Annotated in this window: 52 protein-coding genes and 1 pseudogene (1 of these 53 cut by a window edge); 21 read left to right on the forward strand and 32 right to left on the reverse strand. The window is 72.6% G+C overall.

From position 1 onward, the window contains the following. From RM572_RS16995 to RM572_RS17010, 4 genes are all read right to left on the reverse strand, one after another. The coding region (locus RM572_RS16995) for a hypothetical protein (protein WP_311674212.1) at positions 1-817 on the reverse strand (817 nt) is incomplete at its 3' end. Between the two features lie 118 nt (positions 818-935). Continuing rightward, positions 936-1,130, reverse strand: a complete 195-nt coding sequence (locus tag RM572_RS17000) for a DUF397 domain-containing protein (RefSeq protein ID WP_311674213.1) — start codon at positions 1,128-1,130, stop codon at positions 936-938. Further along, positions 1,127-1,324, reverse strand: coding sequence for a DUF397 domain-containing protein (locus tag RM572_RS17005; RefSeq protein ID WP_311674214.1), 198 nt, complete (start codon positions 1,322-1,324; stop codon positions 1,127-1,129). Before RM572_RS17005 ends, RM572_RS17000 begins: the two co-directional genes overlap by 4 nt. Beyond that, entirely contained in the window at positions 1,321-2,178 is an 858-nt protein-coding gene (locus RM572_RS17010; protein WP_311674215.1) for a helix-turn-helix domain-containing protein, read from the reverse strand. The genes RM572_RS17005 and RM572_RS17010 overlap by 4 nt, the downstream gene beginning before the upstream one ends. Positions 2,179-2,425: 247 nt before the next feature. On the opposite strand from RM572_RS17010, the gene RM572_RS17015 reads away from it, so the two are divergent. Next, a complete protein-coding gene (locus RM572_RS17015; RefSeq protein WP_136182720.1) occupies positions 2,426-2,608 on the forward strand; it encodes a hypothetical protein in 183 nt (60 codons plus the stop codon). Positions 2,609-2,647: 39 nt separating this feature from the next. Here RM572_RS17015 and RM572_RS17020 read toward each other — a convergent pair whose 3' ends face one another. Further along, entirely contained in the window at positions 2,648-3,064 is a 417-nt protein-coding gene (locus RM572_RS17020; RefSeq protein ID WP_311674216.1) for a VOC family protein, read from the reverse strand. A 10-nt stretch (positions 3,065-3,074) separates the two neighbouring features. Continuing rightward, positions 3,075-3,494 carry a helix-turn-helix transcriptional regulator gene (locus RM572_RS17025; RefSeq protein ID WP_027763269.1) on the reverse strand — a complete coding sequence of 140 codons (420 nt, stop codon included), beginning with the start codon at positions 3,492-3,494 and terminating at the stop codon, positions 3,075-3,077. Between the two features lie 241 nt (positions 3,495-3,735). Here RM572_RS17025 and RM572_RS17030 point away from each other — a divergent pair, with 241 nt between their 5' ends. Beyond that, positions 3,736-6,129 carry an excinuclease ABC subunit UvrA gene (locus RM572_RS17030; protein ID WP_311674218.1) on the forward strand — a complete coding sequence of 798 codons (2,394 nt, stop codon included), beginning with the start codon at positions 3,736-3,738 and terminating at the stop codon, positions 6,127-6,129. 19 nt (positions 6,130-6,148) lie between these two features. Here RM572_RS17030 and RM572_RS17035 read toward each other — a convergent pair whose 3' ends face one another. The 3 genes from RM572_RS17035 to RM572_RS17045 form a co-directional block, all read right to left on the reverse strand. Beyond that, positions 6,149-6,901 carry a DUF4328 domain-containing protein gene (locus RM572_RS17035; protein ID WP_311674219.1) on the reverse strand — a complete coding sequence of 251 codons (753 nt, stop codon included), beginning with the start codon at positions 6,899-6,901 and terminating at the stop codon, positions 6,149-6,151. A 213-nt stretch (positions 6,902-7,114) separates the two neighbouring features. Then, the gene (locus tag RM572_RS17040; RefSeq protein ID WP_311674220.1) at positions 7,115-7,684 is read right to left on the reverse strand and encodes a hypothetical protein; all 570 of its coding nucleotides are present in this window, start codon (positions 7,682-7,684) and stop codon (positions 7,115-7,117) included. 178 nt (positions 7,685-7,862) lie between these two features. Then, positions 7,863-9,470, reverse strand: a complete 1,608-nt coding sequence (locus RM572_RS17045) for a beta-N-acetylhexosaminidase (RefSeq protein WP_311674221.1) — start codon at positions 9,468-9,470, stop codon at positions 7,863-7,865. A gap of 241 nt (positions 9,471-9,711) precedes the next feature. Between RM572_RS17045 and RM572_RS17050 the strand changes: the two genes are divergently transcribed. The 7 genes from RM572_RS17050 to RM572_RS17080 all read left to right on the forward strand — a co-directional run bounded on the left by RM572_RS17050 (position 9,712) and on the right by RM572_RS17080 (position 16,143). After that, the gene (locus RM572_RS17050) at positions 9,712-10,278 is read left to right on the forward strand and encodes a 2-oxo-4-hydroxy-4-carboxy-5-ureidoimidazoline decarboxylase (protein WP_311674223.1); all 567 of its coding nucleotides are present in this window, start codon (positions 9,712-9,714) and stop codon (positions 10,276-10,278) included. A gap of 198 nt (positions 10,279-10,476) precedes the next feature. Beyond that, on the forward strand, positions 10,477-10,857 hold the full coding sequence (gene sdhC, locus RM572_RS17055; protein WP_078528775.1) for a succinate dehydrogenase, cytochrome b556 subunit: 381 nt from the start codon (positions 10,477-10,479) through the stop codon (positions 10,855-10,857). Between the two features lie 6 nt (positions 10,858-10,863). Beyond that, entirely contained in the window at positions 10,864-11,343 is a 480-nt protein-coding gene (locus RM572_RS17060; RefSeq protein WP_027763274.1) for a succinate dehydrogenase hydrophobic membrane anchor subunit, read from the forward strand. A 34-nt stretch (positions 11,344-11,377) separates the two neighbouring features. Next, complete coding sequence (gene sdhA / locus RM572_RS17065) at positions 11,378-13,132, forward strand: succinate dehydrogenase flavoprotein subunit (RefSeq protein ID WP_311674224.1); 1,755 nt, start codon at positions 11,378-11,380, stop codon at positions 13,130-13,132. After that, positions 13,132-13,893 carry a succinate dehydrogenase iron-sulfur subunit gene (locus RM572_RS17070; protein ID WP_027763276.1) on the forward strand — a complete coding sequence of 254 codons (762 nt, stop codon included), beginning with the start codon at positions 13,132-13,134 and terminating at the stop codon, positions 13,891-13,893. Before sdhA ends, RM572_RS17070 begins: the two co-directional genes overlap by 1 nt. A 231-nt stretch (positions 13,894-14,124) precedes the next feature. Continuing rightward, a complete protein-coding gene (locus RM572_RS17075) occupies positions 14,125-15,105 on the forward strand; it encodes a trypsin-like serine peptidase (protein WP_311674225.1) in 981 nt (326 codons plus the stop codon). Between the two features lie 189 nt (positions 15,106-15,294). Continuing rightward, a complete protein-coding gene (locus RM572_RS17080; RefSeq protein ID WP_311674226.1) occupies positions 15,295-16,143 on the forward strand; it encodes a GNAT family N-acetyltransferase in 849 nt (282 codons plus the stop codon). A gap of 18 nt (positions 16,144-16,161) precedes the next feature. On the opposite strand, the gene RM572_RS17085 is transcribed toward RM572_RS17080, so the two are convergent. Continuing rightward, positions 16,162-16,689: a MarR family winged helix-turn-helix transcriptional regulator gene (locus RM572_RS17085; protein WP_311674227.1), complete on the reverse strand. Its 528-nt coding sequence runs from the start codon at positions 16,687-16,689 to the stop codon at positions 16,162-16,164. A gap of 68 nt (positions 16,690-16,757) precedes the next feature. Here RM572_RS17085 and RM572_RS17090 point away from each other — a divergent pair, with 68 nt between their 5' ends. Genes RM572_RS17090 through RM572_RS17100 form a run of 3 tightly spaced genes read left to right on the forward strand, consistent with a single transcriptional unit; the run spans position 16,758 to position 19,259 of the window. Beyond that, entirely contained in the window at positions 16,758-18,023 is a 1,266-nt protein-coding gene (locus tag RM572_RS17090; protein WP_311674228.1) for an MFS transporter, read from the forward strand. A 31-nt stretch (positions 18,024-18,054) separates the two neighbouring features. Continuing rightward, the gene (locus RM572_RS17095; protein WP_311674229.1) at positions 18,055-18,330 is read left to right on the forward strand and encodes a hypothetical protein; all 276 of its coding nucleotides are present in this window, start codon (positions 18,055-18,057) and stop codon (positions 18,328-18,330) included. Beyond that, positions 18,279-19,259 (forward strand): acyl-CoA thioesterase/bile acid-CoA:amino acid N-acyltransferase family protein, encoded by a 981-nt coding sequence (locus RM572_RS17100; protein ID WP_311674230.1) that lies wholly within the window; start codon positions 18,279-18,281, stop codon positions 19,257-19,259. Before RM572_RS17095 ends, RM572_RS17100 begins: the two co-directional genes overlap by 52 nt. A gap of 28 nt (positions 19,260-19,287) precedes the next feature. Here RM572_RS17100 and RM572_RS17105 read toward each other — a convergent pair whose 3' ends face one another. Continuing rightward, positions 19,288-20,571: a metallophosphoesterase gene (locus RM572_RS17105; RefSeq protein WP_311674231.1), complete on the reverse strand. Its 1,284-nt coding sequence runs from the start codon at positions 20,569-20,571 to the stop codon at positions 19,288-19,290. Between the two features lies 1 nt (position 20,572). Beyond that, a complete protein-coding gene (locus tag RM572_RS17110) occupies positions 20,573-20,851 on the reverse strand; it encodes an SCO4848 family membrane protein (RefSeq protein ID WP_311674336.1) in 279 nt (92 codons plus the stop codon). Positions 20,852-20,972: 121 nt separating this feature from the next. On the opposite strand from RM572_RS17110, the gene RM572_RS17115 reads away from it, so the two are divergent. Beyond that, positions 20,973-22,322 carry a D-alanyl-D-alanine carboxypeptidase family protein gene (locus RM572_RS17115; protein WP_311674232.1) on the forward strand — a complete coding sequence of 450 codons (1,350 nt, stop codon included), beginning with the start codon at positions 20,973-20,975 and terminating at the stop codon, positions 22,320-22,322. Positions 22,323-22,503: 181 nt separating this feature from the next. On the opposite strand, the pseudogene RM572_RS17120 reads toward RM572_RS17115, so the two are convergent. The 3 genes and pseudogenes from RM572_RS17120 to trpS all read right to left on the reverse strand — a co-directional run. Next, positions 22,504-23,334 (reverse strand): annotated as a pseudogene (locus RM572_RS17120) (YihY/virulence factor BrkB family protein); the annotation flags it as partial. A 109-nt stretch (positions 23,335-23,443) separates the two neighbouring features. Then, positions 23,444-24,178: a 2'-5' RNA ligase family protein gene (locus tag RM572_RS17125; protein ID WP_394813627.1), complete on the reverse strand. Its 735-nt coding sequence runs from the start codon at positions 24,176-24,178 to the stop codon at positions 23,444-23,446. Between the two features lie 62 nt (positions 24,179-24,240). Beyond that, the gene (gene trpS, locus RM572_RS17130; protein ID WP_027763284.1) at positions 24,241-25,257 is read right to left on the reverse strand and encodes a tryptophan--tRNA ligase; all 1,017 of its coding nucleotides are present in this window, start codon (positions 25,255-25,257) and stop codon (positions 24,241-24,243) included. A 271-nt stretch (positions 25,258-25,528) separates the two neighbouring features. On the opposite strand from trpS, the gene rocD reads away from it, so the two are divergent. Next, entirely contained in the window at positions 25,529-26,734 is a 1,206-nt protein-coding gene (rocD, locus tag RM572_RS17135; protein ID WP_136182734.1) for an ornithine--oxo-acid transaminase, read from the forward strand. An 86-nt stretch (positions 26,735-26,820) separates the two neighbouring features. Here the strand turns inward: rocD and RM572_RS17140 are convergent, their stop codons facing one another. The 9 genes from RM572_RS17140 to RM572_RS17180 all read right to left on the reverse strand — a co-directional run bounded on the left by RM572_RS17140 (position 26,821) and on the right by RM572_RS17180 (position 38,098). Next, entirely contained in the window at positions 26,821-27,561 is a 741-nt protein-coding gene (locus RM572_RS17140) for an FkbM family methyltransferase (protein WP_311674233.1), read from the reverse strand. Between the two features lie 277 nt (positions 27,562-27,838). Then, positions 27,839-28,795 (reverse strand): ABC transporter substrate-binding protein, encoded by a 957-nt coding sequence (locus RM572_RS17145; RefSeq protein WP_311674234.1) that lies wholly within the window; start codon positions 28,793-28,795, stop codon positions 27,839-27,841. Positions 28,796-28,846: 51 nt separating this feature from the next. After that, complete coding sequence (locus RM572_RS17150) at positions 28,847-30,889, reverse strand: ABC transporter permease (protein WP_311674235.1); 2,043 nt, start codon at positions 30,887-30,889, stop codon at positions 28,847-28,849. Next, on the reverse strand, positions 30,886-31,986 hold the full coding sequence (locus RM572_RS17155; RefSeq protein WP_311674236.1) for a quaternary amine ABC transporter ATP-binding protein: 1,101 nt from the start codon (positions 31,984-31,986) through the stop codon (positions 30,886-30,888). The genes RM572_RS17150 and RM572_RS17155 overlap by 4 nt, the downstream gene beginning before the upstream one ends. Then, positions 31,986-33,590 carry a GMC family oxidoreductase gene (locus RM572_RS17160; protein WP_311674237.1) on the reverse strand — a complete coding sequence of 535 codons (1,605 nt, stop codon included), beginning with the start codon at positions 33,588-33,590 and terminating at the stop codon, positions 31,986-31,988. The genes RM572_RS17155 and RM572_RS17160 overlap by 1 nt, the downstream gene beginning before the upstream one ends. Positions 33,591-33,652: 62 nt before the next feature. Beyond that, a complete protein-coding gene (locus RM572_RS17165; RefSeq protein WP_311674238.1) occupies positions 33,653-35,152 on the reverse strand; it encodes an aldehyde dehydrogenase family protein in 1,500 nt (499 codons plus the stop codon). Between the two features lie 265 nt (positions 35,153-35,417). After that, positions 35,418-36,407, reverse strand: coding sequence for a malate dehydrogenase (locus tag RM572_RS17170; RefSeq protein WP_311674239.1), 990 nt, complete (start codon positions 36,405-36,407; stop codon positions 35,418-35,420). Positions 36,408-36,730: 323 nt separating this feature from the next. Continuing rightward, positions 36,731-37,186, reverse strand: coding sequence for a DUF3017 domain-containing protein (locus RM572_RS17175; RefSeq protein WP_311674240.1), 456 nt, complete (start codon positions 37,184-37,186; stop codon positions 36,731-36,733). 48 nt (positions 37,187-37,234) lie between these two features. Then, positions 37,235-38,098, reverse strand: a complete 864-nt coding sequence (locus RM572_RS17180; RefSeq protein WP_311674241.1) for a bifunctional methylenetetrahydrofolate dehydrogenase/methenyltetrahydrofolate cyclohydrolase — start codon at positions 38,096-38,098, stop codon at positions 37,235-37,237. 353 nt (positions 38,099-38,451) lie between these two features. Between RM572_RS17180 and RM572_RS17185 the strand changes: the two genes are divergently transcribed. Genes RM572_RS17185 through RM572_RS17195 form a run of 3 tightly spaced genes read left to right on the forward strand, consistent with a single transcriptional unit; the run spans position 38,452 to position 40,383 of the window. After that, positions 38,452-39,093, forward strand: coding sequence for a hypothetical protein (locus RM572_RS17185; protein ID WP_311674242.1), 642 nt, complete (start codon positions 38,452-38,454; stop codon positions 39,091-39,093). 44 nt (positions 39,094-39,137) lie between these two features. Continuing rightward, positions 39,138-39,716, forward strand: coding sequence for a hypothetical protein (locus RM572_RS17190; RefSeq protein ID WP_311674243.1), 579 nt, complete (start codon positions 39,138-39,140; stop codon positions 39,714-39,716). 49 nt (positions 39,717-39,765) lie between these two features. Then, on the forward strand, positions 39,766-40,383 hold the full coding sequence (locus RM572_RS17195) for a hypothetical protein (protein ID WP_311674244.1): 618 nt from the start codon (positions 39,766-39,768) through the stop codon (positions 40,381-40,383). A gap of 106 nt (positions 40,384-40,489) precedes the next feature. Here the strand turns inward: RM572_RS17195 and purH are convergent, their stop codons facing one another. Then, positions 40,490-42,109 carry a bifunctional phosphoribosylaminoimidazolecarboxamide formyltransferase/IMP cyclohydrolase gene (purH, locus tag RM572_RS17200; RefSeq protein WP_311674245.1) on the reverse strand — a complete coding sequence of 540 codons (1,620 nt, stop codon included), beginning with the start codon at positions 42,107-42,109 and terminating at the stop codon, positions 40,490-40,492. Next, positions 42,106-42,747 carry a phosphoribosylglycinamide formyltransferase gene (purN, locus tag RM572_RS17205; RefSeq protein ID WP_311674246.1) on the reverse strand — a complete coding sequence of 214 codons (642 nt, stop codon included), beginning with the start codon at positions 42,745-42,747 and terminating at the stop codon, positions 42,106-42,108. The genes purH and purN overlap by 4 nt, the downstream gene beginning before the upstream one ends. Before the next feature lie 234 nt (positions 42,748-42,981). Here purN and RM572_RS17210 point away from each other — a divergent pair, with 234 nt between their 5' ends. Next, complete coding sequence (locus RM572_RS17210) at positions 42,982-43,845, forward strand: hypothetical protein (protein ID WP_311674247.1); 864 nt, start codon at positions 42,982-42,984, stop codon at positions 43,843-43,845. A 14-nt stretch (positions 43,846-43,859) separates the two neighbouring features. Here RM572_RS17210 and RM572_RS17215 read toward each other — a convergent pair whose 3' ends face one another. Further along, entirely contained in the window at positions 43,860-45,440 is a 1,581-nt protein-coding gene (locus tag RM572_RS17215) for a cell division protein PerM (RefSeq protein WP_311674248.1), read from the reverse strand. A gap of 155 nt (positions 45,441-45,595) precedes the next feature. Here RM572_RS17215 and RM572_RS17220 point away from each other — a divergent pair, with 155 nt between their 5' ends. Beyond that, positions 45,596-46,597: a sigma factor-like helix-turn-helix DNA-binding protein gene (locus RM572_RS17220; protein ID WP_311674249.1), complete on the forward strand. Its 1,002-nt coding sequence runs from the start codon at positions 45,596-45,598 to the stop codon at positions 46,595-46,597. A gap of 52 nt (positions 46,598-46,649) precedes the next feature. Here RM572_RS17220 and sucD read toward each other — a convergent pair whose 3' ends face one another. The 5 genes from sucD to RM572_RS17245 form a co-directional block, all read right to left on the reverse strand. Next, the gene (sucD, locus tag RM572_RS17225; protein WP_311674250.1) at positions 46,650-47,534 is read right to left on the reverse strand and encodes a succinate--CoA ligase subunit alpha; all 885 of its coding nucleotides are present in this window, start codon (positions 47,532-47,534) and stop codon (positions 46,650-46,652) included. Positions 47,535-47,555: 21 nt separating this feature from the next. Then, positions 47,556-48,728: an ADP-forming succinate--CoA ligase subunit beta gene (sucC, locus tag RM572_RS17230; RefSeq protein ID WP_027763299.1), complete on the reverse strand. Its 1,173-nt coding sequence runs from the start codon at positions 48,726-48,728 to the stop codon at positions 47,556-47,558. A 218-nt stretch (positions 48,729-48,946) separates the two neighbouring features. Beyond that, on the reverse strand, positions 48,947-50,170 hold the full coding sequence (locus RM572_RS17235; RefSeq protein WP_311674252.1) for a VWA domain-containing protein: 1,224 nt from the start codon (positions 50,168-50,170) through the stop codon (positions 48,947-48,949). Between the two features lie 115 nt (positions 50,171-50,285). After that, positions 50,286-52,694 carry a DUF5682 family protein gene (locus RM572_RS17240; protein ID WP_394813628.1) on the reverse strand — a complete coding sequence of 803 codons (2,409 nt, stop codon included), beginning with the start codon at positions 52,692-52,694 and terminating at the stop codon, positions 50,286-50,288. Then, positions 52,652-53,779: an ATP-binding protein gene (locus tag RM572_RS17245; RefSeq protein WP_394813629.1), complete on the reverse strand. Its 1,128-nt coding sequence runs from the start codon at positions 53,777-53,779 to the stop codon at positions 52,652-52,654. The genes RM572_RS17240 and RM572_RS17245 overlap by 43 nt, the downstream gene beginning before the upstream one ends. A 100-nt stretch (positions 53,780-53,879) precedes the next feature. Between RM572_RS17245 and RM572_RS17250 the strand changes: the two genes are divergently transcribed. Further along, complete coding sequence (locus RM572_RS17250) at positions 53,880-55,310, forward strand: SWIM zinc finger family protein (RefSeq protein WP_311674255.1); 1,431 nt, start codon at positions 53,880-53,882, stop codon at positions 55,308-55,310. Continuing rightward, positions 55,268-56,137, forward strand: the 5' portion of a protein-coding gene (locus RM572_RS17255; RefSeq protein WP_394813630.1) for a DUF5691 domain-containing protein. Its footprint extends 834 nt past the window's final position; only the first 870 of its 1,704 coding nucleotides appear in the window; the start codon lies at positions 55,268-55,270; the stop codon falls past the right edge of the window. Before RM572_RS17250 ends, RM572_RS17255 begins: the two co-directional genes overlap by 43 nt.

Genomic DNA, 56,137 nt, shown 5'->3' on the forward strand with positions numbered 1-56,137 from the left:
TGGGCCAGTGGGGGAGGGGTGGGAGGTAGCGCAGGAGGCGGTGGCGGAGGAAGGCGGCGGGGGCGTGGATGTCGCCGGGTGGGAGTCCTTGGAGGGCCACGGCGCGGATCGTCTCGGCGCCTTCGCCACGGAGGAGGTAGTGGCCGGCGAGGTGGGCGAGTTCGCGGGCGTCCGTGGTGGGGAGGGCGAGGCGGGGTTCGGTGCGGCGGAGGGTGTGGAGGAGGTGCTCGGCGCGTTCGGCGTAGGAGGCGAGGGGTCCGTCGAGGCGTCCGGGGCCTTCGTCGGGCTGCGGGGTGCTGCACGCGGGGAGGGGGTGGGGGGTCTGGTTGTTCTGTGTCTTGTCCCCTACGGGGGGTCGTCGCCGGGTGGGCCGTGCGGCGGGTTTCCCGGTCACCGGTTGCGGGATCCAGGCGAGGGCGTTGACCAGGCGTACTCCCAGGCGGCGCGAGGTGGTGGTGTCCTTGCCGAGGTGGGCGGCCTCTTCGGCGGCGGCCCAGCCTTCGGCGATCTGGTCGGGGGTGTGGAGGGGGGTGAGGGAGGCGAGGCGCTGGTCGCGGATCTCGCCGCGGAGGTTCTGGCGTTTGCGGGCGTGCCAGTGGCCGTGTGTGCGCAGGCATTTGCGGGCGGCGTTGAGTTTGTCCTTGCCCATGCGCAGGGAGGTGGCGACGGCGTCGCTGTTGCGCCGGTTGCGGGGCGGGAGTTTGACCAGGGCCTGCAGGAGCCGGAGGGCGGCGTCGCTGAGCGCGGGGTCGTCGATGAGGTCTTCGGGGGTCTGGAGGAACGGGGCGCGTGCGGGCGCGCTAACCTGGCTGGGCATCGTCAGTGGCTGCTTCCACTTGTCGGTGTAGGCCCTTAGCTGGTGTTGTGAGCACCGTGCTAGGGGCCGCTTTCGTCGCTACGGAGACGAAAAGTGACGTGACCCACGGTACACCCGATTAGCCCTGCTTCGCGGCGAACTCCACGAAAGAAGCCCAGGCCAGAGCTTTGACCGCCACCTGCGGCCCCCGCACGCCCACCTTCGAGTCCCGCACCCGGACACCGCCGGCGTCGGCCGAAACCTCGACGCAGTCGTCACCCGAGCCGCTGCTGTAACTGCTCTTCCGCCAGGCCGGTTCGCGACCGTGACTCACGCGGTCTCGCCGCTCGCCACGGCGAAGTTCACGAACGCAGCCCACGATCCCGGGTCGAAGCCGAGCTCCGGCCCACCTGCGCTCTTCGAGTCCCGCACGTGGACAGCGCCTGGTGCACCGGCAACCTCCACGCAGCTGTCACCCGAGCCGCCGCTGTAACTGCTCTTGAACCAGTGCAGTTCGTCGCTGGTCATGCTGTAGCTCCTCGCATCTGCCGCAACAGACTCACCGAGTCGTCCATCGTCAGAGCCTGTGACCGCATCCTCGCATAGCGCATCTGGAGCGTGCTGACCACTTTTCGGTCGGTGACGAACTGGCCGCTCTCCTGCCCCTCGCAGTAGGCGAGCCAACGGTGGTCCTGCGTTTCCAGCGCCTGAATCGGCCCGTCCAGCCCGGCATGTGCCTCCCGCACCAGGGGCATGATCTGGAGCTCGACGTTCCGTCGGTCGGCCACCTCCAGGACGTGGTCGATGAGGGCGCGCGTGATCTCCACTCCCCCGGTCCGCCGCAGGAACAGATGCTCCTCCAGGATGAAGCTGTACGCCGTGTTGGGCCGTTCGTACAGCAGCCGTTGCCGGTCCAGGCGGGCGGCGAGCTGGGCCTCGATCTGCTCGTCGCCGAGCGGCGGAAGCTGGTTGGTGAACAGTGTCCGCGCATAGGCCTCGGTCTGGAGCAGCCCGGGAATCAAGCGGCACTCGTACGTGTAGAGCGTCACGGCCTCCGCCTCCAGGCGGGCCCACTGCCGGAACCAACTCGCCAGCCCCGGCTGCCGCGACAGGTGCCGTGCCGCGCCCCGCAGTGCGCCGAAGGCGTCCAGCGTCTCCTCAGCCCGGTCGACGAGGTCGGCGGGCGGGAAGCGGCGCCCCTGTTCGACGGAGGCGACCGTCGGCACCGAGTAGTGCACGTGCGGGGCGAACTCCTCCCGGCTCAGCCCCGCCCGCTTGCGGAACGCCTTCAGCACCTCGCCGAACGCCCGCATGCTGTCCGACCCCGCGGGCTCGCCGTTTCCCACGGGCTCAGCGGCGCCGCCTCCCGTCCCACCCGTCATCCCCGGTCACCTTTCGCAGGTCCACGCACGCTTTCTCCGCGTATCGTCCCGTCTGCCCACCCGGATGCGCCACCGACAGCACGCGTACGCTGACGGTGCGTACGCGTTCCGCCGCACCCCAAGACATCGCCGCCTCTTCCGTGTTCGGATGGGGCGGGCCGGGCTGAAAACAACGGGTTTACGTCCGGCGAGGCTGGGCAGAAGCGTCCTTCTGACCCCCCGGGACCCCCACACGGCAGGAGAGGCCATGACGCGCAGCAGAGTGCTCTGGTTCTTGCTTGTCCTCCCCCTCGTCACCCCGCTGCTCCTCGCCGCGTTCGCCGAGGGCGACGGTCTCACCCGTCAGGTCTGGGCCGACAGCATCACCGTCGCCGTCGCGATCGCCGTCGGCAACGCACTCATCTGGGGCAAGCGCGAGTCCGAGCAGTGACCGTGCCGCGCCCCGGCCGTCCGGAGCGCGGCCCCGGAGTCACCGCTTCAACGGCTGGCTGAAGCGCAGCAGGTTGCCGGCCGGGTCCCGGAACCCGCAGTCGCGGACGCCGTACGGCTGGTCCATCGGCTCCTGGAGTACGTCCGCGCCCGCGGCGCTGACGCGCTCGAAGGTGGCGTCCACGTCGTCCGTCGAGAAGATGACGCCGTGCAGCAGACCCTTGGCCATCAGCTCCGCCATGGCCAGCTTGTCGGTCTCGGACGCGTTCGGGTGGGCGACGGGCGGCTCCAGGACGATGTTCACGTCCGGCTGCGAGGGCGACCCGACGGTCACCCAGCGCATCCCCTCGAAGCCCACGTCGTTGCGCACTTCGAGTCCCAGCACGTCGCGGTAGAAGGCGATCGCCGCGTCGTGGTCGTCGACGGCGATGAAGCACTGCGAAAGCTTGATGTCCATGCCGTTCACGCTACGGCTGGGCGGGGCGGCGCGCTTCTCCGTTCCTGACCGGTCGCGTGTGGATCTTCGCCATGCACGCCGGGATCACGGAGCCGTCGTCGTGGCTCCGGGCCCGGTAGGCGCTCGGGCTCTCCCCCACCAGCTCGGTGAAGCGCGTGCTGAACGATCCCAGCGACGTACAGCCGACCTCGAAGCAGACCTCCGTCACCGAGAGGTCGCCGCGCCGCAGCAGCGCCTTGGCCCGCTCGATGCGGCGGGTCATCAGGTAGCTGTACGGCGTCTCGCCGAAGGCCGCGCGGAAGCAGCGCGAGAAGTGGCCGGGAGACATCAGGGCGTCCCGCGCCAGCGACGGGACGTCGAGCGGCTCCGCGTAGTCGCGGTCCATCCGGTCGCGGACCCGGCGCAACCGGACGAGGTCGTCGAGGCCCAGCCGTTTCACCTGCTCAGTGTCCCACAGCGCCCGTGTCCGCGCCGGGGCCGCGGGAGCCGCCCCGAGGCGGCCGGCGGAACCGCTTGCGGCCCGGCGGAGACCGGTCAGGAATCGAGAAGCGGCGGCGGAACGGCCGCCCCTAGCCTGACCGGGCACGGCGAAAGCCCTCTGCACGCCGGGCTGCCGCAGGCGGCTCGACCCGGACATACTGCTCGAAGCAGGCTGGATCGAGGGAGACACGATGAGCAAGGCCACCACGCAGCGGTCGCAGTCGTCCGAGCCGCACGTCGCCGACAGCCACGGCATGATCCGCGTGCACGGAGCGCGCGGGAACAACCTCAAGGACGTCAGCATCGAGATCCCGAAGCGCCGCCTCACGGTGTTCACCGGCGTCTCCGGCTCGGGCAAGAGCTCCCTGGTCTTCGACACCATCGCCGCCGAGTCGCAGCGGCTGATCAACGAGACCTACAGCGCGTTCGTGCAGGGCTTCATGCCGACGCTGGCGCGGCCCGAGGTCGACGTGCTCGACGGGCTGACGACCGCGATCACCGTCGACCAGCAGCGGATGGGCTCCGACCCCCGCTCCACGGTCGGCACCGCCACCGACGCGAACGCCATGCTGCGCATCCTCTTCAGCCGGCTCGGCACGCCCCACATCGGCTCGCCGCAGGCGTTCTCCTTCAACGTCGCCTCGATCAGCGGCGCGGGCGCCGTCACCTTCGAGCGCGGTGGGAAGAAGGTCAAGGAGCGGCGCGACTTCAGCATCACCGGCGGCATGTGCCCGCGCTGCGAGGGCCGGGGCGCGGTCTCCGACATCGACCTCGGCCAGCTCTACGACGACTCCAAGTCGATCGCGGAGGGCGCGTTCACCATCCCCGGCTGGAAGTCGGACAGCTGGTGGACGGTGCGGATCTACGCCGAGTCCGGCTTCCTCGACCCGAACAAGCCCATCCGCCGCTTCACCAAGAAGGAGATGCAGGACTTCCTCTACCACGAGCCGACCAAGGTCAAGGTCGAGGGCGTCAACCTCACCTACGAGGGCCTGATCCCCAAGATCCAGAAGTCGTTCCTGTCCAAGGACCGCGAGTCGATGCAGCCGCACATCCGGGCGTTCGTCGACCGGGCGGTGACCTTCACCGACTGTCCCGAGTGCGGCGGCACCCGGCTGAGCGAGGCGGCCCGGTCGTCGAAGATCGGCAAGGTGAGCATCGCCGACGCCTGCGCGATGCAGATCAACGACCTCGCCGCATGGGTGCGGGGGCTGAAGGAGCCCTCCGTGGCGCCGCTGCTGACCGCGCTGCAGCACACCCTCGACTCGTTCGTGGAGATCGGGCTGGGTTACCTCTCGCTGGAACGCCCCTCCGGGACGCTCTCCGGCGGCGAGGCGCAGCGCGTCAAGATGATCCGGCACCTCGGTTCCTCGCTCACCGACGTCACGTACGTCTTCGACGAACCCACCATCGGCCTGCACCCGCACGACATCCAGCGGATGAACGACCTGCTGCTGCGGCTGCGGGACAAGGGCAACACCGTCCTCGTCGTCGAGCACAAGCCCAGCACCATCGCGATCGCCGACCACGTCGTCGACCTCGGCCCGGGCGCCGGTACGGCCGGCGGCACGGTCTGCTTCGAGGGCACGGTCGACGGGCTGCGCGCCGGCGACACCGTCACCGGCCGCCACCTCGCGGACCGCACCTCGCTCAAGGAGACGGTGCGCGAGCCCTCCGGCGCGCTGGAGATCCGCGGCGCCGATGCACACAACCTGCGCAAGGTCGACGTGGACATCCCGCTCGGCGTGCTCACCGTCGTCACCGGCGTCGCCGGCTCCGGCAAGAGCTCCCTCGTCCACGGCTCGATCCCCGCGGGCGAAGGCGTCGTCTCCGTCGACCAGAGCCCCATCAAGGGCTCCCGCCGCAGCAACCCGGCGACGTACACCGGGCTCCTCGAGCCGATCCGCAAGGCGTTCGCCAAGGCCAACGGGGTCAAGCCGGGCCTGTTCAGCGCCAACTCCGAAGGCGCCTGCCCGAACTGCAACGGCGCGGGCGTCATCTTCACCGACCTGGCGATGATGGCCGGCGTGGCCACCACCTGCGAGGAGTGCGACGGCCGGCGGTTCGCCTCGTCCGTGCTGGACCACCATCTGGGCGGCCGCGACATCAGCGAGGTGCTGGAGATGTCGGTGGCCCGGGCCGAGGAGTTCTTCGGCGACGGCGAGGCCCGCACCCCGGCCGCGCACCGCGTCCTGACGCGGCTCTCCGACGTCGGACTCGGCTACCTGACGCTCGGCCAGCCGCTCACCACCCTCTCCGGCGGCGAACGGCAGCGCCTGAAGCTGGCGACCCACATGGGCGACAAGGGCGGCGTGTACGTCCTCGACGAGCCGACTGCCGGCCTGCACCTCGCGGACGTCGAACAGCTCCTCGGGCTCCTGGACCGGCTGGTCGACTCCGGCAAGTCGGTGATCGTGGTCGAGCACCACCAGGCGGTCATGGCGCACGCCGACTGGATCATCGATCTCGGCCCCGGCGCCGGCCACGACGGCGGCCGGGTCGTCTTCGAGGGCACCCCCGCCGACCTGGTCGCCGCCCGCTCCACCCTCACCGGCGAACACCTCGCCGACTACGTCGGCGCCTGAGGTCGCGGGCCCTGCGGGGTCAGCCCACCAGGCGGCTGGCCTGACGGGTGGTCACCCGCCGGACGAGGAGCAGGAGGAGGACGGCGGCGGCCGCCGCGAAGGGGGCGCTGAGCGGGGAGTTGCCGGGGAACACGTTCACCGAGTGCGACGCGAACGTGCTGCCGCCAATCTCCTTGACCGTGTGGGTGAGACGGAAGCCGGTGAACCAGGAGAGCAGCCAGCAGACCCACCAGGCGACGATCAGCAGCGGCGTACGCCCGCGCCGCTCACGGCGCGGCTCGGCCGTGCCCCACCACACGTCCAGGACGACCTGGAGCGGCAGCCACAGGAAGCCGACGGGAACGAACCACGACCCGATCGCCCACCCCTTCGCCAGCCGCCGGGGACCGGCCCACCGGTACGGGTCCAGGTGCTCGACGTTGACGCGTACCCGGTGCAGCCACACGATGACCAGCACGGCGCAGGGCACCAGCCACAGCGACGTCAGACCGAGCACGACGGCCGCGGCCGGTCCGGCGTCCAGCAGCATCAGCAGGCCGCCGACCACGTGCAGGCCGGCGGCTCCGGCCAGGAGCCCGGCGGTCCAGTTGCCCAGCCCCGTGACCGGCTGGGGCGGCGCCGGCGGAGCGGCGGGCGGAACCGTCCACGGCCCGTGCTGTGCCGTCGGCCCGTGCGGTGCAGTCGGCCCGCCCGGATACCCGGGGAGCCGCTGCGCGGGATACGGCTGCGACTGCCCCGGCTGCACCTTCCCGCCGTCCCCCTGTACCGCCATCGCCCGCTCCTCCCGCGCCCGGCCCCACGCGACCACCTGGGCGCTTCACGTTTTCTTCACGTCGGCGCCGCATGATGATCACTACTCACCCCGCGAAGTCAAGCGACCCGACCCCGCCCCCGCCCGCCGTTGCGGGATCGCAACCCGGCGACTCCCCATCAGAAGCGACCCCGGATACGGGTGGACCTGCGGCGAGCGTGACATGACGCCGCGTCACGATTCTGTGTAGAGCCGTTCCAGGTCGACGAGAACGACCTCCCCGCGGGCCTCGGCGGCGTGAAGGTCGGAGGTGAACCCGGCGCCGCTGTAGCAGGCGGGACGCGCCCGGGCGGTGTCGATTCCTCTGGCTTCGAGCAGCCGGAGCACGCGCCGCAGGCGTGCGAGGTGTTCCACACCCATCCGTTTGTGCCACTTGGCCTCGCCTACGGACAGCAGGATTCCCTGGTCCTGGCCGACGGCACCGTGCACGACGACGTCCAGTTCGTGACGCGTACGCGCCTCCGGGTCCGCGACGGTACCGGCCGCGACCTGGATCGGCATGCCACCGAATGTCGCAGGCTCGGCGTGCCACTCGACCCACTCGCGGCACAAGCGCTCGAAGTGCGGGCCGACGACCTTGCTCAGAAAGGTGGCGCGGCTCCTCTCCCAGACCTGCGCGGCACCCCGCCGTCGGCTGAGCTGCGCCGACTCCGGGCGGACGACGGCGTGGTGAAAGGTGATCAGCGGTTCGGCGATCCGGTAGGCGGTGCGGTTTCGGCGGAACGCGTCCGGTTCGGCGGTCAACAGACCGCAGTTCCGCAGCACCGTCAGCGACTGCGAGAGGTCGGTTCCGTCCTCTTAGGTGCGTACTTCTTAGAACTACACCTCTAAGAACGCGCGGCGCAGAGGGGAGGACACGGGTGCGACGCAGGAGCGGGCACGTCGAGCCCAGCCAAGGGCCGGGAGGTCGGGGGGGCCAGGGTCAGGGGCGGGTGGCGACGCGGTCGACGAGAGAGGTGAACTGCTGCCAGGTGAGGTCGGGGCGGGTGGGGTTCCAGAGCTTCTGGGCGGTGGCGGCGAGGGGGAGGCGGATGCCGTCCGCGACCTGGGCGGTGGTCTGGGCGTCGGCGATGTCGCCCCAGACCGCGAAGCGGCCGCCGAGGATGCGGTCCGGCCCGGAGAGGGCGTCCGGCAGCGGCTCCGTGCCGCGCACCACGGCCGGCGTCCACTCCTCGTAGATGCGCTCGCCGGTCGGGTAGGTGAACTCGTTGGGCTCGCCGAGCACGTAGTAGAGGTACTCGTCGTTCATGTTGACGACCTCCCAGTCCTCGCGGAGGTAGTCCGCCGGCGGACGGGCGCCGATCTCCTTGCCCGTCCAGTACGTGACCTCGCGCGGGCGGGACGGCTGGACGGCGCCGCCCTCGTGCATGCCGTCGTTCCACACCTGCGGCGTCTTGTCGTGGGCGCGGACGGTCTTGGCGCGCGCGTTGAGCCAGGCGGTGGCCAGGTCCTCCACGTCGGCGCCGGAGCCGAAGCGGGAGCGGGCGGCGGCGGCGAGCCCGGGGAAGGCGGCTTCCGGGTCCGCCTCGAAGAGGGCCGAGTACTCGTCGCCGCCCAGGTGGAACCAGGGCCCGGGGAAGAGGTCGGCGTACTCGTCGAGGAGGTCGTCGACGTACCGGCCGGCGGCACGGTCGGAGATGTCGATCGCGCCCGGGACGGGCTCACCGGCGGCGTCACGGAGCTGGAACCCCGGCTCCGCCTCCAGCACCGCGCCCAGGTGGCCGGGCGAGTCGATCTCCGGGATGACGGTGATGTGGCGGGACGCGGCCAGGTCGATGATCTCGCGCACCTGGGCCTTGGTCAGATGCGGGTCGGAGACGATCTCCGGGTGCCGGTCGGACTCGATGCGGAACGCCTGGTCGTCGGAGAGGTGCAACTGGAGCTGGTTGAGCTTGAGATCGCCCATCTCCCGGACGCGGTCCTTGATCCACTCGGCGCTGTAGTGCTTGCGGGCGATGTCGAGCATGAAGCCCCGCTGGGCGCGGGCGGGCTCGTCGCGGATGGTGCCGTCGGCCATGCGGCCCTCGCCGCGGACCGCCTGGAGCAGGGTGCGGGTGCCGTAGAAGACACCGGCGTCCGTGGAGCCCGTGATGCGCACGAGGCCGTCGCGGCTGCGCAGCTCGTAGCCCTCGCGGGGGATGCCGCCGTCCGGGTCGAGGGCGAGGAGGACGTCGGAGGGGCCGGCCGTGCCGGAGGCGTAGCCGAGGTCGAGTTCGCGGGCGAGCAGCCGGGCCTCGTCGGCCAGCGGGGAGCCCTCGGGGGCGACCACGCGGCTGTCGTCGGTCGGCTGCCATCCGGGGCCGCGCACGGGGTCCCACTCCCGCACGGAGGGGACGGACGCGGGCGCGGGCCCCAGCCGGTCCGGCGGCGCGGTGGTCGGCTGCCGCGTGGCGGGGCGGGTCTCCTCGGAGCCCTCACCCCCGTCACCCCCGTCGTCGCCGGTCACGGCCAGGATGATGAGGGCTGCGACGGCGCACGCGCCGAGCGCCACGGCGCAGATCAGCAGGATTTTCGGCCACGTACGTCCCATACGCCTACGGTATTGACCCTTTCCCATCGAATCGCGTCAGCTGTAGGAACGCGACCTCTCCCGTACGGGTGAAATTCGCGCACGCGTCGGAGGACAGCGCTCACCCACCGTTACGGTGAGGACGTCCCCCACCGGGCTGCACCCGGTGCCCGGTCTGCACCGCACGACTGCGCGCCACCGCTCCGTCCCCGCTGTCGCACGCCTGCCGTCCCTGCCCCTGTCCCCCGTCCACCGAGGAGTCATGCGCCTCCCCTTCCCCCGCAGCGGCGCCGACCACGGCCGCCCCGCCACGCCGCACACCGGCCCGGCGCGCGGCGCCTCGTCGCCGCTGCACCGCTTCAACGCGGCCGCCCCGGCGGCCGCGCGAAACATGCTGCTCGCCTGCTGCGGCAGCCGCCGGTGGGCGCACCGGCTGGCCGTCCACCGTCCGTACCCGGACACCGACGCGCTGCTGGCCGCCGCGGACGAGGCGGGCTATGACATGACTCACGCCGACCTGACCGAAGCGCTGACGGCCGAGTCCGCCTACCACCCGCCGACCGACGGCCCCGGCGCGCTGGCGGCGACCACCGCGCTGCGCGCCGGGCACGCCGCGTACGCGGACCGTTTCGGCCACGCGTTCATCGTCCACCTCGACGACTTCCGGCCGGAAGAGCGTCTTGACCAGGCACTCGCCGGCATCCGGGCGCGTCTGACGAACGACGCCGACGAGGAGCGGGCGGTCGCCGCGGAGGAGTTGCGGCAGCTCGCGCGGGCCCGGCTGGCCCGCCTCCTGACCGCCCCACGGGCCGGCGCCACCCGCCCCTGACCGGCCCACCCGGGTGCGTTGCGGCAGGTGAGCCACGTCTCACCGGGGTGTCGGATACCGCACACCCGGCAGCCCCCGTACCGGTGTAGAAACCAACCGTCGCTACGATGGCCGATGGCCGGTGGACCGTATCCGGCCGGGCCCGACCGACACACAAGGCCGGCAGGCCCCGATCCCGCTCCCGGAGGGTAATTTTCCGTGCCGGCTGGAACGCTGTACCGCGGCCGGGAAGGAATGTGGTCGTGGGTGGCTCACCGAGTCACCGGTGTCCTCATCTTCTTCTTCCTGTTCGTGCACGTCCTGGACACCGCGCTCGTGCGCGTCTCCCCCGAGGCGTACGACTCGACGATCGAGCTGTACAAGAACCCGATCGTCAACGTGATGGAGTACGGCCTCGTCGCCGCCGTCCTCTTCCACGCGCTGAACGGCCTGCGGGTCATCGCCGTGGACTTCTGGTCCAAGGGCGCGAAGTACCAGAAGCAGATGCTGTGGACCGTGATGGTGGTCTGGGCCGTGGTGATGGCCGGGGCCTTCTACCCGGTACTGGAGCACACGCTGCGCGAGCTGTTCGGGAGCTGATCGTCCATGGCCACTGACATCGAGATGACCGGCAGCAGCGCCGCCGGCTCCGGCGAGCCCTACGGCCCGGACAACCCCGCGCCCGTGATCGAGGCGCCGCGCGCCCGCACGGCGCGCACCCCGAAGTCGACCCGCACGAACTTCGAGCTGTACGGCTGGATCTTCATGCGGCTGTCCGGCATCCTCCTCACCGTCCTGGTACTCGGCCACCTGGTCATCCAGCTGGTGGTGGACGGCGGCGTGTCGCGCATCAGCTTCGCCTTCGTCGCCGGCCGCTGGGCCTCCCCGTTCTGGCAGGCGTGGGACCTGATCATGCTGTGGCTGGCGATGCTGCACGGCGGCAACGGCCTGCGCACGGTGATCAACGACTACGCCGAGCGGGAGAACACCCGGTTCTGGCTGAAGATGCTGCTGTACACCGCGACGGTGTTCACCGTCCTGCTGGGCACGCTGGTGATCTTCACCTTCGACCCGAACATCCGCTGAAGACCGGGCTGAGGCTGAGGTAACAGGTATCGCCATGAAGATCCACAAGTACGACACCGTCATCGTCGGCGCCGGCGGCGCGGGCATGCGCGCCGCCATCGAGTCGACGAAGCGCAGCCGCACCGCGGTGCTCACCAAGCTGTACCCGACCCGCTCCCACACCGGCGCCGCCCAGGGCGGCATGGCCGCCGCCCTCGCGAACGTCGAGGAGGACAACTGGGAGTGGCACACCTTCGACACGATCAAGGGCGGCGACTACCTGGTCGACCAGGACGCCGCCGAGATCCTGGCGAAGGAGGCCATCGACTCCGTCCTCGACCTGGAGAAGATGGGCCTGCCGTTCAACCGCACCCCGAACGGCACCATCGACCAGCGCCGCTTCGGCGGCCACAGCCGCAACCACGGCGAGGCGCCGGTCCGCCGGTCCTGCTACGCCGCGGACCGCACCGGTCACATGATCCTCCAGACGCTGTACCAGAACTGCGTCAAGGAGGGTGTGGAGTTCTTCAACGAGTTCTACGTCCTGGACCTGCTGCTGCGCGAGACCGACGGCGTGCAGCGGACCGCCGGCGTCGTGGCGTACGAGCTGGCCACCGGCGAGATCCACGTCTTCCAGGCGAAGGCCGTGGTCTTCGCCTCCGGCGGCAACGGCAAGTTCTTCAAGGTCTCCTCCAACGCCCACACCCTCACCGGCGACGGCCAGGCGGCCGCATACCGGCGCGGGCTGCCGCTGGAGGACATGGAGTTCTTCCAGTTCCACCCGACCGGCATCTGGAAGATGGGCATCCTGCTGACGGAGGGCGCCCGCGGTGAGGGCGGCATCCTCCGCAACTCCGGCGGCGAGCGCTTCATGGAGAAGTACGCGCCCGTCATGAAGGACCTGGCCTCCCGCGACGTCGTCTCCCGCGCGATCTACACCGAGATCCGCGAGGGCCGCGGCTGCGGCGCCGACAAGGACCACGTCTTCCTGGACCTCACCCACCTGCCGCCGGAGCAGCTGGACGCCAAGCTGCCGGACATCACCGAGTTCGCGCGGACCTACCTGGGCATCGAGCCGTACACCGACCCGATCCCGATCCAGCCGACCGCGCACTACGCGATGGGCGGCATCCCGACGAACGTCCGCGGCCAGGTGCTCGCCGACAACGACACCCCGGTCCCGGGCCTGTACGCGGCCGGCGAGGTCGCCTGCGTGTCCGTGCACGGTGCGAACCGGCTGGGCACCAACTCGCTGCTGGACATCAACGTGTTCGGCCGCCGGGCCGGCATCGCCGCGGCCGAGTACGCGTCCACCGCCGACTTCGTCGAGCTGCCGGAGGCGCCGGAGGCCAAGGTCGTCGGCATGGTCGAGGAGCTGCGGGACTCGACCGGCACCGAGCGGGTCACCGAGATCCGCAAGGCGCTCCAGGACACCATGGACCGCAACGTCATGGTGTTCCGCACCGAGCAGACGCTCAAGGAGGCCGTCGAGACCATCGGCGCGCTGCGCGAGCGCTACCGGCACGTCAGCGTCCAGGACAAGGGCAAGCGGTTCAACACCGACCTGCTGGAGGCCATCGAGCTGGGCAACCTGCTCGACCTGGCCGAGGTCATGGCGGTCTCCGCGCTGGCCCGCAAGGAGTCCCGCGGCGGCCACTACCGCGAGGACTACCCGAACCGCGACGACGTCAACTTCATGCGCCACACGATGGCGTACCGCGAGGTGGGCGACGACGGCACCGAGTCGATCCGGCTGGACTACAAGCCGGTCGTCCAGACCCGCTACCAGCCGATGGAGCGTAAGTACTGATGAGCACTCCCGTGATGGAGAAGACGGAGGGCGAGGAGGCGACCGCCTCACACCTGATCACGGCGACCTTCCGCATCCGACGGTTCAACCCCGAGGTGTCGGCCGAGGCGGTGTGGGAGGACTTCACCGTCGAGATCGACCCCAAGGAGCGCGTCCTGGACGCCCTCCACAAGATCAAGTGGGAGATGGACGGGACCCTGACGTTCCGCCGTTCCTGCGCGCACGGCATCTGCGGCTCCGACGCGATGCGGATCAACGGCCGCAACCGGCTGGCGTGCAAGACCCTGATCAAGGACCTCAACCCGGCCAAGCCGATCACCGTCGAGGCGATAAAGGGCCTCACCGTCCTCAAGGACCTGGTGGTCGACATGGAGCCGTTCTTCCAGGCCTACCGCGACGTCATGCCGTTCCTGGTGACCGAGGGGAACGAGCCGACCCGCGAGCGTCTGCAGACGGCGGAGGACCGCGAGCGGTTCGACGACACCACCAAGTGCATCCTGTGCGCCGCCTGCACGTCCTCGTGCCCGGTGTTCTGGAACGACGGCCAGTACTTCGGCCCGGCGGCGATCGTCAACGCGCACCGGTTCATCTTCGACAGCCGTGACGACGCGGGCGAGCAGCGCCTGGAGATTCTCAACGACAAGGACGGCGTGTGGCGTTGCCGCACCACGTTCAACTGCACGGACGCCTGCCCGCGTGGCATCCAGGTCACCAAGGCGATCCAGGAGGTGAAGCGGGCGCTCATCACGCGCCGCTTCTGAGCCTCGAGCCGGCTCCACCGAGCCGACCTTGCTGCGTCCGCTGCCCGCCCCTCGCGAGGGGCGGGCAGCGGACGTTTTCCGGCCAACTTCGACCCAGGCCATTGTCGCGCTCATGACGTTTGTCATGATCAGTGGCACGCTACTTCTCAGTACGTGGACGTCCAGCCGCACCACTCGTCTGCCCGGAGGCCCGACCGCCTCCGAAGTCCCCCCATCGCAGAAGGAGTACGCGTGAGACGCACCCGAACCAGCCTGCGCGGCACGGCCGGAGCCCTGCTCGCCGCGGCCGCCCTCCTCACCACCGCCTTCACCGCCACGGCCGCGCCCGCGGACGGGCCGTCGGCCACCGTGCACGACGCCCGGCACACCGCCGAGGGATTCTGGACCGCCGAAAGGATGCGGAACGCACAACCGCTCGACCTGCTCGACGTCGCTCCCGGCGACGTGTCCGGCCAGGCCGTACCGCGCGGCGAGAAGCGCACCGTCGCCCCGACGGCCGCCCCGGACGGCGGGCCGATCGGCACCCGGGCGTTCCCCGAGGGCGGCGGCCCGTGGACCGGCGGCGGCGACGTCGTCACCACCGCCGGCCGGGTGTTCTTCACCTACGGCGGCCGCACCGCCTCCTGCTCCGGCAACGCCGTCACCAGCGACAACAAGTCCACCGTGATGACGGCCGGCCACTGCGTGAAGCTCGAAGGCTCCTGGCACACCGACTGGGTGTTCGTCCCGGCCTACCACGACGGGCAGTCGCCGTACGGCCGCTGGTCCGCGTCCGAACTGCTGGCCACACCGCAGTGGGTGGCGAGCGAGGACATCAACTACGACATCGGCGCGGCGGTCGTGGAGCCGCTGGGCGGGCAGCTGCTCACCGACGTCGTCGGCGGCCAGGGCCTGGCGTTCAACACCGGCTACGACCTCGACATGTACGCCTTCGGGTTCCCGGCCGCCGACCCGTACGACGGCGAGACGTTCGTCCACTGCAGCGGGACGACGATCCGCGACTTCCTGCTCTCCAGCGACCACGGCATGAACTGCGACATGACCGGCGGCTCCAGCGGTGGCCCCTGGTTCACACAGTTCGACGAGGCGACGGGGACCGGCCTGCAGTCGTCCGTGAACAGCTTCACGTACACCTTCCTGCCGAACTACATGTTCGGCCCGTACTTCGGAGCCGACGCGGAGAACCTCTACGAGACCGCCCAGGCGAGCTGACCTCCCCGGCGGCCGTGGTCCGGCCTCCACGGGTGGCGGGACCACCGCCTGAGTTCCCTCATCCGCACCGGCTGCGGGTCGTCCGCGCGATCACCTCGACGTCGCGGTCGTGGTGCGGCGGCACCAGCCCCGCCTCCTCGGCGGGCCCGTGATCTCGCGGAGCGTCGTGTCCCCCGGCACACTGAGTCCATGGTCGGCTCCATGGAGATCGGTACGGCGAGCGCCGAGGAGACCGCGGTGTTCCGGGAGTGGGCGCACGCCGAGGGGTGGAACCCGGGGCACTCGGACGCCCTGGCCTTGCGCGCGGCCGACCCGCGCGGCTTCCTTGTGGGGCGGCTCGACGGGCGGCCGGTGTCTCTCGTCTCCGCCGTCCGGTACGGCACCGGCCACGGCTTCCTCGGCTTCTACCTCACCCGCCCCGACCAGCGCGGCCGGGGCCACGGCAGCCGGCTGTGGCAGGCCGCGGTGCACCGTCTCGCCGGGCGGAACGTGGGGCTGGACGGCGTCGTCGCGCAGCAGGAGAACTACCGGCGCTCCGGCTTCCGCCGGGCCTGGACCCACCTGCGGTACGAGGGCGCGCCGCCCGCGGACGCGCCCGCGGGCGTCACCCTCGTGGACGGCCGCACCGTCCCGTTCGGACGCCTCGCCGACCTGGACCGCCGCTTCTTCCCCGCGCCGCGCGACGCGTTCCTCGCGCTGTGGACGAGCCTGCCGGGGCACCGCGCGCTCGCCACCGTCCGCGACGGACGCCTCGACGGTTTCGCCGTCGCCCGGCCCGCCGAACACGGCACCCGCATCGGCCCGCTCTATGCGGACTCCCCCGAGACGGCACTGGCCCTGCTGGTCGGCGTCACCGCCGGCGCGCCTCCGGGCGATCCGGTCGTCCTCGACGTCCCGGACGTGAACCCACGCGCCGTCCGCCTCGCCGAAGACCTCGGCCTGCGCCCCACGTTCGCCTGCGCCCGCATGTACACCGGGCCGGTCCCGGAGCTGGACACCGACTGCCTCTACGCCACCACCACCCTCGAACTGGGCTGAACGCGCCCGACGAACGGGTCAGCCGGGCTCGTCGGCGGGCTGCTCGGCGCGGAGCATCACCCGCCGCAGCATGCCGGACAGTGCCCGGCGCTCCTGTGCGGTGAGCGTGCCCAGCAGGCGGTACTCCTCGTGCCCCACGACGTCCAGTGCGCCGAGCCATGTGGCGTGGCCGTCGTCCGTCAGTTCCACGTCCACGCGCCGCCGGTCCTCCGGGCTGGGCGTACGCCGGACGAATCCGCGCTTCTCCAGCGCGTCCAGACGCCCGGTCACGGATGCCGGGGAGATGCCCAGGTCGACGGCGAGCGCCGACGGCGAGGCGTGCCGGGCCCGTCCGGCGAGCGCGTGCAGGGTCTCGTATTCGTGCCGCTGGAGGTCGAAGTCGGCCAGGGACTGCTCCCAGACGCGCTTGAGGTGGCGCACGAGGGACTGCATCCGGGTGACCGCACCCTCGATGTCCGGGTCCAGAGTAGGCAGCACGCCGCTCCAGCGCGCGACATGGGCATCCGTCCGGTCCCGGCCCGCTTCCTGCTCGTCTTCTGCCTCCATGGCGTGATCGTACGATCCCGAGCGATATTTCGTTGCCGAATAGTTCGACGCCGAAGTAGTTTGCGAACATGCTCTCCCTGCTGCGCCGGCCGGCGTTCCGGCTGCTCTTCCTCGGCCGCTCCCTCACCCTGGTCGGCGACGCCGTGATTCCGGCGGCCCTCGCTCTGGCCGTGCTCCGCGCCACCGGATCGGCCTCCGCGCTCGCACTCGTCCTGGGCTGCGCGATGGTGCCCCGGCTCCTGCTACTGCCCGTGGGCGGCGTCCTGGCAGACCGGTTCAGTGCACGGACCGTCGTTCTCACCACCGACCTCATCCGAGCGGCCGCTCAACTCCTTGTTGGCATGCAGCTGTTGAGCGGCGAACCGTCCCTCGCACTCATCGCCGCCGCCCAGGTGGCGGGGGGCGCGGCCTCCGCGTTCGCGATGCCCGCGATGGCCCCGCTGGTCACCGGAACGGTGGAGGAGGCCGAGCGGCAGCGGGCCAACGCCCTCCTGGGAACCGTCGAGAGCACGACTCGCCTGGGCGGCCCGGCGCTCGCCGGACTGCTGATCTGGCTCGCGGGCCCCGGCTGGGCCTTCGTCCTCGACGCGGCGACCTTCGCGTTGAGCGCCGCCTGCCTCGCGCGGCTCAGAGTCCCCCACGTGCCGCTACCGAGGCGGTCGCTCCGCGCCGACCTCGTCGAGGGCTGGTCGGAGGTGCGCAGCCGCGACTGGTACTGGACCGCCCTCGTCGCGCACGCCGTCTGGAACTTCGCCGCGAGCGTCCTGGTGGTGCTGGGCCCGGCACTCGCCGTTCGCGAGCAGGGCGGCGAGGGCATGTGGATCGCCTTCCTCCAGGCCGGGTCGGTGGGCGTGCTGCTCGGGTCGCTGCTGGCGGGCCGCATACGGCTGCGGCGCCCGGTGATGGTGGCGAACGCCGGCCTCACCACGTACGCGCTGCCGCTCACCCTGCTCGCCCTCGCGGCGCCCGCGCCCGTGACGATCGCCGCCTACGGGGTGGCGATGGCGGGCCTGGGCTTCCTCAACCCGGTCTGGCAGACGGCCGTGCAGAACGCGGTGCCCGCGCGGGCGCTGGCCAGGGTCACCTCCTACGACTGGCTGGTCTCGCTGGGCGCCATGCCGCTGGGCTACCTCCTCGCGCCGCTCGCCGCCGCCGCATGGGGTCCGGACACACCGCTGCTGGCGTGTGCCGCGCTGGTCGCCGTGGTCTGCGCCGGTACGGCCGCCGTGCCGGGCGTGCGGAGGTTCGGCGCGGACGCGGACGCGGAGCGGGACGCCTCGCCGGTGACAGGTCGGCAGGCCGGACGCGAGGACGTTGCCCGCATCCGGCGATGACGCAGGGAATCCCGGCGGGCACGCTGTGCGCATGAGATCTGGCAGCAGACGAGGAGGGGCGGCCGTCGCCGGCGCGGTCACGGTGCTGGCGCTGGTCGGCGGGTGCGTGAGCGAGCCCGCGTTCCCGGAGCACACCGCGATCGAGGTGGACCGGCCCCGCGCGCTGTACGACGAGGCGATACGGACGAGGATCACCGGCCTGCCGCCGGGGACGACGGTCACCGTCACGGCGACGACGAAGGATCCGCAGGCCGGATGGCGCAGCGAGGGACGTTCCGGGCCGACGGCGGCGGAGTCGTCGACCTGACGGAGGACCAGCCGCTGGACGGGTCGTACGAGAAGGCCGACGGGATGGGCCTCTTCTGGTCGATGAAGCCGGGAAAGAAGGGGGTGCGGTGGTTCGCGCCGCCCGGCAGTTCCGACCGGCCGGCCTACGACGTGCGGCTCGTGGTGAAGGCCGAGGGGAAGCCGTCGGCCCGGCGCACGGTGACGCGTGTCGGCATGGGGAAGGGCGTACGGCACCGCCGTCTGCGGGTGGAGAAGGACGACCTGCACGGCGAGCTCTATCTGCCGCCTCCCGGCGCGCAGGCGGCCGCGCCCGTGCTGCTGTTCGGAGGCTCGGAGGGCGGTGACACCCAGTGGAGCAGGGCGGCGCTGCTCGCCTCGCGCGGGCACCCGGCGCTCTCCCTGTGCTACTTCCGGTGCCCCGGCCGGCCGGGGCACCTGGAGGGGATCGAGCTGGAGTACTTCGCGCGCGCCGCCGAGTTCCTGCTCGGGCAGGAAGGCGTGGAGGACCGGAAACTGGTGGTGGCCGGCTCGTCGCGCGGCAGCGAGGCCGCGCAGCTGCTCGCTCAGCACCGCCCCGGGCTGGTGGAGGACGCCGTCGCCTTCGCTTCGTCCAACCACGTGGCACCGGCGCTCCCCGACGCCGGCGCGGACGCGTGGACACGGGACGGCGAACCCGTGCCTCAGGACTGGATTCCGCTCGACGACGTCCGGGGGACGGTGCTGGGCGTCGCGGGCGGGGACGACCGGTTGTGGGATGCCACCTACCTCTCCGAACCTCTCGCGAAGAGGCACCGGCTGCTGACGTACGAGAAGGCGGGACACTTCGTGTCGGGGCCGCCGTACCTGCCGGAGGCGAAGGCCGGATGGCGGTACGGCGGCACGCGTGCCGCGAACGCGGCGGCGAAGGCGGACGCCTGGCCCGAGGTGCTGAAGCTGGTGCGGGAGTGACGACGGTACGGCGGAGAGGCGGCGGGGTTCAGGCGTCGGGTGAGGAGAGGGTGACGACGGTGATGTCGGACTCGGCGCCGACCCGGACGGGCGGGCCCCAGGTCCCCGCGCCGCGGGTGACGTACAGCTGCGTGTCGCCGTAGCGCTCCAGCCCGGCGACCGTGGGGTTGGCGAGCTCGGCCAGATACGGGCCGGGCCAGAGCTGGCCGCCGTGGGTGTGGCCGGAGAGCTGGAGGCCGACGTCCCACTCCACCGCGTCGTGGATCTGCACCGGCTGGTGCGCCAGCAGCACGGAGGCGCGGGCCGGGTCCCGGTCGCCGAGGGCGGCCCGGAAGTCGGGCCCTTCGCCGACCCGCTCCCCCTCGACGTCGTTGACCCCGGCGAGGTCGAAGCCGGGCAGCTCGCGCCGCTGGTTCTCCAGCGGGTGGATGCCGAGGTCGCGCAGGTGGTCGATCCAGGACCGGGCGTCGCCGAAGTACTCGTGGTTGCCGGTGACGAAGAAGGAGCCGTGCCGGGAGCGGAGCTGCGTCAGCGGTTCCGCCGCCGGGCCGAGGTCCGCCACGGTGCCGTCGACCAGGTCGCCGACGATGGCGACCAGGTCCGGCTGGGTGGCGTTGATCGCCTCCACGATGCGCCGGGTGTGGGCGCGCCCCAGGATCGGGCCGAGATGCACGTCGCTGACGACGGCGATGCGGTAGCCGTGGGCGCGGCGCGGCAGCCTGGGCAGGGTGACGGTGACGCGCCGGGTGGTCGGTCCGTTGAGGACGCCGACGGCGCCGGCGGTGACGGTGCCGGCGGCGAGGGTGGCGGCGCCGATCGCGACGGACCGGGCGACGAACAGGCGGCGGGAGGCGTCCCGGGGCCGGTCCGTCCGGGCCGCTTCGGGGGCGGCGGCACCAGGAGCCTCCGGTGCGCCGTCGGGGGCTTCGCCCCCGGTCCCGCGCGCCGGGCTTCGCTCGGCGCCCTGGAGCGCAGGGGCTTCGACGGGAGCCGGCCGGCGGGGCAGGGCGCGGAGGAGCAGCGGGCGGACGAGTTCGCCGAGGAGCAGGGCGAGGGTGAGGTAGAGGAGGAGGGCGAGCCACAGGTAGCCGGGCCACGCGAGGACGCGTTCGACCGCGAACGGCGCCCCGGAACGGCCGACGATCATCGTGGCGACGGTGGTGGCGGGGAGCAGCCACACCAGCACGGTGCCGGTGCGGCGCCACGGGCCGCCCTTGCGGGAGACGTCCTTGACCAGCCGTCTCCACAGGTACCAGTGGACGGCGACCAGGACGGTGAGGACGGAGACGCCGATCAGCAGAGCGAGGGCCATGTCAGCGCTCCGCTCCGGTGCCGGTGCCCGCGTCCGGCTCCCGCCGCCCGCGCGGCCCTCGCAGGCCGAGCAGGCCCCGCAGGCCGAGCGCGCCGATCGCCGTGCCCAGCAGGAAGGAGACGACGGCGAGCGTCAGGTGCACCCAGAAGTACGCCGTCGGGTCGCCGTCCTCGAATGCCAGGCCGCTCGCGTCCTGCACGAGATTGCGGACGAAGGTGATCCAGATGAACCAGGACCAGACGCCGAAGGCGAGCAGGAACCAGGAGACGCGGCGGGTCATGACGCGGGGCTGGTACATGGTTCAAGTATGGCTATCGGCCTAATACCGTCGCCGTTCGGGGCGACAGTGCCGGGTTGCGGGCCCCGCAAGGTCCCCAGGGGATGAATGTGCCTGTACGTTCATGTGTGTGCCGACGACCTCAACTGCTTCGCGCCCGCGCGGTCTCCGCCGCGCGCGCCTCCTCGCGCTCGCCGCTGCCACGCTCCTGACGGCCAGTTTGCCCGTCCCGACAGCATATGCGGCCCCCACCGAGGAGGAAAAGGACAAAAAGAAGCCTCCGGCTCAGATGTCGACCATCGGCGGGGCACGCCTCGGCGAGCCGGGAACCCAGGTCGATCCCCGGCCGGGGGCCGACGCCCCCAAGGTGCCGAAGAAGCTGACGGCCCGCTCCTGGATCGTGGCCGACGCCGAGACCGGGCACGTGCTCGGCGCACACAACGCGCACTGGAAGCTCGCACCGGCCAGCACCCTGAAGATGCTCTTCGCCGACACGCTGCTGCCGAAGTTCCCCAAGGAGATGGAGTACGAGGTCACCCCCGCCGACCTCGCGCACGTCGGCGAGGGCAGCAGCCGGGTCGGGGTCAAGGAGGACCACCCCTACACGGTGGAGGACCTGTGGCTCGGCGTGTTCCTGCGCTCGGGCAACGACGCGGTGCACGTGCTCTCGGCCATGAACGGCGGGATCGGCCGGACCGTGAAGGAGATGAACGCGCACGCGAAGGAGCTGCGCGCGCTGGACACCCACGCGGTCAGCCCGGACGGCTACGACATGCCCGGGCAGGTCTCCTCCGCCTACGACCTCACCCTCATCGCGCGGTCGGGCATGCAGAAGGCCGATTTCCGCGAGTACGTCTCCACGGTCCGCGCCCAGTTCCCCGGCGAGTGGAAGAAGAAGGGCAAGGACGGGGAGAAGAAGCGGAAGCACTTCGAGATCCAGAACACCAACCGGCTGCTGACCGGCAACGGCATCGAGGCCTACCCCGGCATCGCCGGCGTGAAGAACGGCTACACCTCGAACGCCGGCAACACCCTGACCGCCGTCGCGGAGCAGGACGGTCGCGTGCTCCTGGTCACGGTGATGCACCCGGAGGACGGCCACCTGAAGGTCTACGAGGAGACCACCAAGCTGTTCGACTGGGGCTTCGCCGCCGCTGACGCGGTGCGGCCGGTCGGAGAACTGGCGCCGCCGGCGACGCCCGAGACGGACGCCAAACCCGGCGCGGACGGCGAGGCCGGCGGCAACGAGGGCAACCCGGGCGGCAGTCAGGACCCGGACGAGGCGTCCCTGGTCGAAGCCGGCGACGAGCAGGCGGGTTCCGGCGGGGGCATGAAGATCGCCCTGGGCCTCACGGGCGGGAGCCTGGTGCTTCTGGCGCTGGTCGCGTACGTGGTGCACCGCCGCTGGCCGATGGCGCTTCCCGACGTGTCCCGGCTGCGGCGCGGTCCGGGGAACTCGGAGCGGGAGGGCTGATCCTCCCGCCGGGCCTCCCGTGCTTCTTCGAGGCGTCCGCCCCGCCCGGGGCGGGCGCCTCGTCGTCGTCGGCACCCGGCCCGTCCACGTCCGGCCCGTCCCCGCCAGTCCCGTCCGCCTCTGCGTCCGCCGGCACGGTGTCGGCGCCCTCCTTGCCGCGGATCGGGCGGGACGCGGTGGCCGTCCAGCCGGCGCAGAGGAACAGCAGCTTCGCCATCAGGCTGATCCACAGCAGCAGGGCGATGGGCACGCCGAAGGCGCCGTACATGCTCTTCGCCGCCACACCCTGGAGGTAGCCGCCGAGCAGTGCCTTGAGCAGTTCGAAGCCCACCGCGCCCATGAGACAGGCGGCGATCAGGGAGCCGCGCGGCGGCTCGACGCGCGGCAGCCACTTCAGCACGTACCAGAGCAGCAGGAAGTCCGTGGCGATCGCCGCCCCGTAGCCGCACGCCCGGAGCAGCACGGTGCCGACTCCGCCCTCGACAAGACCGGCACGTTCGGCGACCCAGCCCACCGCGGCCACCGCGAACGCCGAGCCGGCGACCGACAGCAGTCCGACCAGACCCAGGCCGGCCAGCACCCCGAGGTCCTTGACCTTGAGGAGCACCGGGTTGCCCGGGTCCTCCTCCAGGTCCCACACCGCCCGCAGCGTCTCCCGCAGGGTGCTCGCCCAGCCGACACCGGTGACCAGCAGCAGCGCGCCGCCGACGACGCCGACGGTGCCCGCGTTGTCGACCAGGGTGCGGAGGTCGAGCTGATCGGCGATGCCGGGGATCTGCGCGGCCGTCCAGTCCTGGAGACCGCTCATCCGGTCCGGTGAGAGGAACGCGGCGCCGACGGCGGCGGCCACCGCCAGCATCGGGAACAGCGCCAGGAAGCTGGTGAAGGTGACGGCGGCGGCCAGCCGCGTCCAGTGCCGGGCGTCCAGGTGCTCGTAGGTGTGCCAGAGGCGGGTGCGGAACAGCCAGGCGGCCGCCGGTCCGACCACGGGGAGTCGGGTCAGCCAGTCCATGGTCACCGCCTGTTCGCTACGGAACGCTCCTCGGGGCGCGACGCGTGCGCCTCCTCCCGCCCTGTCGCGTCTGCCCCGGGCGGGCGGGCGTCACACACCGTAGGTGCGGTCAGCCGCGCCGCAGCGCACCGGCGGCCGGCGGCGTGCCGGGACCGAGCGGGGGCGCGGCCAGCGGCGGGCCCGGCACCTCGACGGCCGGGGAGCCCGTCAGCCCGGCGACCGGCGGCGTGTCGAGCGACGAGACGGTCGGCGGCAGCGGCGCGGGCGCGGCCGGGGCGTGCTCGTGGCCCTGCTGGGGCAGCGGCGTGCGGGGGCGCTGGTCGGCGAAGAGGAAGTGGCGCTGGAGCCGCCAGACGCCGTCCTCGCCCTGCTCGTAGAGGGCGAAGCCGGTGACCGTCCAGGACGCCTCGAAGTCCGCGAGCTCCTCGTACGCCCGGTCCATCGCCTCCTCGTCGATGCCGTGCGCGACGGTGACGTGCGGGTGGTACGGGAAGGTCAGCTCGCGGGCGCCGAGCGGGCCGTCCGCGTCCCGCACCCGCTCCTGGAGCCAGCCGCAGGCGGAGCCGCCCTCGACGACCTGCACGAACACCACCGGAGACAGCGGCCGGAAGGTGTCGGTGCCGGACAGCCGCATCGGGAAGGCCCGACCGGACGTCGCCACCGAGGCCAGGTGCTCCTCGATGGCGGGGCGGGCGTCCGCGTCGACCTGCGTCGGCGGGAGCAGGGTCACGTGCGTGGGGATGCCGTGTGCGGCGGTGTCGCCGAAGCCCGTACGGCAGTCCTGCAGCAGGCTGCCGTACGGCTCCGGGACGGCGATCGATACGCCCAGCGTGACGGTCCCCACGTCGCTCTCCCTTCTCACTCCTGCGGTGCTGCGGTCGGTCTCCCGGGCCGGTTCGGCCGGTGTCAGTGCTTGGCGGGCACGAAGCCCACCTTGTCGTACGCCTCCGCCAGGGTCTCCGCGGCGACGGTACGTGCCTTGTCCGCTCCTTCGGCGAGGAGGGAGTCCAGCGTCTCCGGGTCCTCCATGTACTCCCGGGTGCGGGCGCGGAACGGCTCCGCCCAGCCCGCGACGACCTCGGCGAGGTCGGTCTTGAGCGCACCGTAGCCCTTTCCGGCGTACCGGTTCTCCAGTTCCGGCACGGAGGCACCGGTAAGAGTGGAGAGGATGGTCAGCAGGTTGCTCACGCCCGGCTTGTCGACCACGTCGAAACGGATCTCCGTCTCGGTGTCGGTGACCGCGCTCTTGATCTTCTTCGCGGAGACCTTCGGCTCGTCGAGCAGGTTGATGATGCCCTTCGGCGAGGAGGCCGACTTGCTCATCTTGATCGACGGTTCCTGGAGGTCGTAGATCTTCGCCGTCTCCTTGAGGATGTACGGCTGCGGGATGGTGAAGGTCCGGCCGTAGCGACTGTTGAAGCGCTCGGCGACGTCCCGGGTGATCTCGACGTGCTGCCGCTGGTCCTCGCCGACCGGGACGCGGTCGGCCTGGTACAGCAGGATGTCGGCGATCTGGAGGATCGGGTAGGTGAACAGGCCGACCGTCGTGCCCTCGGCGCCCTGCTTGGCGGACTTGTCCTTGAACTGGGTCATGCGCGACGCCTCACCGAAGCCGGTCAGGCAGTTCATGACCCACGCGAGCTGCGCGTGCTCGGGGACGTGGCTCTGCACGAAGAGCGTGCAGCGCTGCGGGTCCAGACCGGCGGCGAGCAGCTGGGCGGCCGCGAGGCGGGTGCTCTTGCGCAGTTCGGCCGGGTCCTGCGGGACGGTGATGGCGTGCAGATCGACGACCATGTAGAACGCGTCGTGGCCCTCCTGGAGGTCCACCCACTGACGCACGGCACCGAGGTAGTTACCGAGGTGGAACGAGCCCGAGGTGGGCTGGATGCCGGACAGCACGCGAGGACGACGATCATTGGCCATACCGGCATTCTCTCAGAGCGGGCGGCCCCGGCGGGCCCACGGGGCGCGACTCGGACGGGAATCACACCCCCGGTACGCCGTCCGGCGGTGCGGGCGCGGGAGTCGGTCCGGTGGCGGCGCGGTTTCGCAGGGTGACGACCTGCCAAGGATCACCTCCCCGGGTTCACGGAGCGGCTCCGGGGACCGACGATAGAGAGGGCCGGTGCCACACCCGGCGCAGCCGGCCGCCTGCCCTACCAGGTACGAAGACGAAGATCGAGAGGACCCACCCATGGTCGCTTCTTCCGAGCTGATCGCCGCCTCGGACGCGTACAGCGCGCACAACTACCACCCGCTCCCCGTCGTCGTCGCCTCCGCCGACGGCGCGTGGATGACGGATGTCGAGGGGCGGCGCTACCTGGACATGCTCGCCGGGTACTCCGCGCTGAACTTCGGTCACGGCCACCGCCGCCTGATCGACGCCGCCAAGGCCCAGCTCGACCGCGTCACGCTGACCTCGCGCGCCTTCCACCACGACCGGTTCGCCGAGTTCTGCCAGGAGCTGGCGCGGCTGTGCGGCAAGGACGCGGTGCTGCCGATGAACACCGGCGCCGAGGCGGTCGAGACCGCGGTGAAGACCGCCCGCAAGTGGGGCTACCAGGTCAAGGGCGTCCCGCAGGGCAAGGCGAAGATCGTCGTCGCGGAGAACAACTTCCACGGCCGTACGACGACCATCGTGTCCTTCTCCACCGACGAGGAGGCGCGAGCCGACTACGGGCCCTACACGCCGGGCTTCGAGGTGGTGCCGTACGGCGACCTCGCGGCACTGGAGGCCGCGGTCGACGAGAACACCGTCGCCGTGATGCTGGAGCCGATCCAGGGCGAGGCCGGCGTGCTGGTGCCGCCGGCGGGCTACCTGCCGGGGGTGCGCGAGCTGACCCGTGCGCGGAACGTGCTGTTCATCGCGGACGAGATCCAGTCCGGCCTCGGCCGGACGGGCGCCACCTTCGCGTGCGAGCACGAGGGCGTGGTACCCGACGCGTACCTGCTGGGCAAGGCGCTCGGCGGCGGCGTGGTGCCGGTCTCCGCGGTGGTCGCGAACCGCGACGTGCTGGGCGTGTTCAAGCCCGGCGAGCACGGCTCGACGTTCGGCGGCAACCCGCTGGCCTGCGCGGTGGGCCTGGAGGTCGTACGGATGCTGGAGACGGGCGAGTACCAGCAGCGCGCGAAGGAGCTGGGCGAGCACCTGCACCACGAACTGGGCGTGCTGGCCGGCGACGGCGCGGTGCGCGAGGTGCGCGGACGCGGCCTGTGGGCCGGTGTGGACATCGACCCGGCGCACGGCACCGGACGGCAGATCTCCGAACAGCTGATGGCTCAGGGCGTGCTGGTGAAGGACACCCACGGCTCGACCATCCGGATCGCGCCGCCGCTGGTCATCACCAAGGAGGACCTGGACTGGGGCCTGGACCAGCTCCGCTCGGTCCTCGCGGGCTGAACCCCGCCCGCCCCGGCGACCCGCGGGTCGCCGGGGCGGCGCACGGCGACCGCGCCGGGCGCGTGCGCCGCGCCGGCGCGCGCGTGTCAGGCACGCACGGCGCGCACCATGGAGTACCGGTCCGCCGCCTCGGTCATCGGCGCCTGCTGCGCGTCGACCTCGAAGCCCGCCTCCCGCAGGATCCCGCAGATGGCGTCCAGGCGGCCGTCCATGTCGACGACTTCGGCGACGACCCGCTTCACCCGCGGCCACTGACTCTCGTCGACGCCGCGCAGGACGTCCGCCTCGGCACCCTCCACGTCGATCTTGAGGAGATCGACGGTGCGGCCCTCGGGAATGAACGCGGCGAGACGTTCGACGTCCGCGGTGACCTCCTCGGCGTGGTAGTACTGCTCGACCGTTTCGCGGTCCACCTTCTCCGCCATCTGGTCCTTGGGCAGTTCCTTGATCTCCGGGTGCCGGGTCGAATTCGCCGGGAGAAGCGGGTAGAAGGAGAATTTCACGTCCCGCTCCGCTCTGCTTCCGAGCGCGCACGGGTGCAGTGTCACGCCGTCGATGCCGTGCAGTGCCATGTTCTTCTCGAAGAGTTCCCGCGATGCCGGCATCGGCTCGAAGGAGACGACTTCCGCGTCCGGATGGTGCGCCTTGAGGTACAGAACGAACATGCCGACGTTTCCGCCGGCGTCGAGCACGAAGGGGCGTTCCGGCAGGTCCAGGCCGCCGTAGCATTCCTGCCGGAATATCTCGTTGTAGATGTATTCCATTTCCACGGCGCTCTGCGTGTAGACCTTCAGAGCACCGTCCCCCAGCTCCACCAGCTCAGCCATCGTCACATCCTCGCGTCAAGCGGCCGAGTCCCGGATGACACACAGAGAATTCCGGCCGAAAAGGGCAATGTCAGGAGATCGACGAAGCCTACTCGTCGGCGCTCACCGAACGGGCCGATCGGCCGACCACCCATACATGCCCTACGCACGACACCTCCCGGCCGTGCCGCTCCCCGGCGCGCGACGCGTCCCGGGACGGCACTGCGCCCCGCCGTCCGGGTCCGGTCGGCGGGGCGCAGCGGCACGGTGACGGCCCCTCAGGGCCGCGCGCGGTGCGTCACTTCTTGGGGATCCACTGCTCCCAGGTGGACTTGTTGCTCTTGATCCACTTGGCTGCCGCGTCCTCCTGGTCCATGCCCTCACCGGCGATCATCTGGGCGACCTTGTTCTGGTCCTCGGTCTCCCACGCGAAGTTCTTGAGGAACTGCGCCGCCTCGCCGCCGTCCTTCTCGAAGTCGGCGTTGAAGTACTTCTGCAGCATGAGGGTGTCGTAACCGCACTTGATCGGCTTCTCCTCGAGGCAGCCGTCCTCGTAGGGCGGAAGCTCGACCTCGACCATGTCGATCTCGGCGTTCATCCACTGCGGCTGCCACCAGTAGCCGACGAACGGCTTCTTGGCGTCGTAGAGCCGCTTGATCTCCTTGAGTTCGGCGGCCTCGCTGCCCGTCGGAACGATCTTGAAGTTGAGGTCGAGGCTGTCGATCAGTTCCTTGTCGTGCGTGGTGTACGACGGGGCGGCGCCCAGGAACTGGCCCTTGCCGCCGCTCTCGGAGGTCTTGAAGTCCTGCCAGAGCTTCTTCAGGCCCTTCCAGTTCTTCACCTCGGGGTGCTTGTCGGCGTAGTACTTGGGCACGAACCAGCCGATGTGACCCTCGACGCCGAGGTCGCCGCCGTTGACGACGGTCTTCTTCTCCTCGACGTACAGCTTCTCCTTCTTCGGAACGCCGCCCCAGTCCTCCAGGAGGGCGTCGGCGTTGCCGCTGTGCAGCGCGTCGAAGGCGGCCGGCTCGTCGAGCTGCTTGACCTCGACGTCGTAGCCCATCTCCTCCTCGAGCAGCTTGGCCGCGACGGCGACGTTGGCCTGCGCGCCGACCCAGGAGGGCTGTGCGAGCGTGACGCTCTCGCCTCCACCTCCGCCCGTGTCGGTCTTCGCCGCGCAGGCGCTCATGCCGAGCATGCCGACCACGGCGGTGCCGGCCAGGACGGTGGTGCGTATCCGCTTGCTGTGCTTCATGGAGTTCCTTCTTCTCTGTTGTGTACGGGAAACGATCCGGGGGTCCAGGCCCTAGCGCCGCCCGCGGGCGCGTTCGACGGGCTGGGTGACGCGGTCCAGCAGGACGCCCAGGCAGACGATGGCGATGCCCGCCGACATGCCGAGCGCCAGGTTGCTCTTCGCGAGGCCGGTGACGACGTCGATGCCCAGCGCACCGCCGCCGACCATGCCGCCGATGACGACCATCGACAGCACCAGCACCACGCCCTGGTTCGTGGCGACGAGCAACGCCCGGCGCGCCAGCGGGAGCTGGACGCCGAAGAGCTGCTGCCGTCCGGTCGCGCCCAGCGAACGGGCGGCCTCCAGGGCGGCGGGGTCGACCTTCGCGACGCCCTGCGCGGTGATGCGGACGACGGCGGGGAGCGCGTAGACCACGGCGGCGGCGATGCCGGCCGTGCGGCCGAGACCGAAGAGGGCGAGGACCGGGATGAGGTAGACGAACTGCGGCATGGTCTGCATGGTGTCGAGGACGGGTCGCAGCATGCGTTCCACCCGGCCCACACGCGCGGCGAGGACGCCGAGCAGGAAACCGAACAGCAGCGTGATCGCCAGACCGGCGAGCACCTGCGACAGCGTGTCCAGGGAACGGTTCCACAGCCCCATCACCCCGATGAGACCGAGTGCGAGGACGCCGCTCAGCGCGGCGCGCCAGGAGGCCACCGCCCAGCCGAGGGCCGCCGCGAGCAGCAGCACGGCCCACCACGGGGTCGCCAGCAGCCCGTCGCGCAGCGGGTTGAGCACGACGTTGGTGAAGGCGTCGGACCAGGTGAGGGTGCCGCCGATGAGGGGAACGCCGGAACCGGCGTGCGCGGTGAACCACTCGGTCGCCGCCTGCAGCGGATCGGCGATGTCGACCGTCCACGCCTCCGGCCACTCGCGCTCCCAGAGCCGGGCGCCGACCGCGGCCAGCACGGCGGTGAGGACGGCGAGCGCGGCCCACAGCGGGCCGCCGCGCAGGCGGGCCGCCCAGCCGGTGCCGGGGGCGGCGTCCTCGTCGATCCGCTCACCGGCCGCCGCGGTGGTGCGGTCCAGCAGGACGGCCAGCAGGACGACGGCGATGCCGGCGACGAGCGCGTCGCCCATGGCCAGGCTCGCCAGCGCCTGGTAGATCTCGTTGCCGAGCCCGCCGGACCCGATGAGCGAGGCCAGCACGACCATCGACAGACACATCATGATCGCCTGGTTCAGCCCCAGCATCATCTCCTTGCGCGCGAGCGGCAGCCGCGCGGTGCGCAGCCGCTGCCAGGGGCTCGCACCGAGCGAGGCGGAGGCCTCCATCGCCGCGGGGTCGGCGCCGCGCAGGCCCAGGGACGTCAGCCGGGCCATCGGCGGGGCCGCGTAGATCACGGTGGCGACGGCGGCGGACGGCACGCCGATACCGAAGATCAGCAGGAACGGGATCAGGTAGGCGAACGCCGGCATCACCTGCATGGTGTCGAACACCGGGCGCAGCATCCGCTCGCAGCGGTCGGAGAGGCCCGCCGCGAGGCCGAGGAACACGCCGAGGACGGCGGCGGCGAAGACGCAGACCGTCATCAGGGCCAGCGTCTCCATGGTGGGTTCCCACATGTCCAGCACGCCGCAGACCGCGAAGACGCCGAGGGCGGTGCCCGCGGTCTTCAGGGCCCGGCGGCCGAGGTCCGCCCCGCCGGCGGCCCAGGCGACCAGGGTGCCGACACCGGTGACCCCGATCCAGCCGAGGGAGAGCAGCAGCGACTCGATCGCATCCACCGCGGCGGTGGCGTTGTTGCTGATGTGCAGCAGGAAGTAGACGAAGACCCAGTGCGAGTCGCGGTTGTCGACGAGCCAGCTGTCGACGTCCCGCAGCGGCGCCTCGACGTCGAACGTCCACGTCTTCGGCCAGGTGCCCTCGCCGAGAACCAGCGCGCTGAGGACGGCGACCAGCAGTGCGACGGCGACGGCGGTGAGCCGGGGGTTGCCGAGGAGTCTCGCGGCGCCGCCCGGCGGGCTGCCGTTCTCGTCGTGGCCGGTCGGCGGCTTCGGTGTGGGAGCGGTCTTCGGGGGGTCCGGCCGCTCCACGGCGGGGGCGCTCATGCCGGGGCCACCTCCCGGGCGTCGTTCCGGCCCTCCCCGGCGTCGTCCAGCCGGGCGACGACGGAGAGCAGTTCCTCGTGGCCGACGACGCCGAGCAGCTTCGTGCCGTCCATCACCCGGACCGGTTCGCCGGTGCGGGCGACGGCCTCGATGGCGTCGGAGACCAGGGTGTCGGGGCCGACGGCCGCGCCGGAGCCGGCGGAGTCCGCGCCGTCCGCGGGACGCATCGCGCTGCGCACGGTGACGACCTGCTCGCGCGGCACGTCGCGGACGAAGTCGCGCACGTAGGCGTCGGCGGGCCGGGTGACGATCTCCTCCGGGGTGCCGAGCTGCACGATCTCGCCGTCCCGCATCAGGGCGATGCGGTCTCCCAGGCGCAGCGCCTCGGAGAGGTCGTGGGTGATGAAGACCATCGTGCGGCCCTCCTCGCGGTGCAGCCGGACGACCTCCTCCTGCATGTCGCGGCGGATCAGCGGGTCCAGCGCGCTGAACGGCTCGTCGAACAGCAGCACCTCGGGGTCGACGGCCAGGGCGCGGGCCAGGCCGACGCGCTGCTGCTGGCCGCCGGAGAGCTGGCCGGGGCGGCGCTCGCCGAGGCCGTCCAGGCCGACCTTGGACACCATCTCGGCCGCCTTGGCGCGGCGTTCGGCCTTGCCCATGCCCTGGATCTCCAGGCCGTAGGCGACGTTGTCGATCACGCTGCGGTGCGGGAGCAGGCCGAAGTGCTGGAAGACCATGGAGGCGCGGTGCCGGCGCAGTTCGCGCAACCGGGTGCGGTCCATGGCGCGGACGTCCTCGCCGTCCATGACGAGTTCACCGGCGGTCGGCTCGATCAGCCGGGTCAGGCAGCGCACCAGGGTGGACTTGCCGGAGCCGGACAGTCCCATGACGACGAAGACCTCGCCCTGCTGGACGTCGAAGGAGACGTCGCGGACGGCGGCGGTGCAGCCGGTGCGGGCGCGCAGTTCGCCGGCGCTCAGGCCGGCCAGGTCCGTGTTGCCGGGGACCTTGTCGGCCCGTGGGCCGAAGACCTTCCACAGGTTGCGTACGGAGAAGACCGGGCCGGTCTTGGTCGTGGCCTCAGCGGTTTCGGACATCACGCAACACCTCCCGGTGCGTTGTCGGTCGCGGTTTCGTGCGCGGCGGTTCCGTGCGCGGCGGATGCGTCGGTCGCCTCTTCGTGGGCGGCACGGATCAGGTCGGCGGCCTTCTCACCGACCATGAGGACGCCGATCATCGGGTTGACCGCCGGCATGGTCGGGAAGACCGAGGCGTCGGCGATGCGGACGCCGTGCAGCCCGCGGACGCGCAGTTCGGGGTCGACGACGGCCAGGGAGTCGCCGGCCGCGCCCATGCGGCAGGTGCCGGCCGGGTGGTAGACGGTGTGCGCGACGCTGCGGGCGTACGCGCTGAGCTCCTCGTCCGAGACGACCTCGGGGCCGGGGCACACCTCGCGCGTGAGCCAGTTCGCCAGCGGCGCGGTCTTCGCCACCTCGCGGGCCAGCTTGACGCCGTCGACGAGGGTGCGGGCGTCGTAGTCGTCCTCGTCGGTGAAGTAGCGGAAGTCCAGGGCCGGTTTGACCTCGGGGTCGGCGGAGGTCAGGTAGAGCCGGCCGCGACTGCGCGGCTTGGGGATGTTCGGGGTCATCGACACCCCGTGCTCCGGCTTGGCGTAGCCGATGCGCTCGGGATTGTCGGTGAACGGGATCTGGTAGAAGTGGAACATCAGGTCCGGGCCGGTGGATTCCGGGTCACGTCTGACGAACAGGCCCGCGTCCGAGTCCATCGCGGAGTTCTCCGGGATGGGCCCGTCGGTCTCCCAGACGACCACCGACTCCGGGTGGTCGAGCAGGTTCTCCCCGACGCCCGGCAGGTCGTGCCGCGCCCCGATGCCCAGCGCCTCGAGGTCCTTCGCGGGCCCGATGCCCGAGTGCAGCAGCAGTCGCGGCGTGTCCACGGCGCCGGCGCACACCAGCACCTCGCGGGAAGCGCTCACGAGCTGCTCCCCACCGTCCCGGCCGCGGACGTGCACGCCGGTGACGCGGTCGCCGTCGAGCTCCAGCCGGTACGCCCAGGTCTCCAGGAGGATGTCCAGGTTGGGGCGGTCGCCGGACCGGATGTGCGGGTGGAGGTAGGCCACGGAGGCGGAGGAGCGCTTGTTGTCCTCCGGGTGGTAGGCCAGGTCGAAGAAACCGGCGCCCTCGTGGAACGGGCCCTTGTTGAAGCCCTCGACGCGCGGCACGTCCAGCGCGGCGGTGGCCGACTCGACGAAGTCCCGGGCGATGGCGTTCCGGTCGCGCTCGTCGACGGCGACGATGTTGTTCTTCAGCTTCCCGAAGTACGGGTCCATGGCGGCGGCGTTCCAGCCGGCCGCGCCGGCCTGCTCCCACTCGTCCCAGTCGGCAGGCAGCGGCTTGAAGGAGATCAGCGTGTTGTGGGAGGAGCAGCCGCCGAGGACGCGGGCGCGGCTGTGCCGGATGTGCGAGTTGCCGCGAGGCTGTTCGGTCGTCGGGTAGTCGTAGTCGAGTTCGCCGCCGAGCAGACCGAGCCAGCGGCGCAGGGTGAGCACCTCTGGCCGGTCGATGTCGGACGGTCCGCCCTCGATCACGGCGACCCGGACCGCCGGGTCCTCGGTGAGCCGGGAGGCGATCACGGAACCGGCCGTACCGCCGCCGACTATGACGTAGTCATAGGTGGGCATGTGGGGTTGTGCTCCTCGGGGGTGAGTCCTGTGCTCGGGCCTGACGGGTCACGGGCTCGGGGTCAGCCCGCGAACCAGCGCACCGGTTCCGGCCGCAGGTTCTCGTAGACGTGCTTGGTCTCCTGGTACTCGGCGAGTCCGTGCGGGCCGAGTTCGCGGCCCGTCCCGGACTTGCCGAAGCCGCCCCATTCCGCCTGTGGGAGGTAGGGGTGGAAGTCGTTGATCCAGACGGTGCCGTGCCGCAGCCGGGAGGCCACCCGGCGGGCGCGTGCGGTGTCGGCCGAGAACACCGCGCCGGCCAGGCCGTACTCGGTGTCGTTGGCGAGCGCCACGGCCTCGTCCTCGTCGGCGAAGGTCTCCACGGTGAGGATCGGCCCGAAGGTCTCCTCGCGGACGACCTTCATGCCGCGGTGGCAGTGGTCCAGCACCGTCGGGGCGTAGAAGTACCCGTCGGCGGGACGGACGCCGGACGGCTCGGGCCGTTCGCCGCCGCAGCGCAGCACGGCGCCCTCGTCCAGCGCGGAGGCCACGTACGCCTCGGTCTTGGCGAGCTGCTGGGCGGAGACCAGCGGGCCGCACTCGACGTCCTTCTCGGTCCCCCGGCCGAGCCGGATCCGCTGTGCGCGGGCGGCGAGTTCGGCGACGAAACGGTCGCGGACGGACTCCTCGACGATCAGCCGGGCACCGGCCGAGCAGACCTGGCCGCTGTGGATGAACGCGGCGTTGAGGGCCTGGTCGACGGCCGTGTCGAAGCCCTGCTCGGTGGCGCAGGCGTCGGCGAAGACCACGTTCGGGTTCTTGCCGCCGAGTTCGAGCGCGACCTTCTTCACGGTGGGGGCGGCGGCCTGGGCGACCTTGACGCCCGAGACCAGCCCGCCGGTGAAGGACACCAGGTCGACGTCGGGGTGCGCGGAGAGCCGGGCGCCGACCGGGTCGCCGGGGCCGGTCACGAGGTTGGCGACGCCGGGCGGCAGCCCGGCCTCGACGAGCAGCTTCACCATGTGGAGGGTGCTCAGGGGGGTGATCTCGCTGGGCTTGAGCACGAAGGTGTTGCCCGCGGCCAGCGCCGGGGCGACCTTCCAGCTCGCCTGGAGCAGCGGGAAGTTCCAGGGGGTGATCATCGCGCAGACGCCGACCGGTTCGTGCACGACGACGCTGTGCACGTCGGGGCTACCCGCGTCGACCACGCGGCCGGCGGAGTTCGACACCAGGTCCGCGAAGTAGCGGAAGGCGGAGGTGACGTCGTCGACGTCGACCCGGCCCTCCTCCAGGGTCTTGCCGGCGTCGCGGGACTCCAGGAGCGCGATCTCCTCCCGGTCGCGCTGGAGCAGCTCGGCGACCCGGCGCAGCAGCTCCGCCCGCTCGGCGACCGGGGTGAGCGGCCAGGGGCCGGCGTCGAAGGCGCGGCGGGCGGCCGCGACGGCGGCGTCCGTGTCGGCCGCGTCACCTTCGGCGACGACGGCGAGGACGGTGGCGTCCGCGGGGTCGAGGATCTCCCTCGTGCCTCCGGCTGCGGCGCTGCGCCACTCGCCGTCGACATGGATGCTGTCGGTTACGGACACCGTGTGTACTGCCTTCCCCTGTGCGAGATGTGCCTGGCCACCCGCCGGACGTGTGCGCGCACGGAGGCGTGCGCCGGGGGCGTGCGGCCAACCTCGAACCCTGCCCCGTTCCTCCGTTCTCATGTCTGCGGGCCTGCGAGAAGTGGGGTTCCTCACCCGTAACCGGGGGTTACGGGTGCACGGGGCCCTGCGGCCGGTCTCGACGGGTACGCCGACGGCCCCCGGCGGGGGACGCCGGGGGCCGTCGGTTCAGAACAGGCCGGGCTCAGAGCAGGCCGAGGCCGCGGACGGCCTCGCGCTCGTCCGCCAGCTCCTGGACGGAGGCGTCGATCCGGGCCCGCGAGAAGTCGTTGACCTCCAGGCCCTGCACGATCTCGTAGGTCCCGCCGGAGCAGGTGACCGGGAAGGACGAGATGAGGCCCTCGGGCACCCCGTAGGAGCCGTCGGACGGGATGCCCATGGAGGTCCAGTCGCCGTCCGGGGTGCCGTTGACCCAGGTGTGGACGTGGTCGATGGCCGCGTTGGCGGCCGAGGCGGCGGAGGAGGCGCCGCGGGCGTCGATGATGGCGGCGCCGCGCTTGGCGACCGTCGGGATGAAGTCGTCGGCCAGCCACTTCTCGTCGCCCACGGTCTCGGCGGCGTTCTTGCCCGCGACCTCGGCGTGGAAGATGTCCGGGTACTGGGTCGCGGAGTGGTTGCCCCAGATGGTGAGCTTCCGGATCTCCGAGACCGGCGCGCCGGTCTTCTTCGCCAGCTGCGAGAGGGCGCGGTTGTGGTCCAGGCGCGTCATGGCGGTGAAACGCTCGGCCGGCACGTCCGGCGCGGCGGCCTGCGCGATGAGCGCGTTGGTGTTGGCCGGGTTGCCCACGACGAGCACCTTGACGTCGTCCGCCGCGTGGTCGTTGATGGCCTTGCCCTGCGGCTTGAAGATGCCGCCGTTGGCCTCCAGCAGGTCGCCGCGCTCCATGCCCTTCGTGCGCGGGCGGGCGCCGACGAGCAGGGCCACGTTCGCGCCGTCGAAGGCGACGTTCGCGTCGTCGGTGATGTCGATGCCGTCCAGCAGCGGGAAGGCGCAGTCGTCCAGCTCCATCGCGGTGCCCTCGGCCGCCTTCACGGCCGGCGGGATCTCCAGGAGGCGCAGCCTGACCGGCACGTTGGGGCCGAGGAGGTGGCCGGAGGCGATGCGGAAGAGCAGCGCGTAACCGATCTGCCCGGCAGCGCCGGTGACGGTGACATTGACGGGAGTGCGGGTCATGTGGCGGTCTCCGTAGTACTGACGGTGGCGTCGGGTCTCCCCTTCAGCGCAGCACTTGGAGGAGGCTCCCTGCCCTTACTGGCGGGTCTCTCGACGTAGAGAGATCCGGCGTCAGGCTATCCGACGCCCTCCCTGCACACGAGGCAGCCGCCCGCTCAGGAGGGGGAACGGCGGGCGGCTGCCGGGTGTGGCACACCCGTGGGGGGTTGCATGTTCGCCTGCCCTGACTCCGGCGGACCATGCGTACGACTTCGCGGAAACGTCGCACAGGGTGACGAACGTCACTTCCGGGCGCGTCGGGGTTCGTGCGACGACGGGAGACCTCAGTCGATGACGAAGTGGACGATGTCGTCCAGGATCGGGATGTTCAGCCACGGGTCGGGCTGAGACATCATCGCCAGCAGCGTGATACCGGCTCCCAGCACGCCGTACGTGGCCACGTCGGTGAACCGGGACCGCACCGCCAGCATGCCGACCGACGGCAGCCACCAGCGCAGCAGCCCCGCGCCGAGCACGGTCAGGCCGATGGTGAGGGCGCCCCCGCGGAACGAGCCGAGGGAGACCAGCAGGCCGACCAGCACGCCCGTCGCGACGACCAGCATCGGCCACTGCCGGGCCGGCGCCGGGGCGTCGCCCGGCGCCGCGCGCCCGCCTCCCTCGGGGCGCGCAGTGTCCCGGGTGAAGACCGGGAACCGGCGCGACTGCTGCGGCTCCGGCCCCGTCGCGGGGGGCGCCTCGCCGGCCGGCTCCGACGCGGGCGTCCTGTCGTCGGTCCCCATGTGCCTCGTCACCTCTTCTCCTCGTTCCTCTCGCGCCGCGGGGAGTGCTCACGCCGCGACGGCGGCCTGCCGCTCCGCGGCCTCGACGACGTTCTGGAGCAGCAGCGCCCGTGTCATCGGGCCGACGCCACCGGGGTTCGGCGACAGCCAGCCCGCGACCTCGGCCACCCCGGGGTGCACGTCTCCGACGATCTTGCCGTTCTCGTCCCGGCTCACGCCGACGTCCAGCACGGCCGCGCCCGGCTTGACGTCCTCGGGCTTGATCAGGTGCGGCACGCCGGCCGCGGCCACCACGATGTCGGCGCGGCGGAGCTGCGCAGGCATGTCACGGGTGCCGGTGTGGCACTGCGTCACCGTCGCGTTCTCCGAGCGGCGGGTGAGCAGCAGCGGCAGCGAACGGCCGACGGTGATGCCGCGGCCGACGACGACCACGTCGGCGCCGTCGATCTGCACCTCGTGCCGCCGCAGCAGCGACAGGATGCCGTTGGGCGTGCAGGGCAGCGGCGCCGGCTCGTTCAGCACCAGGCGGCCGAGGTTGGTGGGGTGCAGGCCGTCGGCGTCCTTGGCCGGGTCCATGAGCGCCAGGACGCGGTTCACGTCGATGCCGCGGGGCAGCGGCAGCTGCACGATGTACCCGGTGCAGGCCGGGTCCTCGTTCAGCTCGCGCACCACCGCCTCGATCTCCTGCTGGGTGGCGGTGGCGGGCAGGGTGCGCTGGATGGAGGCGATGCCCACCTGCCCGCAGTCGCGGTGCTTGCCCGCGACGTACTTCTGGCTGCCGACGTCCTCCCCGACGAGCAGCGTGCCCAGACCGGGCGTCACGCCGCGGGACCTGAGGGTGTCGACCCGGGTGGCGAGTTCGGACTTGATCGCGGACGCGGTGGCCTTGCCATCGAGAATCTGGGCGCTCATGACGTCCATTCTCCCGGATCGTCGACGGTCGGCTCCACTCGCGCCGCGCCGCGGAACGCGCCGGCGCGAGTGGAGCCGACCGAAAGGGGACAACGCAGGCGGGGCGCGTCTCAGATTCGCCACATTTGCCGATCTTGACTGGACAGCCTCTTGCGCGCCCACCACGATGGAGGATCGGCGCCGCCGTCCCCACGGTCGGGCGCCGGTCGTATCGGGGGAGATCGTCGTGCGCAGCGCGCACCACTCGCACCGCTCACGCCTCACGCAGTCCGCTGCGGGGCGGGACGCGTGCCGGTGGCTCCCCGGAGCCCTCGGCACCGCCGCGCCGTCTGCACCTTCGGAGGACACCGCACGTGAGCTACCCACCCCAGCCGGGTCACGACCCGAACAACCCCTACGCCCAGCAGCCCCAGGGGCAGCCCGGCTACGGCTACCCCCAGCAGCAGGCGCCGGGCTACGGCTACCCGCAGGAACCGCAGCCGGCCGCGTACGGCTACCCGCAGCAGGGCGGCCTGTCGGCGTACGGCGGCCCGGCCGAGCAGGGCTACCCGATGGGCGCGGGCTACGGCGTCCCGACCCAGATGCCGAGCCCGGTGAAGACGGTCCGCATCATCAACTTCGTCCTCGGCAGCCTGGCCGTCGTCGGCACCCTCGGGCTGATCCTCGTGGCCGCGCTCTTCAACGACGCCATGAACGACCCGAGTGTGGCGGCCGACCCCGACGCGGGCATGGTGGCCGACCTGGGCACCGGCGTCTTCGTCTTCCTGGCGTTCCTCGCCGCGGCCAACGCCGTCTACTCGTTCCTCTGCGCCGTCAAGGCCAAGACGGGCGGCCCCGGTTGGCGCATCGCCACCATCGTGCTGGGCTCCCTCTCCATCCTCGGCGGAGTCTTCAGCCTGCCGACCGGTGTGGTGAACATCGCGCTGGGCATCCTCATCATCGTCTTCATGTGCAAGGCCGAAGCGAAGGCCTGGTACGACCGCCCCCGGTACTGACCGCCGGGACGACCGGGAATCCCCTCAAAAAAGGAACTGCCACCATGAGTTACCCCTCCCAGCCGGGCCAGGACCCGAACAACCCGTACGCCCAGCAGCCCCAGGGCCAGCCCGGCTACGGCTCCCCCCAGCAGGACGCCGGCCTGCCCTCGTACGGCGGCGGCGCGGACCCGGCCTACGGTGCCGTCGGCGTCCCCACGACGATGCCCAGCCCGGTCAAGACCTCCCGGATCATGCTGTACGTGACGGGCGGCCTCAGCGTCGTCGGCGCGGTCCTGATGTTCATCGCCGCGGCGGCCATCGGCAGCATCGCCGACGACCCGGAGCTGCAGGGCGACGCCAACCTCGAGATGCTCAACGACCTGGGCACCGGCCTGCTCGCCGGAATGGGCGTCCTCTACCTCGCCTTCGCCGTCGCGGGCATCCTGCTGGCCGCGAAGTTCGCCAAGGGCGGCAACGGCGTGCGCATCGGCGCCATCGTCTACAGCGCGCTGGTCGCCCTGGTCGGGCTCCTGAACATCGCCTCCATCGTCAGCCTGGTCTTCGTGGTCATGGCGATCCTGGTCATCGTGTTCGTCTCGAAGGCCGACGGCAAGGCCTGGTTCGACCGCCCGCGCCACTGAGCCCACCTGACGCCCACCGCAGGCGTCCCACGGAGGTAAAGTCTCGGTCATGAGCTATCCGCCCGATCCCAACAACCCGTACGGGGCCGCCCCTTCGGGCGACTATTACGGTCAGAAGCAGCAGCCGGCACCGGGCTACGGCTACCCGCAGCAGCAGCCGGCACCGGGGTACGGCTACCCCCAGCAGCAGCCGTACCCGGCGGCGCCCGGCATGCCGGGCGGGGGTCCCCAGCAGGGCATGCCCGCGCAAGCGGTCACCGCCCGTGTGCTGCTCTTCGTCGCGGGATCGCTGTGGGCGCTGATGGGTCTGCTGATGCTGATCGGCTCGCTCGCCGCGCAGTCGATGCTGGAGGAGATGGACGTCGCAGACAGCGGTGAGGCGGTCGGCGTCGGCCTGCTGCTCTTCCTGCTGTTCGGCGGCCTGGCGGCGCTGCACATCGTGCCGGCCTCGATGTTCGGCAAGGGCGGCACCGGCGCGCGGGTCACCGGCATCATCGCGTCGTCGCTGAACTCCCTTGTCGCGCTGCTCGCGCTGCTGGGCGGGGCGTCGGACGGCAACGCCGCGGGCGTGGTCATCTCCATCCTCTGGACGGCCACCGCCGTGGTGACCGTGATCTTCCTGGCCATGGGCCCGACCGGGGCCTGGTTCAACCGCCCCCGGTACTGACCCGCGCGTGGCCGCGTGAAGAGGGCCGCCCCGGACCGTACGGTCCGGGGCGGCCCTCTTCACGTGCGGCACCGTCACCGCGCCCGGCGGCCGGCGGTGGCGGCCGTCAGTGGAAGAAGTGGCGGGTGCCGGTGAGGTACATGGTGACGCCGGCCGCCTCCGCGGCCTCGGTCACCGCGTCGTCGCGGACCGAACCGCCGGGCTGCACGACGGCGCGGACACCGGCCGCCGTCAGCACCTGGAGGCCGTCCGGGAACGGGAAGAACGCGTCGGACGCCGCGTATGCGCCGGTGGCCCGCTCCTCCCCCGCCCGCTGCACGGCGAGCTTCGCCGAGTCGACGCGGTTGACCTGCCCCATGCCGACGCCGACCGTGGCGCGGTCCTTGGCGAGCAGGATGGCGTTGGACTTCACCGCGCGGCAGGCCCGCCAGGCGAAGGCGAGTTCGGCCAGCTCGTCCTCCGGCAGCGCCTCGCCGGTGGCCAGCGTCCAGCGGGCCGGGTCGTCGCCGGACGCCTGGAGCCGGTCCGCGGCCTGGAGCAGCACGCCGCCGTCGATCGGCTTCATCTCGACCGGGTCGGAGGGTGCCTCCACACAGCGCAGCACCCGGATGTTCTTCTTCCGCGTCAGCGCCTCGAGGGCGCCCTCCTCGTAGCCGGGGGCGACGACGACCTCGGTGAAGATCCCGGCGACCTGCTCCGCCATCTCCTTCGACACCGGCCGGTTGACGGCGATGACCCCGCCGTACGCGGACAGCGGGTCGCAGGCGTGGGCCTTGCGGTGCGCCTCGGCGACGTCCGAACCGGTCGCGATGCCGCAGGGATTGGCGTGCTTGATGATCGCGACGCACGGCTCGGCGTGGTCGTGGGCGGCGCGGCGGGCGGCCTCGGTGTCCACGTAGTTGTTGTAGGACATCTCCTTGCCGTGCAGCTGCTCGGCCTGTGCCAGACCACCGTTGCCGGTGGCGTAGAGCGCGGCCGGCTGGTGCGGGTTCTCGCCGTAGCGGAGCACGGAGGTGCGCTCGTAGGTGGCGCCGAAGAACTCGGGGAACGCGGTCGGTTCGCCGGGCTCGTTCTCGCTGGAGCCGCCCGCCGCGTAGCCGGCGGCGAACCAGGTGGCGACGGCCACGTCGTACGCGGCCGTGTGCTGGAACGCCTCGGCCGCCAGCCGCTTGCGCTGATGCAGAGTGAAGCCGCCGTCCCCCACGGCCGCGAGCACGGCCCCGTAGCGGCCCGGGTTGACGACCACGGACACCGACGGGTGGTTCTTGGCGGCGGCGCGGACCATCGACGGGCCGCCGATGTCGATCTGCTCGACGCACTCGTCCGGGGTGGCGCCGGAGGCGACCGTCTCGCGGAACGGGTAGAGGTTCACGACGACCAGCTCGAACGGCTCCACGCCCAGCTCGGCGAGCTGGCTGCGGTGGTCCTCCAGGCGCTGGTCGGCCAGGATGCCGGCGTGGACGCGGGGGTGCAGCGTCTTGACGCGGCCGTCCAGGCACTCGGGGAAGCCGGTCAGCTCCTCGACGCCGGTGACCGGGACCCCCGCGTCGGCGATGCGGCGGGCGGTGGAGCCGGTGGAGACGATCTGGACGCCGGCCCCGTGCAGGCCGCGGGCCAGCTCCTCCAGGCCGGTCTTGTCGTAGACGCTGACCAGAGCGCGGCGGATCGGCCGCCGGGTGCTGTCTTCGGCGGCACCGGAGGCGTTGTCAGTGGCGGTGGCGGTCACGGGATCAGTACCTTTCGTCCCTTGATGCGGTAGCCGTCACGGGCCAGACGCCCGACGACCTCGACGAGCAGCCGTCGCTCGACTTCCTTGATCCGTTCGTGCAGTGCGGCTCCCCCGTCGGCGTGGTCCTCCTCGGTGACCTCGACCACGCCCTGGGCGATGATCGGGCCGGTGTCGACGCCGTCGTCGACGAAGTGGACGGTGCAGCCGGTGACCTTGACGCCGTACTCCAGGGCGTCGCGCACGCCGTGCGCACCGGGGAAGCTGGGGAGCAGCGCGGGGTGCGTGTTGACGAACAGTCCGCCGAACCGCGCCAGGAAGGCCGGTCCCACGATCTTCATGAAGCCCGCCGAGACCACCAGGTCCGGGTCGTGGGCGGCGGTCTCCTCGGCCAGCGCCCGGTCCCAGGCGTCGCGGTCGGCGTGGTCGCGGACGCGGCAGACGAAGGACGGCAGGCCGGCACGCTCGGCGCGGTCCAGGGCGGCGATCCCGCCGCGGTCGGCTCCCACCGCCACCACCTCGGCGCCGTACGCGTCGACGCCGTGCGCCGCGATCTCGTCCAGCAGCGCCTGGAGGTTTGTGCCGGAACCGGAGACGAGCACGACGAGACGGGCGGGACGGTTCCGGTGCGCTGCCACGGCGGTGCACTTTCTGGCGAGGCGGAAAGGGAGGTTCGAGTCGGCGAGAGGCTTCGTAGGGACCCACAAGTACGTGGAGCACCGGTTTCCGGGGAACTCTACGAACCGGTCGACCGTCGGCAACGATACCGGCACCCTTCCGGCCCCTCGCGGGACGGGGGCGCGTGGGGCAGGTAGCGTCGGGCGGGTACGGGCCCGCCGGCACGGAGAGAAGCAGGGGAAGACACACACCACATGACCGACCGACGCCGCCGCACGGCCCACGCCGACACCGACCCCTCGCGCGAGGACAATCCCTTCGCCGCTCCGCCCGAGGGCCGCCCCGACCGGCCCTGGCAGCCGCGCCGCCCCGAGGGCGGCGACGACCGGGGAGGCCGGGGGGACGGCGGGCCGGGCGGAGACGGCACCGGCGGCGGACCCGGCGAAGGGCCCGGCGAAGGGCCCGGGTCTTCTTCGGGACCGCACGGGTCGCAGGGCTCGCAGGGCTCGCCGTGGGGCGGGCGCTGGAGCACGCAGCAGCCCGGTCGCCAGGACGGCGGCTTCGGCGGCCCGCGCCGCCCGGACCAGGGCGGCGACGGCGGCCGGAAGACTCCCGGCATGCGCTGGGACCCCACCGACCCCAAGCAGCGGCACGCGCGCTATGCCCTGCACGGCGGCATCTGGGGCCTGTTCTTCGCGGTGCTCGGCCAGTTCGAGATCGGACTGCTGCTCGGTGCCCTGTCGGTGTACTGGGGCGTGAGCGCGCTCCGCGGCCCGTCGAGCGTGCGGTCCGCAGCGTCGGCTCACGCCACCGCGGAGGACGTGGCGGGCACGGACCGCGCGGGCAGCGGGAGCGGCGCTTCCCGCCCGGCGGGCACGGAGCTCACCGTCACCCCCGCGCAGGCCGCGAAGGCCCGGCGGGCGGCGGCGATCAGCGGCCTGGTCGCGGGTGGGCTGGCGTTGCTGAGCGTCGTCGGCGGGTTCACCCAGCGGATGGTGTACGAGGAGTACTACACCTGCCGGCAGGACGCGCTGACGCAGGCGGCGCGTGAGCAGTGCGAGGACCTGCCGGACGACCAGGTGCCGTTCTGGCTGGGCGAGCAGCCCTCCGGGCAGTAGCCGCCCGGGGCGGCTCAGTCGCCCCGGTCCCGACCCGGGTATCGGTCCCGGTCTCCGTACCGTCCACGGGGCGAGAAGTCGTTCATCAGGCCGCCGGACGCGGCTTTCAGCGCCGCCCACCGCGACCGGCGCGCGCCCGTGTCGTGCCAGGCCGGGTCGTCGGGCCCGGGCACGTCGCCGCGGCGCAGCCGCATCCGCCAGCGGACGTTCTCGGCGAACGCGCCGCGTGCGCGCAGGCGCCAGGCCCGCAGGCCCAGCGCCGTCGGCACGCCGAGCACCGCCGTCCACGCCGCCGCCGCGGCACCGGTCGCCCACCAGGTCGGCCCGACGTGAGCCAGCGCCCCCGTGCCGAGAGCGCCCGAGGCGAGAGCGGCCAGCGCCGCCAGCGCCGCCCCGCAGAGCCCTGCGGCCGCGCACACCGTGAGCGCCGTCTCGCGCGCGTCGAGGGTGTCCTCGACCCCGTGGCCCCGGGGCAGCGGAGCGGCCACCGGGGCGGCGTCCCGGCCCGTGCTCACCCCGGCCCCGAGCCCGGCGGCCACCGGAAGCGCCACGGTGGCCCAGGTCAGCGGCGTCCCGGGGACGCCCGCCGGCAGCGCCGCGAACAGCGGGAAGGAAACCGGCAGCACACCGCCCTCGGCTGACGCCGCGAACGGGCCCGCCATGCCCGCCGTGCCGAGCGCGAATCCGGGACCGAGCCCGTACGACGCGGCCCAGATCACGGCGTTCGGCAGCAGGGCGAGGGCCAGCAGCACCACCGCCGTCCGGCCCGGCCCGTTCCCGCTGAGGCGTTCCACGGCCGCCCACGCCTCCTCGCCGTGCAGACCGAGGGCCAGCAGCGTCAGCACCAGGCCGCCGCCGAGAAGCAGCGCGACGCCCAGTCCGGCCGCGCGCAGCGCCGGACCGGCGCAGGCCTCCGCCGCGCCGCGGAGGGCCGGGCCGGGGCGCCCCAGGGACATCCAGACCACGACCGCCGCGACCGCGGACGCGGTGCCCGCCGGCCATGCCGCAGCGCCGAGCGGATCGGCCCGGAGCGGTCCGTCGTGGGCGTAGAGGGCGACGGCCGTCCCGGCGAGCAGGTAGCCGGCGACGACCGTGGCGGCGACCCGCACGGCCCCGGCGCGGTCGGGGGAGGCGTCCGCCCGGTCGGAGGACGGGTCCGCGAGGGCGGGGAAGGCTTCCGCGAGGGCGTTGCGCACGGCACGGCTGATCAGCCAGAGCGGCAGCGCCGCCGCCAGCAGCGGTGTCAGGTCCACCGGAACGGCTTCTCCGGTGACGGTGCTGGTCCGGACGAGGCCGGCGCCGTGGGCCGTCAGCCACAGGCCGGCGGCGACGTGCAGGGCCCCCTCCGGCCCGCCCTGCGGTGCGGGCGAGGCGATCCAGAGCAGCAGGACGGCGACGGCCAGCAACCCGAGGCCGAGCGCGGCAGCGATCAGCCCGCCCAGCAGCCGTGCGGCATGCGGCCGCCAGCCCCGCCGCGCGCCCTCCGGAGGGGCCGCCCGGCGCGGCGCACGCGCGCGGGGTGCCGCGTGGGGGGCTGTGCCGTCCGCTGGTCCGTCCGGGTGGGGCGGGGAGGGCCGCTGGATCTGGTGACTCACGGCGCCATGCTGCCAAGACGTGCCGTTTTCGCAGCGGATGGCATGCTTCGTCGTGGTGTCGCATCTCATGCGGAGAACACACTTTTCACACAGTATGTCTGGTGATCCCGGAGGTGGGACCCCAGGGCGACCAACCGCTGTGTGAAGAGGTACCTATGACGGTGCGACAGGCGTGGAGGACCGACCGGAGGAGTCCCTGCCGCACGCGCCGCGCCGGGCAGGCACAGGCCGCCTTCGACCTGCTCCACCTGCGCCACGCCACGCCGTTCACCCGCCAGGCCTACCTGCTGTGCGGCCATCCCGGGATCGCCGAGCGGGCCGTCACGCACGCCTTCCGCACTGCCTGGGAGCACTGGCCGGAGGTCGCCGGGGACCGCGACCCGGCCGGCTGGGTGCGGCTCGTGGCCTACGACTACGCGCTGTCCCCCTGGCACGGGCTCGTACCCGGACGCCGCACCCTCCCGGCGTATCCCGGCCCGCCCGCGGACCGCGCCCTGCTGGCCGGGCTGCTCACCCTGCCCCGCCCGTACCGGCGGTGCCTGCTGCTGCACGACGGTCTGGGGCTGGACCTGGCCGCCACCGCCGCCGAGACGGAGGCGAGCACCGCGGCGACCCGTGCGCGCCTCACCCATGCGCGGGAGATGCTCACGGCGCGCGTGCCGGAACTGGATGACGCCCGCGCCGAGCGCCGCGTGCCCCTGCTCGCCCACCGGCTGGGGCTGCTGCTGACCACCCCGCACGTCCGCACCCCGCTCCCAGCGGCTCACGTGCGCGAGGACTGCGAACGGACCAGCCGGCAGCGCACCGGAGCAGCATGGGGGCTGACCGCCCTGGTGGCCGCCGCCGTGACGGTGGCGCTGGCCGCGCCGGAGCAGGGAGGCGCCGGTCCGGGGCCGGCGGGGGACGCCCGCAACGGCGGGGGCGCGCCCACGGCGTCACCCTCCCCCACCATGTCGGCCCAGGGGCCCGCGCCGGGCGTCGTGCCCGGGACGGCGTATCTGCCGGAGGTGCGGTCGGGGAACTACCGGGTGCACCTGGTCGAGCGGGACGGGCGGGCGACCGTCCAGCCGCAGGCGAGCCCCACCGGCCCGGCGAAGAAGGCCAGCCCGGCGGAGAAGGCCGGTTCGGCGGAGAAGGCGGGTCCGGCGGAACGCTGACGGGCCCGCACCCCGAGGGTGCGGGCCCGTTCACGCGTGCGACGGCCGGTGGTCAGCCGTTCAGCAGCTCGCGCGCCAGGCGCGCGGTCTCGGACGGGGTCTTGCCGACCTTCACGCCCGCGGCCTCCAGGGCCTCCTTCTTCGCCTGAGCGGTGCCGGAGGAACCGGACACGATCGCACCGGCGTGGCCCATCGTCTTGCCCTCGGGAGCGGTGAAGCCCGCGACGTAGCCGACGACCGGCTTGGAGACGTTCTCCTTGATGAAGTCCGCCGCGCGCTCCTCGGCGTCGCCGCCGATCTCACCGATCATGACGATCAGGTCGGTGTCCGCGTCGGCCTCGAACGCCTCCAGGGCGTCGATGTGGGTGGTGCCGATGACCGGGTCGCCACCGATGCCGACGCAGGTGGAGAAGCCGATGTCCCGCAGCTCGTACATCATCTGGTACGTCAGCGTGCCGGACTTCGAGACCAGCCCGATGCGGCCCGGCTTGGTGATGTCGGCCGGGATGATGCCGGCGTTCGACTGACCGGGGGTGATCAGACCCGGGCAGTTCGGGCCGACGATGCGGGTCTTGTTGCCCTTCTGCGTCGCGTAGGCCCAGAAGGTCGCGGAGTCGTGCACCGCGATGCCCTCGGTGATCACCACGGCGAGCGGGATCTCGGCGTCGATGGCCTCGACGACCGCGCTCTTGGTGAACTTCTCCGGCACGAAGATGACGGTGACGTCCGCGCCGGTGGCCTCCATGGCCTCCTTGACGCCGCCGAACACCGGGATCTCGGTGCCGTCGAAGTCGACGGTGGTGCCCGCCTTGCGCGGGTTGACGCCGCCGACGATGTGGGTGCCCGACGCCAGCATGCGCTTGGTGTGCTTCTGGCCTTCGGAGCCGGTCATCCCCTGGACGATGACCTTGCTTTCCTTGGTGAGGAAGATAGCCATGTTCTTGTGCGTCCTCGTCCCTTACTTGGCGGCCAGCTCGGCGGCCTTGTCGGCCGCTCCGTCCATCGTGTCGACCTGCTGCACCAGCGGGTGGGCGGCGTCGGTCAGGATCTTGCGGCCCAGCTCGGCGTTGTTGCCGTCCAGACGCACGACCAGCGGCTTGTTGACGTCCTCGCCCTTGGACTTGAGGAGTTCCAGGGCCTGGACGATGCCGTTGGCGACCGCGTCGCAGGCGGTGATGCCGCCGAAGACGTTGACGAACACGGACCGGACGTCCGGGTCGCCGAGGATGATCTCCAGGCCGTTCGCCATGACCTCGGCGGAGGCGCCGCCGCCGATGTCCAGGAAGTTGGCCGGCTTCACGTTGCCGTGGGCCTCGCCCGCGTACGCGACGACGTCGAGGGTGGACATGACCAGGCCCGCGCCGTTGCCGATGATGCCGACCTGGCCCTCGAGCTTGACGTAGTTCAGGCCCTTGGCCTTGGCGGCGGCCTCGAGCGGGTTGGCCGCGGCCTTGTCCTCGAGCGCGGCGTGGTCGGGCTGCCGGAACTCGGCGTTCTCGTCCAGCGACACCTTGCCGTCCAGCGCGATGACCTTGCCGTCACCGGTCTTGACCAGCGGGTTCACCTCCACCAGGAGGGCGTCCTCCTTGATGAAGACGTCCCACAGCTTCCGCAGGACGTTCACCACCTGGTCGTGCAGCTCGGCCGGGAACTTCGCGGCCTCAACGATCTCGCGGGCCTTGGCCTCGGTCACGCCCTCGATCGCGTCCACCGGGATCTTGGCGAGGGCCTCGGGCTTGGTCGCCGCGACCTCCTCGATCTCGACACCGCCCTCGACGGAGGCCATGGCCAGGAAGGTGCGGTTGGTGCGGTCGAGGAGGAAGGAGACGTAGTACTCCTCGGCGATGTCGGCGGTCTGCGCCAGCATCACCTTGTGGACCGTGTGGCCCTTGATGTCCATCCCCAGGATGGCCCGGGCCTTCTCGACCGCGTCGTCGGCGTCGGAGGCCAGCTTCACGCCGCCCGCCTTGCCGCGGCCGCCGGTCTTCACCTGCGCCTTGACGACCGCGCGACCGCCGAGTCGCTCAGTCACCTCGCGCGCCGCTTCGGGCGTGTCGATGACTTCACCGGCCAGCACCGGTACGTCATGCTTGGCGAAGATGTCCCTCGCCTGGTACTCGAACAGGTCCACGCGCGTACGTCCCCTTAATCAGTGGTATCGCGGTCGTTGTCAGCGTGGGCGTGCCGCGTGGCCGCGGCGTCACCGATGGCGCGCGGCATGTCCGCCTTGCAGGGTAGCTCTGTCGGTGAGTGCTCCATGAATTCCAGCTCACACCGGCGCGGTGACACCTGTCACAGCTTGTGCGCGTCTCCTCCGGCCCGCCGGCCGCCTCCCGTGGGGCCCGGACCTCAGTCGTCGTGCGGCACGGGCAGCGGCCGCTTCTCGATCGCGGCGGCCATGACCTCGGGGAACAGGTCCGGGGTGCAGGCGAACGCGGGCGCCCCCAGGGCGGCCAGCGCGGCGGCGTGCGCCCGGTCGTACGCCGGTGCGCCCTCGTCGGACAGCGCGAGCAGTGTGACGAACTGGACTCCCGCGGCCTTCATCGCGGCGACCCGTTTGAGCATCTCGTCCCGTATGCCGCCCTCGTACAGGTCGCTGATCAGCACCACCACGGTCTCGGCGGGGCGGGTGATCCGTGACTGGCAGTAGGCGAGCGCCCGGTTGATGTCCGTACCGCCGCCGAGCTGGGTGCCGAACAGCACGTCCACCGGGTCGTCCAGCTCGTCGGTCAGGTCGACGACGTTGGTGTCGAAGACGACCAGACGGGTGTCGAGCGACCGCATGGACGCCAGCACCGCGCCGAAAACGGACGCGTACACGACGGACGACGCCATCGACCCCGACTGGTCGATGCACAGCACGACGTCCTTCTTGACCGCCTGCGCGGCGCGCGCGTAACCGACCAGCCGCTCGGGGACGACGGTGCCGTGGGACGGCAGGTAGTTCTTCAGGTTCGCGCGGATGGTGCGGTCCCAGTCGATGTCCCGGTGACGCGGGCGCGCGACGCGCGCGGACCGGTCCAGGGCCCCGGTGAGCGTCGCACGGGTACGGGTCGCCAGCTTCCGCTCCAGCTGCTCCACCACGGCGCGGACCACGGCACGGGCCGTCTCGCGGCTCGACTCGGGCATCGCCCTGTGCAGGGAGAGCAACGTGCCGACCAGGTGCACGTCCGGCTCCACGGCCTCCAGCATCTCCGGCTCGAGGAGCAGCGAGGACAGGCCCAGCCGGTCGACGGCGTCCCGCTGCATCACCTGGACGACCGAGGCCGGGAAGTACGTACGGATGTCACCGAGCCAGCGCGCCACGCGCGGAGCCGAGGCCCCCAGACCGCCGGGACGGTCGGCGGGGCGGTTCCCCTGCCCGGGGCCGTCGGCGGCGCCGCCGTAGAGGGCCGCGAGAGTGCGGTCCATCGCGGCGTCCGCACCGCCGAGCGCGTAACCGGTCCCGTCGGTTTCCGGGCCGTCGCCACCCCCCAGCACCAGCCGCCACCGCCGCATCCGCTCCTCGCCCCCGGCGCGGAACTGCCCGTCTGCCACGTCCTCCCCCACTGCCCCGCTCCCTGTCCGCGTCATCGCTCGCTCCCCTCGTCCCGAACCCTGCCGCTCAGTCCCCGCCCTGGTGTCCCCTCGCCGGCGGCGCAGCGGGCGACCCGCACGGGGCCAGCAGCCCGCCTCCCCGTCGGCCCCTTCACGGCGCGGCCAGCAGCAGCCGCAGCGTGGGCAGCACCGCATCGGCGCGCTCCGCGTCGGCACCGGGGCCGAACCCGGGGAGCCCCCCGGGCCCCGCGCCCCGGGCGCCGCCCGCCGCCGCGGGACCGCGGCGCAGCAACTCCCCCAACGTCCGCCGTACACCCGCCTCGTACTCTGCGAACGTCCGGCGCAGCAGCGGCAGCACCTCCGTGAAGGCGTGCGGGGCGACCGAGGTCAGCCAGCGGTCCACGAGACCGAGCAGCCGTTCGTCGTGCGCGAGGAGCATGCCCCCACCGGCGAGGAAGCCCTCGATCCACGCCGCCGCCTCCAGCGGGGGCGCCCCCGGAGACAGGGCGAGCCCCAGCAGCCGGGCCGCCTCGCCGTCGGCGAGCCTCCCGTCGTCGAGGAGCAGCCGCACGCACCGGCCGCGCAGCAGCCCCGGGACGCGCTCCCGGTCGGCCAGGGCGCGGAGCACGCGCCGCCAGCGGTCCGGGAGTTCCGCGGCGCCGGGCACCCCTTCCTGCTGCGCGAGCAGTGCGATCGCGTGGTGCGCGGTGTCGAGGTGTTCCCTCATCTGCGCGGCCCCGTCCGCGTCGAGTCCCGCGCAGGCGGGCGGCAGGCCGACGCCGACCCGTTCGGCCAGGCCCACGGCGACCTGCGCGGGGGCCGCGGCGTCCGTGCCGCGCACGTCCCCGTACCGGACGGTCCGCACCAGGGCGGGCAGCGCCTGCACCAGGTGGCCGATGTCGGCGTCCAGCGCCGCCCGGTCGGCGAGGGTCCGCATCACGACCGGCAGCGCGTCCGGCAGATCCGCCAGCAGGCACTGTTCCGCGAGGGTGGTGACGTCGGCCAGGGCACGCGCGGCGACGGCCGCCGAGCGCGCCTTGGCCGTCGCCGCGGCCAGGACGGTCGTACCCCAGACGCCCGCCTCCGCCGTGCGGACGGCGAGTTCGGGCTCCCAGCGCAGCCGCCAGCTCTCCCGGAAGGTGCCGGTGTGGGCGGAGCGCGGGACCGCGGGGCTGCCCCAGTGCACCCCGAGCAGCCGCAGGCGGTGCAGCAGGCGGCTGCGGGCGGCGTCGGTGTCCTTCCGCAGGTCGAGGTCGAGTTCGCGGTCGGACGCCTCGGGCCGCAGGCGCAGCGACTTCTGCTGCCGCGCCAGGTCGCGGTGCAGCGGGACCGCCGGGGCGTCGTCGGGCACCTCGCCGAGTACGTCGCCGACGACGAGTCGGTCGCGGACGAGGTGCAGCGGGACTTCGGAGCCCTCGCACAGCACGGCGCGCGCCGCGTCCATCGTCTCGGTGAGTCCGGCCAGCGGGCGGCCGCGGAGCGCGGCGAGGGTGTCGGCGAGGCGGACGGCCTCGATCACGTGAGCCGAGGAGACGAGGAGGTCCTCGTCACGCAGCAGCCCGGCGATCCGGGTCATCCAGCGTTCCACGGGCCGGTCGGGCGCGGTGAAGAGGTGGCCGTACCAGCCGGGCGAGTCGATGCCGGCGCCGTAGCCGCTCTGCCGGGCGAGGCGGCGGTGGGTCCAGGGCACCCACGTCACCTCGACGCGCGCCTTGGGGAGTCCGCGCAGCAGCGCCCGGTCGTCCGCGACCTTCACGGACCGGGCCAGCGCCGGGACGTGCCAGGCGCCGCAGACGACGGCGACGTGCTCGTCCCCGTAGGCCCGGCGGGCCTCGCGCAGCCGCAGGCGCATGTGCGCCTCGCGGACGAGATCCCGCTCGTGCCCGTCCTCGCCGTGCGCCGCGCGGAGCGCGGCCATCGCCTCGCCGAGCGCCGCGAAGGGCGCGAACGGGTCCGGGTCTCCGGTCCCGTCGCCGCGGGGCCGGCCGCGGTGCTCGACGACGTCCTCCCACCACCGCTCGGGGTCGTCATGACCGGCCGTCCCGGCGAGGGCCGCGACCGGGTCGAGACGGGCGGCACCGGATGCCGCTCCGGGCGCGCGGGGTGTCGCGCCCTTCTCGTCGCCCGGCGGTGCGGGCTCCGGCTCTGCCTCCGGGTCCGGTTCCGGTTCGTCGTCACCGTCGTCGCCGTGGTCGCCGCCGAGAGCGAGGGTGTGGGCGGCGGGCAGGTCGATGAACCTCACGGGGACCCCGCGGGCCAGCGCCCACCGGACGGCGACCCACTCCGGCGAGAAGTCGGCCAGCGGCCAGAACGCCGCCCGGCCCGGCTCGGCCGGGACGTGCGCCAGCAGCGCGACCGGCGGCCGCATGCCCGGGTCGGCGGCGAGCGGCAGGAGGTCGTCCGCCTCCGGCGGCCCTTCGACGAGGAGGATCTTCGGCGCCCGGGCGTCGAGGGCCGCCCGTACCGCGCGGGCGGAGCCCGGCCCGTGGTGGCGGACGCCCAGCAGCAGCGGCCCGTTCACTCGGACACCTCGCGGCAGGCACGGTAGAAGTCCTTCCACCCCTCCCGCTCGCGCACCACGGCCTCCAGGTACTCCTGCCACACCACACGGTCGGACGCCGGGTCGCGGACGACCGCGCCGAGGATGCCCGCGGCGACGTCGCCGGCGCGCAGCACGCCGTCGCCGAAGTGCGCGGCCAGCGCGAGCCCGCCGGTGACCACCGAGATCGCCTCGGCCGTCGAGAGCGTGCCGGACGGCGACTTGACCTTCGTGCGGCCGTCGGAGGTGACGCCGTCCCGCAGTTCGCGGAAGACGGTGACGACGCGGCGGATCTCGTCGACGCCGTCGGGCAGCGCCGGCAGGTCCAGGGACCGGCCGAGCTGGTCGACGCGGCGGGAGACGATGTCCACCTCCGCCTCGGCGGTGGCCGGGAGCGGGAGCACCACGGTGTTGAACCGTCGGCGCAGGGCGCTGGACAGCTCGTTGACGCCGCGGTCGCGGTCGTTGGCCGTGGCGATGAGGTTGAAGCCGCGCACCGCCTGCACCTCCTCGCCGAGTTCCGGTATCGGGAGGGTCTTCTCCGACAGGATGGTGATCAACGTGTCCTGCACGTCGGCCGGCATGCGGGTCAGCTCCTCGACGCGGGCGGTCATGCCGTCCGCCATCGCCCGCATCACGGGGCTGGGCACCAGGGCGTCCCGGCTCGGCCCGTGCGCGAGGAGCTGGGCGTAGTTCCACCCGTACCGGACGGCCTCCTCCGGGGTGCCGGCCGTGCCCTGCACCAGCAGGGTGGAGTCGCCGCTGACGGCGGCGGCCAGGTGCTCGGACACCCAGGTCTTCGCGGTGCCCGGCACACCGAGGAGCAGCAGCGCCCGGTCGGTGGCCAGGGTGGTGACGGCGACCTCGACGATGCGGCGCGGGCCCACGTACTTGGGGGTGATGACCGTGCCGTCGGCCAGGGTGCCGCCGAGCAGGTAGGTCGCCACGGCCCACGGTGACAGCCGCCAGCGCTCGGGGCGCGGCCGGTCGTCGGCGGCCGCGAGCGCCTTCAGCTCGTCGGCGAAGGCGTCCTCGGCGTGCGGTCGCAGGGCATGCGTCTCGGTCACAACTCCCCCTCGGCGTGCAACGGATCGATGTGGTCCCACCTTGCACGGCAGCACTGACAGTGGTCGCCTGAAAGAGCGTCACCGCAGGTCGGAGAGGGGTCCCGACGGATTGTCAGTGGCGGGTCCTACCGTCGGTGACATGAGTGGTCAGGGGGTCCGCTGGACAGCGGAACAGGTGCTCGCGCTGGCGCCCGACGCGTCGTCGCGGAAGAGCGGCAGCCGGCTCGCGGCGCCCGGCCCGTGGTCGGAGGCGGGCAGCGGGGACGACGCGGTGTGGGGGCTGTGCAAGGGCAGCGGCAGGACGCCGTACCAGGCGGTCGTGGACCTCGCGGGAGGCGACGGACCGGGATACCGGTGCAGTTGCCCCAGCCGCAAGTTCCCCTGCAAGCACGCGCTGGGCCTGCTCCTGCTGTGGGCCGGCGCGGAGCCGTGCGTGGGGGAGGACGCCGAGCCGCCCCCGTGGGCGGCGGAGTGGCTGAACGGGCGGCGCGCGCGGGCCTCCGCCCGTGCCGCGGGCGCGGGGGCGACCGGGGGGAACGGCTCGTCCGACGGCGACGGAGCTGCGGCCGGGCGAGGGGCAGGAGACCCGCAGGCGGCCCGGCGACGCGCCGAACGGCGCACCGCGGCGATCACCGCCGGGGCGACGGAGCTGGAGCAACGCCTGGCGGACCTGCTGGGCCGCGGCCTGGCGGGAGCGGACGGCGCGGGCTACGGCGAGTGGGAGCAGACGGCCGCCCGCATGGTCGACGCTCAGGCCCCCGGCCTGGCCGGGCGGGTGCGGGAGTTGGGCGCCGTCGCCGCCTCCGGGCCCGGCTGGCCGGACCGGCTGCTCGCGGAGTGCGCGCTGCTGCACCTGCTCGCCCGGGGCTGGCGCGCGGCGCACGACGGCCGGCTGCCCGAGCCGCTCGCCGCGACGGTACGGGCCCGGACGGGCCTGAACGTCGACGCGGCGACGGTGCTCGCCGAAGCGGCAGGCGCAGACGGGAGCCTGCGGCGTGACGCGTGGCTCGTCCTCGCCCAACGGGACACCGAGGAGGGCAGGCTGACCGCCCGCCGGATATGGCTGCACGGGCGCGCCTCGGGACGGCCCGCCCTGCTGCTCGCCTTCGGGGCCGCCGGACGCGCACCGCAGATCACGCTGCCCGTCGGCACCGTGCTCGACGCGGATCTGGCCTACTACCCGGGCGCCGCACCGCTGCGGGCCGCCCTGGGCGAACGGCGGTCGGCGCCGTCCGCGGGCTTCGTCCCGCCCGGCGGCAGCACGGACGACGCGCTCGCCGCCTATGGCGCCGCGCTGGCCGAGGACCCGTGGCTCGACGGGTGGCCGGTCGTGCTGCGGGACGTGGTGCCGGTACGCCCGGCGGAGCACGGCGGGTGGCAGCTGGCGGACGCGGACGGCGACACGGCGCTCCCGGTCGCGCCCGCAGTTCCGGAGTCCCGGCTGTGGCGGCTCGTCGCCCTCTCCGGGGGCGGTCCCGTCACGGTGTTCGGGGAGTGCGGGCACCGCGGCTTCGCCCCGCACACGGCATGGGCGCCCGGCGCCGGCGAGACCACGGCGGTGCCGCTGTGACCGCGCCCGCCCGCGAGACGCGGGCGCCGCAGCCGGAAGCCACCGGACGGAGGGACGAGAGCGTGGACGCACCGACGACCCCCTGGAGCGAACTGCTGGGCGCCGCCCTGCTCGGCGCCGAGCGGAGGCCCCCACCAGGCGGCAGCACCGTCGCGCTGCTGGACGCCGCCGCCGTGGCGACCGTCCGGCGCCGCGCCGGCGCGCGGCCCGCGCAGGCCGGGCCGCGCCTCGACCCCGCGCCGCCGGACGCGCGGCCACCGCTCCCCGCGGCAGCGGCCGACCGGCTGACCCTGCTGCTCGCCCACCGCGTCGCCGGGCCGGGCGGCGGTCGTCGCGGCACCGCACCGGACCTCGCCGAACTGCTGCCGCAGTGGCTGGCCGTGGCCAACCGGCACGGCTACCGCGCGCCGTACGCCCTGCTGCCCGCGCTGCTGGACGCCGCCCGTGCCCGCACGGACCTGCGCGCCCAGACCCTCGCCTTCGGCGGCCCGCGGGCGCGCTGGCTGGCGAGGCTGAACCAGGACTGGAAGTTCGCCCTCCGCAACGCGGGCGGCGTCGCGGAGGACGCCCAGCCCGACCGGCGGCTCTGGGAGGAGGGGCTCTTCGCGGAGCGCGTCGCCCTGCTCGGCTCCCTGCGCCGCTGTGACGCCGCGGCCGGGCTCGCCCTGCTGGAGAGCACGTGGACGACGGAGCGGGCCGAGGACCGGCTGATGTTCCTCGACACGCTCCGGGACGGCCTGTCGCCCGAGGACGAGCCGTTCCTCGAGCGTGCCCTCACCGACCGGAGCCGGACGGTGCGGGCGACGGCGGCCGAACTGCTCTCCGGG

The sequence above is a fragment of the Streptomyces hazeniae genome (assembly GCF_031845485.1).
In the GTDB taxonomy this organism is placed as follows: Bacteria; Actinomycetota; Actinomycetes; order Streptomycetales; family Streptomycetaceae; genus Streptomyces; species Streptomyces hazeniae.

What these genes read in the sequence shown, in the direction of transcription:
- RM572_RS17070 (WP_027763276.1), top strand. Translation starts at nt 13,132, where the DNA reads ATGAGCACTCCCGTGATGGAGAAGACGGAGGGCGAGGAGGCGACCGCC.
- RM572_RS17150 (WP_311674235.1), bottom strand. Translation starts at nt 30,889, where the DNA reads ATGAGCGCCCCCGCCGTGGAGCGGCCGGACCCCCCGAAGACCGCTCCC.
- RM572_RS17190 (WP_311674243.1), top strand. Translation starts at nt 39,138, where the DNA reads ATGAGTTACCCCTCCCAGCCGGGCCAGGACCCGAACAACCCGTACGCC.
- RM572_RS17060 (WP_027763274.1), top strand. Translation starts at nt 10,864, where the DNA reads ATGGCCACTGACATCGAGATGACCGGCAGCAGCGCCGCCGGCTCCGGC.
- RM572_RS17170 (WP_311674239.1), bottom strand. Translation starts at nt 36,407, where the DNA reads ATGACCCGCACTCCCGTCAATGTCACCGTCACCGGCGCTGCCGGGCAG.
- RM572_RS17100 (WP_311674230.1), top strand. Translation starts at nt 18,279, where the DNA reads ATGGCGCAGCGAGGGACGTTCCGGGCCGACGGCGGCGGAGTCGTCGAC.
- RM572_RS17160 (WP_311674237.1), bottom strand. Translation starts at nt 33,590, where the DNA reads ATGCCCACCTATGACTACGTCATAGTCGGCGGCGGTACGGCCGGTTCC.
- RM572_RS17020 (WP_311674216.1), bottom strand. Translation starts at nt 3,064, where the DNA reads ATGGACATCAAGCTTTCGCAGTGCTTCATCGCCGTCGACGACCACGAC.
- RM572_RS17115 (WP_311674232.1), top strand. Translation starts at nt 20,973, where the DNA reads ATGTGTGTGCCGACGACCTCAACTGCTTCGCGCCCGCGCGGTCTCCGC.
- RM572_RS17050 (WP_311674223.1), top strand. Translation starts at nt 9,712, where the DNA reads ATGCGCCTCCCCTTCCCCCGCAGCGGCGCCGACCACGGCCGCCCCGCC.
- RM572_RS17145 (WP_311674234.1), bottom strand. Translation starts at nt 28,795, where the DNA reads ATGAAGCACAGCAAGCGGATACGCACCACCGTCCTGGCCGGCACCGCC.
- RM572_RS17220 (WP_311674249.1), top strand. Translation starts at nt 45,596, where the DNA reads ATGACGGTGCGACAGGCGTGGAGGACCGACCGGAGGAGTCCCTGCCGC.
- RM572_RS17080 (WP_311674226.1), top strand. Translation starts at nt 15,295, where the DNA reads ATGGTCGGCTCCATGGAGATCGGTACGGCGAGCGCCGAGGAGACCGCG.
- RM572_RS17105 (WP_311674231.1), bottom strand. Translation starts at nt 20,571, where the DNA reads ATGGCCCTCGCTCTGCTGATCGGCGTCTCCGTCCTCACCGTCCTGGTC.
- trpS (WP_027763284.1), bottom strand. Translation starts at nt 25,257, where the DNA reads ATGGCCAATGATCGTCGTCCTCGCGTGCTGTCCGGCATCCAGCCCACC.
- rocD (WP_136182734.1), top strand. Translation starts at nt 25,529, where the DNA reads ATGGTCGCTTCTTCCGAGCTGATCGCCGCCTCGGACGCGTACAGCGCG.
- RM572_RS17090 (WP_311674228.1), top strand. Translation starts at nt 16,758, where the DNA reads ATGCTCTCCCTGCTGCGCCGGCCGGCGTTCCGGCTGCTCTTCCTCGGC.
- sucD (WP_311674250.1), bottom strand. Translation starts at nt 47,534, where the DNA reads ATGGCTATCTTCCTCACCAAGGAAAGCAAGGTCATCGTCCAGGGGATG.
- RM572_RS17045 (WP_311674221.1), bottom strand. Translation starts at nt 9,470, where the DNA reads ATGGGACGTACGTGGCCGAAAATCCTGCTGATCTGCGCCGTGGCGCTC.
- RM572_RS17010 (WP_311674215.1), bottom strand. Translation starts at nt 2,178, where the DNA reads ATGACGGGTGGGACGGGAGGCGGCGCCGCTGAGCCCGTGGGAAACGGC.
- RM572_RS17140 (WP_311674233.1), bottom strand. Translation starts at nt 27,561, where the DNA reads ATGGCTGAGCTGGTGGAGCTGGGGGACGGTGCTCTGAAGGTCTACACG.
- RM572_RS17030 (WP_311674218.1), top strand. Translation starts at nt 3,736, where the DNA reads ATGAGCAAGGCCACCACGCAGCGGTCGCAGTCGTCCGAGCCGCACGTC.
- RM572_RS17095 (WP_311674229.1), top strand. Translation starts at nt 18,055, where the DNA reads ATGAGATCTGGCAGCAGACGAGGAGGGGCGGCCGTCGCCGGCGCGGTC.
- RM572_RS17210 (WP_311674247.1), top strand. Translation starts at nt 42,982, where the DNA reads ATGACCGACCGACGCCGCCGCACGGCCCACGCCGACACCGACCCCTCG.
- sdhA (WP_311674224.1), top strand. Translation starts at nt 11,378, where the DNA reads ATGAAGATCCACAAGTACGACACCGTCATCGTCGGCGCCGGCGGCGCG.
- RM572_RS17195 (WP_311674244.1), top strand. Translation starts at nt 39,766, where the DNA reads ATGAGCTATCCGCCCGATCCCAACAACCCGTACGGGGCCGCCCCTTCG.
- RM572_RS17110 (WP_311674336.1), bottom strand. Translation starts at nt 20,851, where the DNA reads ATGACCCGCCGCGTCTCCTGGTTCCTGCTCGCCTTCGGCGTCTGGTCC.
- RM572_RS17005 (WP_311674214.1), bottom strand. Translation starts at nt 1,324, where the DNA reads ATGACCAGCGACGAACTGCACTGGTTCAAGAGCAGTTACAGCGGCGGC.
- RM572_RS17235 (WP_311674252.1), bottom strand. Translation starts at nt 50,170, where the DNA reads ATGACGCGGACAGGGAGCGGGGCAGTGGGGGAGGACGTGGCAGACGGG.
- RM572_RS17250 (WP_311674255.1), top strand. Translation starts at nt 53,880, where the DNA reads ATGAGTGGTCAGGGGGTCCGCTGGACAGCGGAACAGGTGCTCGCGCTG.
- RM572_RS17180 (WP_311674241.1), bottom strand. Translation starts at nt 38,098, where the DNA reads ATGAGCGCCCAGATTCTCGATGGCAAGGCCACCGCGTCCGCGATCAAG.
- RM572_RS17155 (WP_311674236.1), bottom strand. Translation starts at nt 31,986, where the DNA reads ATGTCCGAAACCGCTGAGGCCACGACCAAGACCGGCCCGGTCTTCTCC.
- RM572_RS17015 (WP_136182720.1), top strand. Translation starts at nt 2,426, where the DNA reads ATGACGCGCAGCAGAGTGCTCTGGTTCTTGCTTGTCCTCCCCCTCGTC.
- RM572_RS17175 (WP_311674240.1), bottom strand. Translation starts at nt 37,186, where the DNA reads ATGGGGACCGACGACAGGACGCCCGCGTCGGAGCCGGCCGGCGAGGCG.
- RM572_RS17035 (WP_311674219.1), bottom strand. Translation starts at nt 6,901, where the DNA reads ATGGCGGTACAGGGGGACGGCGGGAAGGTGCAGCCGGGGCAGTCGCAG.
- RM572_RS17085 (WP_311674227.1), bottom strand. Translation starts at nt 16,689, where the DNA reads ATGGAGGCAGAAGACGAGCAGGAAGCGGGCCGGGACCGGACGGATGCC.